53 protein-coding genes and 2 pseudogenes (1 of these 55 cut by a window edge) are annotated in these 56,746 nt (G+C 61.1%); 36 read left to right on the top strand and 19 right to left on the bottom strand.

Features of this window, described 5'->3' with window-relative positions:
• Together CQ015_RS02520 and CQ015_RS02515 are read left to right on the top strand one after the other, a co-directional pair.
• Window positions 1–879, top strand: the 3' portion of a protein-coding gene (locus CQ015_RS02520; RefSeq protein ID WP_105649291.1) for a sugar phosphate isomerase/epimerase. It extends 123 nt beyond the left edge of the window; only the last 879 of its 1,002 coding nucleotides appear in the window; the start codon falls outside the window, past its left edge; its stop codon occupies window positions 877–879.
• A gap of 1,050 nt (window positions 880–1,929) precedes the next feature.
• A complete protein-coding gene (locus CQ015_RS02515; protein ID WP_258133952.1) occupies window positions 1,930–2,811 on the top strand; it encodes a PaaX family transcriptional regulator C-terminal domain-containing protein in 882 nt (293 codons plus the stop codon).
• Here the strand turns inward: CQ015_RS02515 and CQ015_RS02510 are convergent.
• Together CQ015_RS02510 and CQ015_RS02505 are read right to left on the bottom strand one after the other, a co-directional pair.
• Entirely contained in the window at window positions 2,788–3,531 is a 744-nt protein-coding gene (locus CQ015_RS02510; RefSeq protein WP_181150336.1) for a S9 family peptidase, read from the bottom strand. The two genes, CQ015_RS02515 and CQ015_RS02510, sit on opposite strands and share 24 nt — an antisense overlap.
• A 69-nt stretch (window positions 3,532–3,600) precedes the next feature.
• Complete coding sequence (locus CQ015_RS02505; RefSeq protein WP_105554731.1) at window positions 3,601–4,089, bottom strand: cupin domain-containing protein; 489 nt, start codon at window positions 4,087–4,089, stop codon at window positions 3,601–3,603.
• An 87-nt stretch (window positions 4,090–4,176) separates the two neighbouring features.
• Between CQ015_RS02505 and CQ015_RS19505 the strand changes: the two are divergent.
• The 3 genes and pseudogenes from CQ015_RS19505 to CQ015_RS02495 all read left to right on the top strand — a co-directional run.
• Window positions 4,177–4,524, top strand: a pseudogene (locus CQ015_RS19505) (MBL fold metallo-hydrolase); the annotation flags it as partial.
• An 87-nt stretch (window positions 4,525–4,611) separates the two neighbouring features.
• Window positions 4,612–5,352, top strand: coding sequence for an MBL fold metallo-hydrolase (locus CQ015_RS02500; protein ID WP_258133792.1), 741 nt, complete (start codon window positions 4,612–4,614; stop codon window positions 5,350–5,352).
• Window positions 5,349–6,836, top strand: coding sequence for an MFS transporter (locus CQ015_RS02495; RefSeq protein ID WP_105554730.1), 1,488 nt, complete (start codon window positions 5,349–5,351; stop codon window positions 6,834–6,836). Before CQ015_RS02500 ends, CQ015_RS02495 begins: the two co-directional genes overlap by 4 nt.
• 755 nt (window positions 6,837–7,591) lie before the next feature.
• Here the strand turns inward: CQ015_RS02495 and CQ015_RS02490 are convergent.
• The gene (locus CQ015_RS02490) at window positions 7,592–8,935 is read right to left on the bottom strand and encodes an aromatic acid/H+ symport family MFS transporter (RefSeq protein ID WP_105554729.1); all 1,344 of its coding nucleotides are present in this window, start codon (window positions 8,933–8,935) and stop codon (window positions 7,592–7,594) included.
• 131 nt (window positions 8,936–9,066) lie between these two features.
• Here CQ015_RS02490 and CQ015_RS02485 point away from each other — a divergent pair, with 131 nt between their 5' ends.
• The 3 genes from CQ015_RS02485 (at window position 9,067) to CQ015_RS02475 (ending at window position 12,293) form a co-directional block, all read left to right on the top strand.
• On the top strand, window positions 9,067–9,546 hold the full coding sequence (locus CQ015_RS02485; RefSeq protein ID WP_105649289.1) for a thioesterase family protein: 480 nt from the start codon (window positions 9,067–9,069) through the stop codon (window positions 9,544–9,546).
• 189 nt (window positions 9,547–9,735) lie between these two features.
• Window positions 9,736–10,503, top strand: a complete 768-nt coding sequence (locus CQ015_RS02480; RefSeq protein ID WP_105554727.1) for a cyclase family protein — start codon at window positions 9,736–9,738, stop codon at window positions 10,501–10,503.
• Between the two features lie 137 nt (window positions 10,504–10,640).
• Window positions 10,641–12,293, top strand: coding sequence for a thiamine pyrophosphate-binding protein (locus CQ015_RS02475; protein ID WP_105569994.1), 1,653 nt, complete (start codon window positions 10,641–10,643; stop codon window positions 12,291–12,293).
• Window positions 12,294–12,580: 287 nt separating this feature from the next.
• On the opposite strand, the gene CQ015_RS02470 is transcribed toward CQ015_RS02475, so the two are convergent.
• From CQ015_RS02470 to CQ015_RS02445, 6 genes are all read right to left on the bottom strand, one after another.
• Complete coding sequence (locus CQ015_RS02470; RefSeq protein WP_105569993.1) at window positions 12,581–14,023, bottom strand: amino acid permease; 1,443 nt, start codon at window positions 14,021–14,023, stop codon at window positions 12,581–12,583.
• A 282-nt stretch (window positions 14,024–14,305) separates the two neighbouring features.
• On the bottom strand, window positions 14,306–16,696 hold the full coding sequence (locus tag CQ015_RS02465; protein ID WP_105649288.1) for a bifunctional salicylyl-CoA 5-hydroxylase/oxidoreductase: 2,391 nt from the start codon (window positions 16,694–16,696) through the stop codon (window positions 14,306–14,308).
• Between the two features lie 69 nt (window positions 16,697–16,765).
• Window positions 16,766–18,397: an AMP-binding protein gene (locus CQ015_RS02460; protein ID WP_105649287.1), complete on the bottom strand. Its 1,632-nt coding sequence runs from the start codon at window positions 18,395–18,397 to the stop codon at window positions 16,766–16,768.
• A gap of 34 nt (window positions 18,398–18,431) precedes the next feature.
• On the bottom strand, window positions 18,432–19,325 hold the full coding sequence (locus tag CQ015_RS02455; protein ID WP_105554717.1) for an acyl-CoA thioesterase II: 894 nt from the start codon (window positions 19,323–19,325) through the stop codon (window positions 18,432–18,434).
• The gene (locus tag CQ015_RS02450) at window positions 19,322–19,804 is read right to left on the bottom strand and encodes a cupin domain-containing protein (protein WP_105554716.1); all 483 of its coding nucleotides are present in this window, start codon (window positions 19,802–19,804) and stop codon (window positions 19,322–19,324) included. Before CQ015_RS02450 ends, CQ015_RS02455 begins: the two co-directional genes overlap by 4 nt.
• A gap of 41 nt (window positions 19,805–19,845) precedes the next feature.
• A complete protein-coding gene (locus CQ015_RS02445) occupies window positions 19,846–20,706 on the bottom strand; it encodes a fumarylacetoacetate hydrolase family protein (protein WP_105554715.1) in 861 nt (286 codons plus the stop codon).
• Window positions 20,707–20,851: 145 nt separating this feature from the next.
• On the opposite strand from CQ015_RS02445, the gene CQ015_RS02440 reads away from it, so the two are divergent.
• Window positions 20,852–21,271, top strand: coding sequence for a RidA family protein (locus CQ015_RS02440; RefSeq protein WP_105554714.1), 420 nt, complete (start codon window positions 20,852–20,854; stop codon window positions 21,269–21,271).
• Window positions 21,272–21,362: 91 nt separating this feature from the next.
• Here CQ015_RS02440 and CQ015_RS02435 read toward each other — a convergent pair whose 3' ends face one another.
• Entirely contained in the window at window positions 21,363–22,235 is an 873-nt protein-coding gene (locus tag CQ015_RS02435) for a PaaX family transcriptional regulator C-terminal domain-containing protein (RefSeq protein ID WP_105554713.1), read from the bottom strand.
• A gap of 162 nt (window positions 22,236–22,397) precedes the next feature.
• Window positions 22,398–22,979, bottom strand: coding sequence for a purine-nucleoside phosphorylase (locus CQ015_RS02430; protein WP_105554712.1), 582 nt, complete (start codon window positions 22,977–22,979; stop codon window positions 22,398–22,400).
• A gap of 144 nt (window positions 22,980–23,123) precedes the next feature.
• Here CQ015_RS02430 and CQ015_RS02425 point away from each other — a divergent pair, with 144 nt between their 5' ends.
• Both CQ015_RS02425 and CQ015_RS02420 read left to right on the top strand, forming a co-directional pair.
• Window positions 23,124–23,615, top strand: a complete 492-nt coding sequence (locus CQ015_RS02425) for an S-ribosylhomocysteine lyase (RefSeq protein WP_105554711.1) — start codon at window positions 23,124–23,126, stop codon at window positions 23,613–23,615.
• Between the two features lie 627 nt (window positions 23,616–24,242).
• On the top strand, window positions 24,243–25,613 hold the full coding sequence (locus CQ015_RS02420; protein WP_374954803.1) for a M16 family metallopeptidase: 1,371 nt from the start codon (window positions 24,243–24,245) through the stop codon (window positions 25,611–25,613).
• An 83-nt stretch (window positions 25,614–25,696) separates the two neighbouring features.
• Here the strand turns inward: CQ015_RS02420 and CQ015_RS02415 are convergent, their stop codons facing one another.
• The 3 genes from CQ015_RS02415 to CQ015_RS02405 form a co-directional block, all read right to left on the bottom strand.
• The gene (locus tag CQ015_RS02415) at window positions 25,697–26,143 is read right to left on the bottom strand and encodes a hypothetical protein (RefSeq protein ID WP_096288159.1); all 447 of its coding nucleotides are present in this window, start codon (window positions 26,141–26,143) and stop codon (window positions 25,697–25,699) included.
• Between the two features lie 122 nt (window positions 26,144–26,265).
• Window positions 26,266–26,946 carry an alpha/beta fold hydrolase gene (locus CQ015_RS02410; RefSeq protein WP_258137771.1) on the bottom strand — a complete coding sequence of 227 codons (681 nt, stop codon included), beginning with the start codon at window positions 26,944–26,946 and terminating at the stop codon, window positions 26,266–26,268.
• Between the two features lie 182 nt (window positions 26,947–27,128).
• Window positions 27,129–27,536, bottom strand: coding sequence for a hypothetical protein (locus CQ015_RS02405; protein WP_105569991.1), 408 nt, complete (start codon window positions 27,534–27,536; stop codon window positions 27,129–27,131).
• Between the two features lie 196 nt (window positions 27,537–27,732).
• Here CQ015_RS02405 and dapB point away from each other — a divergent pair, with 196 nt between their 5' ends.
• Window positions 27,733–28,491, top strand: a complete 759-nt coding sequence (gene dapB, locus CQ015_RS02400; protein WP_096288153.1) for a 4-hydroxy-tetrahydrodipicolinate reductase — start codon at window positions 27,733–27,735, stop codon at window positions 28,489–28,491.
• Entirely contained in the window at window positions 28,488–28,949 is a 462-nt protein-coding gene (locus tag CQ015_RS02395) for a hypothetical protein (protein WP_096288151.1), read from the top strand. Before dapB ends, CQ015_RS02395 begins: the two co-directional genes overlap by 4 nt.
• A gap of 90 nt (window positions 28,950–29,039) precedes the next feature.
• Here the strand turns inward: CQ015_RS02395 and CQ015_RS02390 are convergent, their stop codons facing one another.
• Entirely contained in the window at window positions 29,040–29,915 is an 876-nt protein-coding gene (locus tag CQ015_RS02390) for a hypothetical protein (RefSeq protein WP_096288149.1), read from the bottom strand.
• Window positions 29,916–29,995: 80 nt separating this feature from the next.
• A complete protein-coding gene (locus CQ015_RS02385) occupies window positions 29,996–31,168 on the bottom strand; it encodes a heparan-alpha-glucosaminide N-acetyltransferase domain-containing protein (RefSeq protein WP_181148510.1) in 1,173 nt (390 codons plus the stop codon).
• A 66-nt stretch (window positions 31,169–31,234) separates the two neighbouring features.
• Here CQ015_RS02385 and dapA point away from each other — a divergent pair, with 66 nt between their 5' ends.
• From dapA to CQ015_RS02365, 5 genes are all read left to right on the top strand, one after another.
• Window positions 31,235–32,146 carry a 4-hydroxy-tetrahydrodipicolinate synthase gene (gene dapA / locus CQ015_RS02380; protein WP_105554706.1) on the top strand — a complete coding sequence of 304 codons (912 nt, stop codon included), beginning with the start codon at window positions 31,235–31,237 and terminating at the stop codon, window positions 32,144–32,146.
• Window positions 32,147–32,204: 58 nt separating this feature from the next.
• On the top strand, window positions 32,205–33,872 hold the full coding sequence (locus CQ015_RS02375) for a ribonuclease J (protein WP_374954802.1): 1,668 nt from the start codon (window positions 32,205–32,207) through the stop codon (window positions 33,870–33,872).
• Between the two features lie 86 nt (window positions 33,873–33,958).
• Window positions 33,959–34,081 carry a hypothetical protein gene (locus CQ015_RS19215; RefSeq protein WP_255248509.1) on the top strand — a complete coding sequence of 41 codons (123 nt, stop codon included), beginning with the start codon at window positions 33,959–33,961 and terminating at the stop codon, window positions 34,079–34,081.
• Between the two features lie 82 nt (window positions 34,082–34,163).
• Complete coding sequence (locus tag CQ015_RS02370) at window positions 34,164–34,670, top strand: hypothetical protein (RefSeq protein ID WP_096288133.1); 507 nt, start codon at window positions 34,164–34,166, stop codon at window positions 34,668–34,670.
• Between the two features lie 78 nt (window positions 34,671–34,748).
• A complete protein-coding gene (locus tag CQ015_RS02365; protein WP_105649286.1) occupies window positions 34,749–35,267 on the top strand; it encodes a hypothetical protein in 519 nt (172 codons plus the stop codon).
• Here CQ015_RS02365 and CQ015_RS02360 read toward each other — a convergent pair.
• The gene (locus CQ015_RS02360; RefSeq protein ID WP_141393589.1) at window positions 35,264–35,575 is read right to left on the bottom strand and encodes a hypothetical protein; all 312 of its coding nucleotides are present in this window, start codon (window positions 35,573–35,575) and stop codon (window positions 35,264–35,266) included. The genes CQ015_RS02365 and CQ015_RS02360 overlap by 4 nt on opposite strands.
• Window positions 35,576–35,795: 220 nt before the next feature.
• Here CQ015_RS02360 and CQ015_RS02355 point away from each other — a divergent pair, with 220 nt between their 5' ends.
• The 11 genes from CQ015_RS02355 to CQ015_RS02305 all read left to right on the top strand — a co-directional run bounded on the left by CQ015_RS02355 (window position 35,796) and on the right by CQ015_RS02305 (window position 46,504).
• A complete protein-coding gene (locus CQ015_RS02355) occupies window positions 35,796–36,623 on the top strand; it encodes an ABC transporter ATP-binding protein (protein WP_105649285.1) in 828 nt (275 codons plus the stop codon).
• Window positions 36,620–37,306: an ABC transporter permease gene (locus CQ015_RS02350; protein WP_105649284.1), complete on the top strand. Its 687-nt coding sequence runs from the start codon at window positions 36,620–36,622 to the stop codon at window positions 37,304–37,306. Before CQ015_RS02355 ends, CQ015_RS02350 begins: the two co-directional genes overlap by 4 nt.
• On the top strand, window positions 37,303–38,073 hold the full coding sequence (locus CQ015_RS02345; RefSeq protein WP_105649283.1) for an ABC transporter permease: 771 nt from the start codon (window positions 37,303–37,305) through the stop codon (window positions 38,071–38,073). The genes CQ015_RS02350 and CQ015_RS02345 overlap by 4 nt, the downstream gene beginning before the upstream one ends.
• The gene (locus tag CQ015_RS02340; RefSeq protein WP_105554700.1) at window positions 38,070–38,972 is read left to right on the top strand and encodes an ABC transporter substrate-binding protein; all 903 of its coding nucleotides are present in this window, start codon (window positions 38,070–38,072) and stop codon (window positions 38,970–38,972) included. Before CQ015_RS02345 ends, CQ015_RS02340 begins: the two co-directional genes overlap by 4 nt.
• A gap of 264 nt (window positions 38,973–39,236) precedes the next feature.
• The gene (locus CQ015_RS02335) at window positions 39,237–40,259 is read left to right on the top strand and encodes an ABC transporter substrate-binding protein (RefSeq protein WP_105569985.1); all 1,023 of its coding nucleotides are present in this window, start codon (window positions 39,237–39,239) and stop codon (window positions 40,257–40,259) included.
• Entirely contained in the window at window positions 40,256–41,179 is a 924-nt protein-coding gene (locus tag CQ015_RS02330) for a diaminopimelate epimerase (protein WP_105649282.1), read from the top strand. The genes CQ015_RS02335 and CQ015_RS02330 overlap by 4 nt, the downstream gene beginning before the upstream one ends.
• Window positions 41,172–42,017: a class I SAM-dependent methyltransferase gene (locus CQ015_RS02325; protein ID WP_258137628.1), complete on the top strand. Its 846-nt coding sequence runs from the start codon at window positions 41,172–41,174 to the stop codon at window positions 42,015–42,017. Before CQ015_RS02330 ends, CQ015_RS02325 begins: the two co-directional genes overlap by 8 nt.
• Window positions 42,018–42,020: 3 nt before the next feature.
• A complete protein-coding gene (locus CQ015_RS02320; RefSeq protein ID WP_105649281.1) occupies window positions 42,021–43,316 on the top strand; it encodes an opine metallophore biosynthesis dehydrogenase in 1,296 nt (431 codons plus the stop codon).
• Window positions 43,313–44,560 (top strand): MFS transporter, encoded by a 1,248-nt coding sequence (locus tag CQ015_RS02315; RefSeq protein ID WP_105649280.1) that lies wholly within the window; start codon window positions 43,313–43,315, stop codon window positions 44,558–44,560. Before CQ015_RS02320 ends, CQ015_RS02315 begins: the two co-directional genes overlap by 4 nt.
• A complete protein-coding gene (locus tag CQ015_RS02310) occupies window positions 44,557–45,681 on the top strand; it encodes an iron ABC transporter permease (RefSeq protein WP_105554695.1) in 1,125 nt (374 codons plus the stop codon). The genes CQ015_RS02315 and CQ015_RS02310 overlap by 4 nt, the downstream gene beginning before the upstream one ends.
• 28 nt (window positions 45,682–45,709) lie before the next feature.
• The gene (locus CQ015_RS02305; RefSeq protein WP_105649279.1) at window positions 45,710–46,504 is read left to right on the top strand and encodes an ABC transporter ATP-binding protein; all 795 of its coding nucleotides are present in this window, start codon (window positions 45,710–45,712) and stop codon (window positions 46,502–46,504) included.
• A gap of 54 nt (window positions 46,505–46,558) precedes the next feature.
• Here the strand turns inward: CQ015_RS02305 and CQ015_RS02300 are convergent, their stop codons facing one another.
• On the bottom strand, window positions 46,559–47,629 hold the full coding sequence (locus tag CQ015_RS02300) for a ribonuclease HI (protein ID WP_105649278.1): 1,071 nt from the start codon (window positions 47,627–47,629) through the stop codon (window positions 46,559–46,561).
• 139 nt (window positions 47,630–47,768) lie between these two features.
• Between CQ015_RS02300 and CQ015_RS02295 the strand changes: the two genes are divergently transcribed.
• The 7 genes from CQ015_RS02295 to CQ015_RS02265 all read left to right on the top strand — a co-directional run bounded on the left by CQ015_RS02295 (window position 47,769) and on the right by CQ015_RS02265 (window position 54,862).
• Window positions 47,769–50,684 (top strand): DNA translocase FtsK, encoded by a 2,916-nt coding sequence (locus CQ015_RS02295; RefSeq protein ID WP_105569979.1) that lies wholly within the window; start codon window positions 47,769–47,771, stop codon window positions 50,682–50,684.
• Window positions 50,685–50,688: 4 nt separating this feature from the next.
• Window positions 50,689–51,300 carry a CDP-diacylglycerol--glycerol-3-phosphate 3-phosphatidyltransferase gene (pgsA, locus tag CQ015_RS02290; protein WP_105554691.1) on the top strand — a complete coding sequence of 204 codons (612 nt, stop codon included), beginning with the start codon at window positions 50,689–50,691 and terminating at the stop codon, window positions 51,298–51,300.
• Window positions 51,301–51,315: 15 nt separating this feature from the next.
• A complete protein-coding gene (locus CQ015_RS02285; RefSeq protein WP_105554690.1) occupies window positions 51,316–51,798 on the top strand; it encodes a CinA family protein in 483 nt (160 codons plus the stop codon).
• Between the two features lie 198 nt (window positions 51,799–51,996).
• Window positions 51,997–52,419, top strand: coding sequence for a helix-turn-helix domain-containing protein (locus tag CQ015_RS02280; protein ID WP_105554689.1), 423 nt, complete (start codon window positions 51,997–51,999; stop codon window positions 52,417–52,419).
• 76 nt (window positions 52,420–52,495) lie between these two features.
• The gene (locus CQ015_RS02275; protein ID WP_096288099.1) at window positions 52,496–52,720 is read left to right on the top strand and encodes a DUF3046 domain-containing protein; all 225 of its coding nucleotides are present in this window, start codon (window positions 52,496–52,498) and stop codon (window positions 52,718–52,720) included.
• Window positions 52,721–52,955: 235 nt separating this feature from the next.
• Window positions 52,956–53,999, top strand: coding sequence for a recombinase RecA (gene recA, locus CQ015_RS02270; protein ID WP_105554688.1), 1,044 nt, complete (start codon window positions 52,956–52,958; stop codon window positions 53,997–53,999).
• A 98-nt stretch (window positions 54,000–54,097) separates the two neighbouring features.
• Window positions 54,098–54,862 carry a regulatory protein RecX gene (locus tag CQ015_RS02265; protein ID WP_146114005.1) on the top strand — a complete coding sequence of 255 codons (765 nt, stop codon included), beginning with the start codon at window positions 54,098–54,100 and terminating at the stop codon, window positions 54,860–54,862.
• A 129-nt stretch (window positions 54,863–54,991) separates the two neighbouring features.
• On the opposite strand, the pseudogene CQ015_RS02260 reads toward CQ015_RS02265, so the two are convergent.
• Window positions 54,992–56,746: pseudogene (locus tag CQ015_RS02260) on the bottom strand (hypothetical protein); the annotation flags it as partial.

The raw sequence follows: 56,746 nt of genomic DNA, 5'->3' as shown, positions 1-56,746 counted from the left end.
GACGCCTGGCGCTGGGACGATGACGACTACATCGCCGAGCGCCTCGGCATTCTGCAACGCCACGGCCTGAAGGTCTGGGCCATCTCCAACCACCTGAAGGGCCAGGCGGTCTGTGATGACCCGATCGACTTCCGCCACCAGGCGATCGTCGGTGAGCGGGTCTGGGGCGACGGCGACCCGGAGGGCGTTCGCCTGCGGGCGGCCGAGGAAATGAAGAACACCGCCCGGCTGGCCCAGCGCCTGGGCGTGGACACCGTCGTCGGATTCACCGGGTCCTCGATCTGGCAGTACGTCGCGATGTTCCCGCCCGTTCCGGGCGAGGTCATCGAGGCCGGCTATCAGGACTTCGCCGATCGCTGGAACCCGATTCTGGACGTCTTCGATGAGTGCGGGGTGCGGTTCGCCCATGAGGTGCACCCCTCGGAGATCGCCTACGACTACTGGTCCACGGTCAAGACGCTCCAGGCGATAGGGCACCGTGAAGCATTCGGGCTGAACTGGGATCCGAGCCACATGGTGTGGCAGGGGATCGACACGGTGGCGTTCATCTCCGACTTCGCGGACAAGATCTACCACGTGGATTGCAAGGACACCCGGATGCGCATGGGCAACGGCCGCAACGGCGGGCTCGGATCCCACCTGCCCTGGGGCGACCCGCGGCGCGGCTGGGACTTCGTCTCGGCCGGACGCGGAGATGTGCCGTGGGAGGACGCCTTCCGCGCGCTCGCGGCGATCGGCTATGCCGGCCCGATCTCGATCGAGTGGGAGGACGCCGGCATGGACCGACTCTACGGTGCGCCCGAGGCGCTGGCGGCGCTGAAGAAGCTGGACTTTCCAGCGTCCTCCACGTCCTTCGACGCGGCCTTCAAGCAAGGCTGAGCCGGAGCGTCTGCGCCGCCGCGCGGGATGCGCCCGCTGCGATCTGGGCTTGCAGCTGAGCCCAGATGGCTAGTCCCGGAACTCTGCCCCGCACAAACTTCCGTGGTCAGTAGCGACCACGGAGTGTTTGTGCGGGGCATCGGTCTTCTAATTGGGCCAGCTCCCAACTGCCCTCGCCGGCAACCACTCGTTGGTCCGCGCCCCGTGGCGTTCGGACCCGGGCTGGCCGAATTATGGCTTCCCGTTCTTCCGGTCCGGACGCCGCTATGGCCTTTGGACTCCTCGGGGAGGAAGCATCCGAAGTCCTGGCCGGAAGATTCCATGTCGGCCAGGAACTTCTGATTCTCGAAGACCGGGTGCCGGCTGCCGCACAGGATCTGGTTGAGCGTTGCGCGTTCGCCAAACACTCGGAGTCCCCTCCGGGCTTGCCAGCAGAAATTGGCGTAAGCCCAGGAAGAGCTTGTGGTGCGAGGCGCAGCATCCGTTGCCCGAGTGCCCGGACCTGGCCGGAGCGATTGGCCGTTCTACGCGATCCGCAGCGAGGGATCGGCTATGCAGCGATTCGGCTCGGATTGACGAAGTGTGAGTGCTACGGGATGTCGGGGGAGAAGCCGCGCAGAACATGCTGCTTGCTCCGCGCGGAGTACTTTCGGGCCACTGGGCGATCGCCAATCGAATACTGGGATCAACCGGATCATTGCTCTTCACAGTTCAGGCCGATCCGATGAAGCGAATTAGTGCCCACTCATTGATCGAGAGCGTCAATTATGGGTGGAAGTCACCGATATCGTGCGACAAAACGGTTCTCAATATGCAGACATAGCTCATTGGACTGGAACTTTCCGTTGTGGCATTCACGCTGATGTGCAGCGGTATAAAACAGTCCTCTGGTCGAGTCGCTGGCGTGATACCGCGATCGGTCGAGCTATGTTCGGAAAAACATGGTTAGCATCGGGTCGTGGTTTCCGAGTGCTCGAACGTCTTGCCCGCGAATCAGCACCTGCCCGCTTAGGATAGAACTTGAGCTCTGTCAACGTGGCCGCGGAGAATATGGAGGACATCGTTTCAGTGGATATCGGGGGAATGAAATTGCAGCACCAGAACTTACTGGTGACGCTCTATGGTTTGTATGGACAGCCCTCCAGCGGCTCCTTCCCGGTATCTGCAATCGTTGAGATGTTCGGCGCGTTGGGGATCAAGTCCCAAGCGTCCCGGTCGACGATTTCGCGTTTAAAAAGTCGTGGTGTGCTCATCAATGAACGCACCGGCAGCGATTCGCATTATCAACTTTCCGCCGAGATTCTCGATGGCTTCCGCAAGGACGATCAGCGGATTTTCGCCCCGTCTCGCTCCAGCTCCGATGAATCTCTGATCCTGGCCATATTTTCGGTGCCCGAGAGCGAGCGGAATCGCCGTTACGAACTGCGTTCGGAGTTGGCGAGCATGGGTTTCGGAATGGTTGCAAGCGGTGTCGCCGTCGGCCCCCAATTGGCATTTGAGCAGGCCAAAGCACGGCTGAACGCACGAGGATTATCGGGGTATGTTGAATTTTTCCGTGCCGACTACATGTCACCGGAAGATATTCAAGATCGGGTGGCGCAATGGTGGGATCTCCAAGCGCTTGACCAGCAGTACACCGACTTCTTGCAACTGTACGTAGGGCGCTTGGGGGCTTGGCAGGAAAAGCTGGCAAAGCCAGTGGAATCCGATGAGCAGCGCAGGGATCTTGAACGAGAAGCTTTCGCTTTCTATGTACCAATGCTGACCCGTTGGCGGCATTTTCCGTATCGTGATCCGAACCTTCCCTTCGAATACCTGCCCGAAGGATGGAAAGCACCGCAGGCCAAGAACACGTTCCTGGCATTGCATGAGCTGCTGGCGCCGCAAGCGGAGCTGTATGCCAATCAGTTACTCGGCCTGCGCATCGGCTGACGCCCGGGTCATCCAGTTTCGGACCGCGTCCCAATGGTGCTTCTTGGGATCAATGGCCTCGAAATGGTCCAAGTGCGGATGAAACATGGCTGTCTGCTGAGCTTTGTCTCCCAGTGATTGAATATACTGCCGTGTATGTTCCAATGGCACACGGTCGTCATCTTGACCGTGGACCAGGAGCATGGGCACCGCAGGGGACGGCTGGTGGCAAGGTGAGGCCTGCCGGTATGTCGTTGGCGCATCGCTGGGTGTACGTTCAAAATATTCTTTGGCCGCGGAATCACCGAGGTCTTCTTCAAAGACCTTGATGGCATTGGTGACCGGTGCAAGTCCTACTACGGCATCGGCGCGATCGGCATTGAGCAGAACCAGCTGCCCGCCCACCGAATGCCCGATAAGGACCAAGCGATCGGGGCGATCTTCGCGGCGAAGTGTGCTCCGGATCAGCTCGATCGCCAAAGCTACATCCACGGATGGTGTGGGCCAGGGATGCTCAGGGCCGCGCCGGTATTCCACGTTGGCCACGTTCCAGCCCGCCTGCAATAGATCCTCGAGCATGGGCTGCATGACCGCGGCATTGATCCGCTGCCTCCAGTAGCCGCCATGGACCAGAACCGCGGTGCCGCGTGAAGGCTGAACTCGTGAGTGCACCAGGGTGAGATGCTGATCGGGGTGGTCGCCGTAACTCAATACTTGGCTATCTTGCGAGTTTTGCGTCACGGGCCGTTCCCTTCGCCGGTAAACGGCCAGCAGGATGTTCCTGCCGGCCGTTTGGAATTTCTATAGATTCTAGTCTGCTCCGGGCACCGATCCCGGCGGCAGGAAATTGACGTCACGCAGCGCCGAGCGGCGTACAACTTCCTCGGGATCCGCCAAGTCATGGAGTTCATCGAAGAGGGTGGCGAGTTGTCCCGCGGGGCTGACCCAGAACAGCGATTTCGCCGGTTTTTCATCTTTGATGTAGTAAGCGTGCGGAAGACCCATGGGCATGCGAACGGTGTCGCCGGGACCGGCCTTGAACCATTCGCCGTCTAGATAGAGGGTGTAGGTGCCCTCCATGATGTAGAGGTGCTCGTCCTGGGTCGGGTGAACGTGTGGCGGGACACCGGTTCCTGAAGGATCCAGAGACAACCACGCAAAGCTGCTGGAGCTTTCAACCTTGGAAAGGTACGTGTGGCCAAGGACGTTCCATGTTTTGTTGCCCATCGACTCGCTTGCCAAGGTAATGCCCTTGGGCAGGTCGCCCAGGATGATTTCTTGACCCTGCTGCTGCTCCATTTTGACTCCTTTGTGGGGTAACGAACTCTCGCGTTCAGCATGGCATAGATCACATTGGATATGCAATAGGTCTTGCGATCGCAAAATATGGTGTATATGATTTCTATCACTTCGGTCATCACTGCCGAACGCTTTCACACCCTCGCAATTCACGCATCGCGGTCGATGGGACCCTTTGCTGCCCACAACGAGTTAGGCATCAATGTGAATACCAAACAGAGAACAGGAATGAGCGTTTACACGCTCGGTACCGGAGGCGGCCCTATAGTCTCCAGTTCCCGTGCTGGGACCAGCACGGCGATTCGAGTCGATGGGGCAACCTATGTCATCGATTGCGGAATGGGAAGTATCCGCAACTACCGGTCGCACGCCGATTGGGGCGAGTTGCGGGCCGTGTTGTTGACCCATCACCACTCTGACCACATCTACGATCTCGGTGCGTACTTGGTGACCGGATGGCAAGTTCCGGGTGAGTCCTTTACCCGTCCTATTCAGGTTTACGGTCCCGGACGGCCTAATCGCATGCCTGCCCTCGACCGAAAGCATGAGGAACAGATCGCCGCGCGCGTGGCCGACCGTGAAATGACAAGCACGGAAGAAATCGTGGACGCCCTGCTGGATAAGGTCTTTGCCTCGGACGTGGTCATCCGCATGGCTGACGAAGGGCGAGATGAGCCCCATGAATGGATCCAGGCGCATAACATCCAGATCCCGGAACCTGTGCGGGCCTGTGCCGTGGAGAACCGGCACCCGGAGATGGAACCATTCGAAATCTACCGCGATGAGCTAGTCACCATTTCAGCAATCCTTGTTGACCATCGCTTGTGCTTCCCCGCTTTCGCCTATCGTATTGACTCGCGCTATGGGTCTGTAGTGGTTTCGGGTGATACCGCGTATTCCGAAAATTGCGTGAAGCTCGCCCAAGGCGCCGACCTGCTCCTGCATGAAGTCATCGATCTGCCAGGGATTCTGGCTACGTTCCCGGACGGTCCCACGCGAGACGGGATCGAAGTGCATCTGCGCGAGTCGCATACTCCATATAGCGAGGTTGGCAAAGTTGCGCAGAAGGCCAACGTTTCTTCCTTGGTGCTGCACCACATTGTTCCCAACACCCCAGGCGCCGCGGATCTGGTAGCCATGCTAGATACCGCACGTGAAGATTTCGCCGGTACCGTATCCGTTGCTGAAGACAACGACGTCTTTGAAATTGGAAGCGTAAAGTTGCAACTTGCCGGCACCGAAACCAAGAGGAGCTTGGTATGAGCGCTACACAGAACCTCTCCGATCACACCTTGAGTGCTGCCATTCGCAATGGCAAGATGAATCGACGAGCGTGGGTTGTCACCGGCATGCTCGTGCTCTTTCAAATAATCAACTTTGCGGACAAGGCTGTTTTGGGTCTGGTGGCCGACCCGGCGATGCGCGAACTGGGATTGACCGCCGGACAGTTCGGATTCATCGGCAGCGCGTTCTTCTTCCTCTTTGCCATCGTTGGCGTAGCGGTCGGTTTCCTGGCCGGTAAGGTGTCGACGCGTTGGATCCTCTTGACCATGGGCATAGCGTGGGCTGTCCTGCAGTTCCCCATGCTCTTTGGCGGAGGCGCCGCGGTCCTGCTGGTGACACGTATCTTTTTGGGCGGTGCCGAAGGTCCCGCCACGCCCATTTCACTGCAGCATGCCCACGGATGGTTTAAGCCTAAAGAGCGCGGGCTGCCCAGCAGCATTATCGCCGCAGGCTCTACCTTAGGTCCGATTCTCGCTGCACCTGCCCTGGCCTGGATTATTGCCCACCCAGCCTTGGGCTGGCGTTGGGCCTTCGGCTTCTTGGGACTTGTCGGATTGCTCTGGAGCGTGGCCTGGCTCATTGTCGGCCGCGATGGACCCTTCAGCCATTCCAAAGACGGCAAAGCGCGGTCTCAGGACAAGACCCAGGATGCGCGGCCGATTGCACCTGAGGCACCGAAGAAGGCCGAGGACCCCTCGGAGCCGGTGGCGGAATTCGAGCCGAACGGTACCGGCAGTATTGCCGATTCGTCGGATCTGCTGAAGATAGTGCCAATCCGACGCGTTCTAGGATCTTGGATGTTCGTAGCCGCGGTGTTGGCTGGTGCTGGATGCTTCTGGGCGCAAGGTTTCCTGACCACTTGGTCCCCGAAATATCTAGGTTCTGTGGTGGCGCTGTCTCCAGAAATGATTGGCCTCGTCTCGACATTCCCCTGGGTCGTCGGCGCCATCGCGCTGTTGATTCTGGGCTTTGGCTCGCGCTACCTGATGAAACGTGGGGTTACCGTGCGTTGGGCGCTCGGTGCACTTTTCGGGGCAACTTTGCTGATCTCGGGCGTGTGCTTCTCGATTCTTCCATTCCTCTCGGGGTACGCCGCGGTGGCCATGTTGACCTTGGGAGCCGGCACAGCCATGATCTATCCGCTGGCACCAACTGCGATCGCCTTCAGCGTCTGTTCCAAGCAGCGTGCGGCAATTATGGCCACGTTGACGGGCCTGGCGTCGGTGGGCGGCGTGATCGCTCCAGCCATGGTGGGTGGTCTGATGGATCGGGCGGGGTACGTGCCCAGCCCCAAGGGCGTTGCGGATACGGCTGAAATGGCTGCATTGCTGGCACAGGGGATGAACTCTTCGTTCGGGATGATCGGAATCTACCTGGTCGTCGTTGGCATCTTCTGCGTACTGATGCTCAATCCGGACCGGACGGCCCGTAAGCTGCAAACCAGTTTCACGTTCACCGGCTGACAATCCAGTAGAGGTTTTGGGTATTCTCTTTGCTCCCGTGGCTCGCTGGCTTGCGCAGCGATCACCGCGGGAGCAAAGAGGGGTTCAGGCTTGGGACGAACCCGGAATTCTCGTGAGACGAGATCCCATCCAAAGAACATGGGGAACGCCGGGCGCGGCAAGCTCAAATTACCTGCGCACATCGCCGGCCCATTCGATGATTTTTGTGTTTTTTATGGGCGATTCGGAAGTCGCCCAGAGCGCAATCCACCAAGGTGGATCCAGCGGTCAATGGCGAGGTGCGCGAACTGCAGGTCCTGAATTCTGCGGAGCTAGGCTGGATCGGTGGAGTTTCCGTTTCAGCAACGGCGGAGTTTCATCCGCGATGTGCGGTGAACTCCGGAGCGTCAAACGCAATGGCACTGAAGCGAACCAGCGGCGCCGATGAGTGCATTCGCGGCATGAACTGCGCCAATACTGCGGCCGCCTATCGAACCTCGCCGATAGGAATTGGGGAATGTGTCTTGATCAATTTGCGCCACCAGGTACGAACTGCGATCGGTCGCTTCGGTTCCGGAGATCATGGCACGGCGGTGCAGAACCTGGAATCGACCCGGGCAGCGGTGCTTGCATCGGCTGCTGCTCAGCCGAGTGCATGGGCAAGTCGCGGTAGAAGGTTTTTCCTTCTTGCACGCAAGCGAACACGGCCTCGGCCCACGCGAGAATGCGTGATCCGAAGCCGTGCCTGCACAAATACGGGGGTAAATTCCTGCGGATTAGTCCACTGCTAGCTCGCGTTCGACGGCGGTATTTGGGGACCGGTTCTCCACGATTCGCGGTGGTATCAGGGACACCGCAATCGCCGCTACGACTCCAACGATTGCGAAGAAGACAAAATTGAATTCGAAGCTAATCCCCGTTGCCGCGATCCAGCCACCGATGATGGGACCCGATATTGCACCAATGCGGGCGAAAGACAACGCCCAGCCGGTGGCGGTGCCGCGTTGGGCCGCCGGATAGTAGTCGGCAATGTAGCCGGTGAGCACCAACGAGGTGGAGATCGAACCAATACCGGCGAAGGCGACAAAGCACAGGTTGATAAACATGGTGTTCGGAAACATCAGCAGCAAGATTCCACCAGCCCCCAGCAGATAGAAGATCACCAGGATGGTCTTCTGGCCGTATTTATCAGCCAGATATCCGAGGATCAATCCGCCGACGGCCGAGGCCAAGGAGAAGACCAACAAGAAAGTCAGCGAGGACCCGAGGTCGTAGCCAGCTTTGCGCATGATTTGCGGCAGCCAAGTGTTCAGGCCATAGACCAGCACCATGCCGCAAAACAGTGAAATCCAGAAAAAGACCGTGGAACGCAGGTATTTACCAGAGAACATCGCCGACATGACTTCTCGCCAAGGAATCTTTCTGCCTGGCTGAGCCGGAGCGACCGGCTGGTAATTGGGCACCTTGAGCTTCGAGGCCAGTGCCTTGGCTTCGGCCAGGCGTCCCTTGGACACCAAGTACTCCAAGGATTCAGGGAGAATCCAGGCGATAATCGGCAGCAGCACAACCGGCAATGCGCCGACAGCTACAACCCAACGCCAGCCAAGTACCGGAAGGAGCGCCATGGCAACCAGAGCAGCGGCAACAATTCCCAAGGAGTATCCCGAATACATGATGCCGTAGTTCAGCGATCGTTTTCGAGGCGCGGAATATTCGATGGTCAGGGCCGCTGCCACCGGTATGATCCCGCCCATTCCCAGGCCGCCCAGGAACCGGAACAGTCCGAAGATTTCAGGTGTGGGGGCAAATGCCGCACCTGCTTGGGTGATAGTGAAGATCACCATGGCGAGCAGTAGCATCCGCTTGCGGCCGATAACGTCGCTTAGGGTCCCGATAAACAGGGCGCCAAACAGCATGCCGACCAGCGCGTAGGCGCCGAGACCGCCCAGTTCGAGAGGGGTGAGCGACCATTCTTTGTACTCGGCGAGGGCCGGGAGGACCGCACCGAGCACGCCGACGTCGTAGCCTTCGGCCAGAATTGCCAGCCAACAGGCAAAGAGCACCAATCCCGTGGTGCGTTTTGGGATGTTCCATTCGGTTACTGCGGTGGGTGAGGCCATACCGTTCTCCTGGCGTAGGGGTGGTCGTTAGCGCCCGAATGGGCCTAGCCAGTATTATTGCCTTAAAGTGACGTGCGTTACAATAGTTCTATAAAAGAAAGGTGAACATGACTTTCCATGGACGGGAACCAATGACTGGTGCGCCTGAAGTCGTTGCGGCCGAGGTGTCCGAGTTCCTCGGGGCTGCGCTCGCCGGAAGCTCGCTGGAACGAACTGTCGAATGGGTTGACACGGACGCTGCAGGTCATCAGCACAATTCGGTGATCATGCGCTTCGTTGAAGCCGCCGAGTCGAAGCTCTTTAGAGAGCTCGGCCTGAAGGGTTATTTTCCCATTTCACCGCGGGTCAGGCAGGAAATAGATTTCAAGTCCAAGTTGTATTTCGGGCAGTCTGCAACGGCGGCGATCCGCATCGACAGATTGGGGACCAGCTCCATGCACTTTGCCTTTAGGGTGTGGGGTCACCCGTTCGAGGGCAACGGTCTGGCAGTTGCTGCCGAAGGCAAGGTCATTACCGTCTGCGTGCCTGAAGGGTCATCGGGATCCGGGCCCTGGCCTGCGGAAATTCGGCAGACCATTGTCGACGCCCAGGCAAGTGGTGGGCGGCAGTAAGGGGTTGGCCCAATGCAGGGCTTTGCCCGGTCGGTGCCGCGAAGCGCGGGCGGGAATTGGTGCGCGCCTGATGCGCATAGCTCTTCTCGGAGCATGGCTTCGGTGGTAGGTTGAAGTCGTCCAATGGCTATGACGGCCGTCATACATGTTCAATGCCCAGTCAAGTTTTCGCCAGTTATCGGAGTTCTCATGACCCAGCTAGCCCACGTTCTGTCTTCACTCGCCAGTGGAACTGTGACTGTTCACGACCTGACGGCGCCGCTCTCCGTCAATACACCGACCCTTGTGCTGCCGGAACCCTTCTCCAACTTAATAGACTTCAGCATCGAGGAAGTTTCCGCATATGACGAACCCGGCCCATTCTGGAAGCACCATAACATCCATACCGGAGAGCATATCGGCACGCACATCGACGCCCCGATCCATTGGATTTCGGGGCGGGACGGCAAGGACGTGTCACAGATCGATCCGCAGCGACTGGTCGGGCCGGCGGTGGTCCTGGACTTCAGCGCCGAGACCGCCGAGAGTCCGGATTACCTGATCACAGTTGATGATCTGAAAGCCTGGCAGGCTCAACATGGCGAGTTCCCGCCCAATTCATGGCTGCTCTTCCGCACCGGATGGGACCAATACGGAGAAGACAGTGCAGCGTTCCTGAACACCGATGAGCAGGGTTCGCATACCCCGGGTTTCACCGCCGAATGCGCCCAATACATAGCCCAGGAGCTGGTGATCTCCGGGGTGGGCGTGGAAACCGTGGGCATCGACGCGGGCAACGCTGCCTTGCTCGATCCGCCTTTCCCGATGCACAACTTCTTGCTCGGCCATGACAAGTACGGCATCACTTCGCTGAAGAACCTCGATAAGCTGCCGGTCTTCGGAGCGCTGCTCGTGGTCGCCCCGCTGCCGATCGTTGGAGGCACCGGGGCGCCCGCGCGGGTTCTCGCACTGAGCTAGCGGCCGCCGCCGACTAGCTTGTCCGATTCCATATGGGTAAGGCCAGCGCTGCTCGCGTGGGCTGTTGCCCGGAACCGCTGGCGGCCAGGTACGCCCAGGCCGTCAGCGACAAACTACAAGCCTCTAAGGAATTCCTGATGAACGTCGCAGAACTCGTTGGCAAGACCCTCGCGGACCTCGGTATCGGACATGCTTTCGGCGTGGTGGGCAGCGGGAACTTTGCCGTCACCAACGCGCTGATCGAGTACGGAGTGCCCTATACCCAAGCACGCCACGAAGGCGGCGCGGCCACGATGGCCGATGCCTATTCACGCACCAGCGGCAAGGTGGGCGTGGTCTCCGTGCACCAGGGGTGCGGGTTGACCAACGCAGCCACCGGAATTGGCGAGGCCGCCAAATCACGCACCCCGCTGCTCGTCCTCGCCGCGGAGGCAGCACCCAGCGCCGTGTACTCGAATTTCGCCATGGACCAGGACGCTTTCGCCACGTCCGTTTACGCGGTTTCCGAACGTGTGCACAGTGCGCAAAGCGCCGTGGCCGATACCGTCCGGGCCTACCGCACGGCGATCAACGACCGGCGCACCGTGGTACTGAATCTGCCGTTGAATATCCAGGTGCTGCCTGCCCCGGAAACGACCCAGGAGATCGAGGTGATACCCCGTGAACCGGTGCGTCCTTCCCGGGATTCGATCCGTGCGCTGGCGGTGCTGATCGAGAACGCCAGCCGCCCGGTTTTCGTCGCAGGACGCGGAGGACGCGGCGCCAAGGAGGAAATACGTTCTCTGGCCCGCCACACCGGCGCACTGGTGGCTACCTCGGCCGTCGCCAAGGGTTTGTTCAACGAGGATGAATTCAATCTCGGAATATCCGGCGGCTTCTCCTCGCCGCTGGCCGCCGAGCTGATCTCGGACGCGGATCTGATCGTCGGGTTCGGCTGCGCCCTGAATATGTGGACCATGCGCCATGGCCATTTGATTGGCGCTCGAACCAAGGTCGTCCAAGTGGATCTGGATGAACCGGCCTTGGGCGCCAACCGCCCGATCGACCTGGGAGTGGTCGGGGACTCCGCCGAATGCGCCCGCGACGTGCTGGAGCTGCTGCGCCGCGAGAAGGTCTCCGCCTGTGTTGGCTATCGCACCCCCGAGATCAGCAAGCGCCTGACCGAACGGATCCACTGGCAGCAGGTCGAGTTCGAGGATCTCTCCACGGAGTCGGCAATCGATCCGCGGACACTGAGTAAGGCGCTGGATGAGCTCCTGCCCGAGCGGCGCGTGGTCAGCGTCGACTCGGGGAACTTCATGGGCTACCCGAGCCAGTACCTCTCGGTGCCCGATGAGCATGGCTTCTGCTTTACCCAGGCGTTCCAGTCCATCGGCCTTGGCCTGTATACGGCGATCGGCGCCGGGCTGGCACGGCCCGATCGGCTGCCGGTGCTGGGCACCGGGGACGGCGGATTCCATATGGCCATCGCCGAACTGGACACCGCGGTGCGGCTGAAAATGCCGCTGGTCTGCATCGTCTACAACGATGCCGCCTATGGTGCCGAGGTGCACCACTTCGCTGAGTCGGGGCAAACCCCGGACATGAGCTCGGTGGTCTTCCCTGACACCGACTTCGCGGCTCTGGGCCGCGGCTTCGGCGCCTCGGGCATTACGGTGCGCACGGTGCAAGATCTACAGGAGGTGAAGCGCTGGCTGGATTCGGACCCATCGGGACCATTGGTCATCGATGCGAAGATCGCCTCGGATGGCGGGGCCTGGTGGCTGGCCGAAGCGTTCAAGGGGCACTAGAGGCGCGCTTCAGGTATCCGGTCAGCGGCCGCCGCCTCGACCGCTTCCACCCAAATGGAGCCTCCAATCTGCTGAGCGCTGAGAGCTCGGCATCCGGCCCAAGACCCGAACCTGCTGCCTATCGCCAATGAGCGAAAGGTGCTCCGACGGTGCGAAAATTCCGGATGGCGTCCCAAGAAGTATCCACGCGGAGCCAAAAATAGTCGTGGCGTGCGCTGAGAAATCCTGCGCACGCCACGCCTTTGAACTCATTCCCTGGGGACCGGGCAGCTCATCGGTGAGTTCGGTCAGCCCACTCCTACCGAAGTGAGGGAATCTGGCTCATCTTCGGCTGCCTCATGGGATGCATCGGATTCTTGAGCGGCCCGCATGCGTTTGCGCATGAGGAAGTAGAACCCGGCCACCACGGCCGCGAAGGGAATCCCGAAGATTAAGGTGAGTCTAAATTCTTCGATAAAGAGCGTAGTGACTAAAAGCGCCAGCATGAGCAGGACTCCCAGGACCGACCCGAGGGGGTAGAAGAAAAGCTTGTACTTCAGCGGTTCCCCGGTGCGGGCATGCTGGCGACGGAAGAACAGGTGAGTCAGGAAGATCAGCAACCAGGTGGCCATAGCCCCGAACATCGACAGGGCCATCATGAGGGTAAAACCCTTCTCCGGGTTCGTCGCGTAGATGATAGTCGCCACCGCGATTCCAGCGGCCGAGAGCAACAAGGCATTAACCGGTGCACCATTCTTGCGCAGACGGCCCAGGGCAACCGGAGCCTGCCGGGCGCGGGCGAGGGAGAACATCATGCGCGTGGAGATGTATAGCTGGGAATTCATCGCTGACAAGGCCGCCACGATCACCACGAAATTCAGCAGCGAGTCGGCGAACGGAATGCCAATGACCTGCATGACCGTGACGAATGGGCTGTCGCCTTGGAGGATCTCGTCCACCGGTGCAATTGCCAAGATCAGCGACAAGGTCAGGAGATAGAACAGAAATAAGCGCAGCAGGGTAACTTTGAAGGCCTTCTTGACCGCCGATTCCGGCTCTTTGGCCTCGCCCGCGGCGACCGCAATCATCTCGATGCTCAAATAGGAGAAGATCGAGAGCACGACCGCAAACCATACGCCTTGGATTCCGCCCATGAAGAATCCCTCGCCGGCGGTGTAGTTGCCCAAACCATAGGAAGGATCGGTTTTGCCGAATACCAATATGGCCGCCAGCAAGATGAACGCCACGATCGCAAACACCTTGACGGCCGAGAACCAATATTCCAAGGTCCCAAAGGCTTTGACGTTAAACATATTGACCCCGATGAGCAGCACCGACAGCCCGACAACCCAAATGACCGGCGGCACCTCGGGGAACCACATTTGCATGTAGTCGCCCACCGCAGTGATTTCGGTGCCGACCGCCAGAACAATGCACGACCAGTACAGGTACTTGAGCATGAATCCGGTGAAAGGATTGATGTAGTGCTCCGCGAAGGCGCCAAATGAACCTGTAGTCGAGTGCGCCACCGTCATTTCGGCGAGTGCGCCCATCAGCAGTACCGCGATAAATCCGCCGATGGCGTAGCTGATGATGACGCTGGGTCCGGCAAAGGAAATTGCGAACTTGCTGCCTAGGAACAGACCGGTGCCGATGGCCCCGCCCAGTGCAATCATACTTAGCTGTTTGGCACTTAATTGGCGCGAAAGCCCTGCTTCGCGATTTTTGATGCGCTCTAATGAGGAGCTCATTTTTAACCTCGTGGTTGTCGTTAACATACATATCTGCGGGAGGTGAACTGCACGGTTTTCCGCGGGTCCGTGCGGCGGGACGATTGAACAATGCACAGCCCAATAATCAGCCCAATGGACGCCACTTCGGGCCGGTTGCGCACAGTCCTCTGCGGTTGATTGGGGAATTTTCTAGCTTGGGCCCTGTCCCGGGCCGGATTTTAAGGCAGGAAATTGCCGGGTTCGCAGAACGATGTCGTTCGGCGAACCCGGCAAGTGCGGCAATGCTTGGCTAATTGCCGCCTAGTGGCTGGCTGTCAGGGCCGAGGCATTTGCATCCGGGGTCCAGCGCACATGGGTCAGATCCTCTTCCTGATTCTGCGGCAGCAGGGACAGGCGAGGGCGTACCGCATCGGTGCGCGCGCTTGGCGGCTTGCGGCGCCCGGCCTTGTACTGCTTGGGCCAGAGAGCCGCGGCACCGGCGTAGTCCTGCTCGGCCGCGGCCTGCAGCGTCCACTGCGGGTTGTACAGGTGGGTGCGGCCCAGCGCTATCAGATCCGCACGGCCGGCCAACAGGATAGAGTTCGCGTCATCCCAGGTGGATACCGCGCCGACGGCGATCACGGCCACCCCGGCCGCGGCGGCGACTCGGTTGCGGATCTTGTCCGCAAACGGGGTCTGGTAGCTGCGCCCGAAGGCGGGCTTTTCGCTCTTGACGACCTGTCCGGAAGACACATCGATGAACTGGGCGCCGTGCTCGATGAAGGCTTGGGAGATCAGCACCGCATCATCATCGGTGTTCCCACCCTCGGCCCAATCGGTGGCCGAGACACGTACGCCCAAGGCCTTGTCGGCCGGCCAGATCTCGCGCACCGCGTCGAGTACCTCCAGCGGGAAGCGCAGCCGGTTGGCGAAGCTGCCGCCGTATTCATCGGTGCGCTGGTTCGACAGCGGGGAAAGGAAGGAGGAAAGCAGGTAGCCGTGGGCCATATGCACTTCCAGCGCGTCGAATCCGGCGGCATCGGCACGGCGGGCAGCGTCGACGAACTGCTGGCGGACCTCATCCATTTGGGTGCGGTCCATTGCCACGGGGACATGGCAGCCTTCCCCGTAGGGCAGCGCGCTTGGAGCCAGCACCTCCCAGTTGCCTTCTTCCAGCGGCTGGTCGATGCCTTCCCACATCAACTTCGTCGAGCCCTTGCGGCCCGAGTGCCCGATCTGCGCACCGATCTTCGCCTGCGAGTTGGAATGCACATATTCGGTGATGCGCTTCCAGGCGGTGGCCTGTTCATCGCTGTACAGCCCGGTGCAGCCCGGGGTGATGCGCCCGATGTCGGAAACGCAGACCATTTCGGTCATCACCAGCCCGGCGCCGCCCTGGGCCTTTGAACCCAGATGCACCAAGTGGAACTCCCCGGGGACGCCCTCGGAGGCCGAGTACATGTCCATCGAGGAGACCAACACTCGGTTGGCCAGTTCGATGCCGCCTAGGGTGTAGGGCTGGAACATAGCCGGGGCGCTGTGCTGCTGCCCGTTGAGCCTGGCGAAGTTCGCCTCAACGGTCTGCGCGAATCCGGGATCGCGCAGCTTCAGGTTTTCGGCGGTGATGCGCCGGGATCGGGTGAGCAGGTTGAAGCAGAACTGCACCGGGTCCTGGTCCTTGTACTGGCCGATATTCTCGAACCACTCCAGCGAGGCCTGGGCGGCGCGCTGGGTGGATTCCACCACCGGGCGGCGTTCGGTCTCATAGGCGGCCAAGGCGCGATCCACGTCCGCGTGCTCGTGCAGGCAGGCTGCCAGCGCCAGGGCATCCTCCATGGCGAGCTTGGTTCCCGAGCCGATGGAGAAATGGGCGGTATGCGCGGAGTCGCCGAGCAGCACGATGTTCTCGTGGCGCCAGTTCTCGTTGCGCACCGTGGTGAAGTTGATCCATTTCGAGTTGTTGGTCAGCACCTTGTAGCCGGCCAGTTCGTCGGCGAAGATTTCGGTGACCTTGTCCACCGCCTTCTGATCGCTCACACCGGGGGCGAAAACCTCGTTCTCGGTCTCGTCGAACCCGGCTGCGCGCCAGACATCCTCGTGCATCTCCACGATGAAGGTGGAGCCCTCATCGGAGTACGGGTAGCCGTGGATCTGCATGGTACCGGCGGCGGTTTCCTTGACGAAGAACTTGAAGGCCTCGAACACCTGGTCGGTGCCCAGCCACATGTACTTGGAGGTGCGCGGATCCAGCGAAGGCTTGAAGGACTGGGCGTACTTGGTGCGCACTGCGGAGTTCAGCCCGTCGGCGGCCAGCACCAGATCGTATTCGGCAGAGAGCTGCTCCACGTCCGGAGCCATGGTGGAGAACCGCACATCCACACCCAGCTCGATGCTGCGACGCTGCAGCAGTTCGAGAAGTTCCTTGCGGCTCATGGCGGCGAAGCCCTGCCCGCCTACGGTATGCATCTGGTCGCGGAAGTGGATGTCGATATCGCTCCAGCGCGCGAAGCGCCGTGACATGTACTCGGCCACCACCGGGTCGGCGTTGCCGATGCCGCCCAGGGTTTCGTCGGAAAACACCACGCCGAATCCGAAGGTATCCGATGCTGCGTTTCGTTCCCACACGGTGACCTGGTGGTTCGAGTCGAGCTGCTTCATCAGGGCCGCAAAGTAGAGTCCGCCCGGGCCTCCGCCGATAACTGCAATTTTCATGATGTGTCCTTTCAACAACCCCAAAGAGGGGAGCGGGGGCCGGCAAGGCCCAGATAAGTTATTAGGGGGTTAAGCGACCGGTGATCCGTTGGCCGCTTCACGGAGCTTGAAATGCTGCAGCTTGCCGCTGGGATTGCGCGGCAGCTCCGTAACAAAACGGACCTCGCGCGGGTACTTGTAAGGTGCGATCGTGGCTTTGACGAAGTCTTGCAATTCCTTGACCTTCGCATCGCTGGCCTCGGCACCTTCGACGAGGACCACGAAGGCGCAAACGATCGATCCGCGGTTTGGATCCGGGCGGGCGATCACGGCGTTCTCCAGCACGTCCGGGTGCTGGTCGAGGGCCTGTTCGACCTCCGGTCCACCGATGTTGTAGCCGGAGGAGACGATCATGTTGTCGCTGCGCGCTTGATACACAAAGTAGCCATCTTCGTCTTTGTAGAAGATGTCTCCGGTGATATTCCAGCCGTTGCAGATGTAGTTATGCTGCCTCTCGTCATCGAGATAGCGGCATCCGGTAGGCCCGATGACCGCCAACCGGCCTGGCTCGTTCGGAGCGGCTTCGTTGCCAGCTTCGTCCAGGACCGTTGCTCGGAAGCCAGGAATCGCTTTGCCGGTGGCGCCGGGCCTGATGTCCTGACCCGCTGCGGAAACGAAGACGTGCAGCAGCTCGGTCGCGCCAATGCCATTGACCAATTCCAGCCCCGTGGCGTCCTTGACCTGATGCCAGGTTTCTGCCGGCAGATGTTCCCCGGCGGAAACCGCGACGCGCAGCGGCTTGAGCAGCTCCTCTTTGCCGTTTTTGAGGATCGCGCGATAAGCGGTGGGAGCGGTGAACAAGATGGTCGCACCGGCTTGATGGGAATACTCGGCTAGCTCCACCGGTGTGGCTCGTTCGGTCAGCAGCGAGCTGGCACCGAAGCGGAAAGGGAATACGACCAGGCCACCGAGGCCGAAGGTGAATGCCAATGGGGGAGACCCCGCAAAGACGTCATCCTGGGTGGGTTGGAGGATGTAGCGGGCAAAGGTGTCCGCGTTGGCCAGCACATCGCGGTGGAAATGCATGGTGATCTTGGGAACGCCGGTGGTGCCCGAGGTCGGTCCAAGCAATGCCACATCGTCGGCGGCCGTATCCACCGCAGTAAAATCACCTGATTTGCGCTCGGCTAGCTTGACCAGGTCATCGTTGCCCGCGCCGCCGTAGCTGAGGACCGGATACCCGCCGTTGCTAGCCTGCCGCGCGTCGTCGGCGAAACGGTGATCGGTGATGAGCAGCAACGGGCGCGTCAGCTCGGCCAACTTGCTGATCTCCGCGGCACGCAGCGCAGCCATCGTGGTGACCACTACTCCGCCGGCCTTGAGCACGCCAAGCCAGGAGGCGACGAGCCAGGAATTATTCGGCCCGCGCAGCATCACCCGGTTTCCGGGACGCAGGCCATAGTCCTCGACCAGCACCTGGGCAACCTGATTGGCCTGGCGTTGCAACTCGCCGTAGGAAAGCCTGGTGCCATCCGGAGCCAGCAGCGCGGTGCGATCCGCGCCGAAATCCGCCACGGTCTGGTCGATCAGGACCTGCGCGGCATTCATCCGTTCCGGGTATTGCAGCTCGGGCAAGGTGAATTCCATTGTCGGCCACAGCTCCCGTGGAGGGAGGTGGTCTCGGGTGAAGGTATCTTCATGAGCTGAGGGTGATAGTTCCATAAGGCAACTCCGTTTGGTGATTCGTTCGGATGTCCTAGTCAGTGGTGGTCCGCGCGGGGCGGATCATCCCTTCTTGGGCGACGGTGGCCAAGAGCTTTCCTTCGCGGGTGTAAAAACGCCCAAGGGCCAGACCGCGGTTATTTTGGCTGGACACGGCTTCTTGGGCATACAGCACCCAATCGTCCATGCGGCCTTCCCGGTGGAACCACATGGAGTGATCCAGGCTGGCCGTCACCAGACCCTGGTCTGCCCAGCTCAGCCCGAGGCTGCGCATGATCGGCTCCAAGATGGTGTAGTCGCAGACGTAGGCCAGGGCCGACTTCTGGATGATGGCGTCATCCGGAAGGGGCGAGAACGCGCGGATCCATACGGCCTGCTTGGCGGTTTTTTCACGCTCACCGGGTAGATAGATTGGCTCGGGCACGTGGCGCATATCGAAGCTCCGTCCGCCGGCCCAGTACTTGGCGGCATCGCTTTCGACTCCCTGCAGGACGTCGGCAGCGCTTGCCAGCGTTTCCGGATCTAGATCCAGCGATTCGCCCGGAGCGTCCTGGGAATATTCGGCACCGTCTTCGGGGACGTGGAAAGAGCCCAACGCCGCAAAGACGGGTTTGCCATTCTGGAACGCGCGTACCTGACGGGTGGAATATCCGCGTCCATCGCGCAAATGCTCCACCTCGTAGCGCACCGCCTGGTGCATATCCACTGGGCGCAAGAAGTACGAGTGCATCGAGTGCAGGGAACGATCGGTGTCCACCGATTTCATCAGGGACAACGCGCCTTGGGCAACCATGTCTCCGCCGTAGGCCTTGGGCCATGGAACGTACTGCGGAACCGCGGTGAACGCCTGGTCGAAGACTTCGGCCTCGCACTGGGTGAGTTCGATGGCGTCGAGGAATACTTGCGCGGAAAGTGCGGTGGTGTTCATGCTCGGCGGTATCCTTCCAGCGAGTCGTCGGAAACATCGGGCAAGTTCACCACGATGTTTTCCGGGGTACGCGCGGTGAGCCACACCAGCTCCTCGGTTACCGACATATTCGCTTCCACATGCGGCATGAAGGGCGGGACGAAGACCCAGTCTCCGGCCTTCATATCTGCGTACTGTTCATAGTTTTCGCCGAAGTAGATCCGGCCATGGCCGCGCAACACGTAGCCGCCAGTTTCAGCTTCGCCGTGATGATGAGGCAAGGAGCGGTAGCCAGGCACATTGGAGACCTGACCGAACCAGATCTTCGTGGCGGGCGTGTGCTGGATGCTCACACCCGAAACGCGGATGCAATCCCCGGACTGCGCGGTATTGGTGTCTTCCGATCCGGCGCGGGTGACCACAGGGACGACCTGGCCATTTTCGGAGGCGTAGATCGAATTGTCGCCTTCGGTGCGGTAGGTCATTGGTGCTTCAGTCATGGTGTTCTCCTTCGAAATGAATGATGCTTGATAGTTGGCTATTAATGTGTTGCCGCCGGAACGTCCACGCGTAGCCGGAAGCGGTTTATTAGGGTTCCGATTCCTGGAATTTCTGTTTGGAGCTCGTCTCCGTCGCAGAGGAAGCGTGGTGGATTCATGCCCATGCCGACTCCGCCAGGCGTCCCGGTCAGCACGATGTCGCCGGGACGCAACGTGGTGAATTCGGAGATGTAGGCGATGAGCCGGGCCGCTGAGTAGACAAAAGTTGAGGTGTTGCCGCGTTGGACTTCTTCGCCATTAATTCGGCAAATGACCTCTACGCCCATCTCCGGGTCGATTTCTTCGGCAGTGGCGAGCACCGGGCCCAGCGGCGTCGTGCCGTCGAAGGCTTTGCCTTGGAACCATTGCAGTGTGCGGCGCTGCCAATCGCGCATCGAAATATCGTTGGCCACGGTGTAGCCGGCAATGGCGGCTGTGGCTTCTTCTTCGGAGGCGTTGGAGATCTCGGCTCCGATCACTACCGCAAGTTCGGCTTCCCAATCAACGTCGCTTGAGACGGTGCTGATGATTTCCGAATCCGGGCCGGTGAGGGTGTCGGCGAACTTGGCGAACAAGGTGGGGTATTGAGGAAGTTCGCGTCCCATCTCCAAGATGTGATCCGCGTAGTTCAGGCCACAGCAGATCACCTTGGAGGGCGCGGGAACCGGGTTAAGCAGCTGAACTTCGTCGGTTGGGATCAGTGAGTCCTCGCCGTGATTTTCAAGTATCCGGGAGGCGGTGGTGAACCAAGCCTCTTCTTTCAAAAGCTCGCTGAGATTGCTGGCTGGAAGCGGGAGGTAGCCCTGAGCAACCTGGATCGCGGCCAGGGACTTCCCTCCAGCTTGAATCGTTGCGAGTTTCATTAGTGTGTTCCCCTTGGTCGTTCGGCACTGAATCTATGTGTCGACTTTTTTACTGCCGTCACGTAAGCTCAATGTAGCACGCATCACAAAGATGGCGCTAGAGCCAAATGGGGCAAATTTGATTGGCCCGGAACAGGAGCAGGACATGACTGAAACCAAGCTTCACCGCAATGAGACGATCAACCCGGCTTCCATGGCGAAGCCCTCTGGCTATGCCCATGGAATGAAAGCCGGAGACACGGTCTACCTTGGCGGACAGACTGCCCTGGACAAGGACATGAATATCGTTCCCGGCGGAATTGTCGAGCAGTTCAAGCAGGTGTTCTCCAACGTGCTGACCACTCTGGTTGAAGCGGGCGGGCACCCGGAGGACCTGGTAAGCGTCACCATTTACCTCACCGACGTTGATGACTACATGGCCAATGGCCGCGAAATTGGCCGACTGTGGCGTGAAATGGCTGGCACCGAGTACCCGGCCATGGCCGGAGTTGGTGTCACGCGCCTGTGGCAGAAGGAAGCGCTGATCGAAATTCAGGGCGTCGCGGTGATTCAGGATCGCAACTAGGCACTAGAAACAGCAAAGGACCACGAAATCACCGGGTGATTTCGTGGTCCTTTGCTTGCGTGGGGAGCTCGGTTAATTTATACGGGTTGTATCAGTCTTCCGCACCGATCACACGTTGGGCATGGCGGGCCGCCATTGGCGCCAAGAGAGTGTGCAGGTCGTGGAATAGATCCTCGGCCTTTAACGCATTCCATCCATCTGGGAGCAGTTCTGCCGGCAGCCCGGGGTCGGAATAGGGGAGCCGGCGCCACTGGGTCAGCAGAATCAAATGATCTGCGAATGCCCGAGCCTCAAGCTCATTGCTGTCCCCGCTGCCGACGCGTTGCCGCCAGCTTTCCAACCTGCCGCGATTTTCGTTCAAAAATTCAGAATAAAGCTGATCGAGTGAGTCCAGATCCCACCACGAATCAAGATTCTTCTGAATTTGCGCACCGCCGATGTGCTCGGCAAGGAAAAACTCGAAATACTCATTCAAGCCGTGCCGGGAGAAATAGGCCAATGCCGCGTCCTTGGCATGTTCTGGGGCAATCCATAGTCCTGGAACCACCGAACCGAAGCCCATCCGCACCAGCGAAGAGCGGATTTTATGCCGAATATTCCGCTGGGTTTCGGGCACGGTAAACGTCGCCAGCAGCCAGCGGTCTTGGGCCGTGGCCCGGCGCGGATGGAAGATGCGCTCATCGCCTTCGGCGAAAGTGGTCAATACCGATTCAGCCAACGAGTACCCGCTTCGGCCTCGCACCTGAATGCTCTCGATGACTCCCCGTTTTTTCAACCGAGATATCGAGGAGCGAGTTCCGGCTGATTCAACTCCCACATCCTGCATCAACGTGATGATCGTGGCCACCGGCAGCGCTCCACCGTGCTGGCGAGCATAAAGTCCGAACAGCGAGACAATCAACTGATGATGACGAGGCACAGAGAGGTCTCCTGCACTGACACGTGCGTTTGACGGTGCCGTCATGAAACTTTCTCCGTTCGATGCATGTGGTTCGATTCTAGTGCGAACCGCAGGTGAGAGAACGCAAGGCAACGGGATTGCGCCTGGTGTTCGGCTCATCGGCCGCAGCCGATGTTCAGCCGCTCACCTGTCCGACGAAACCGCCCAGCTCTTGAGCCCTCAGTATTATTTAGCGGCGTCGATTGCCGAGCTCAGGTGCGCATCATAGAACTCGCGAAGCTGAACGCTCTTGGCCACGACAATCGCATCCCAGTCATCCATGCTGGTGGCGCTGTCGGCGTAGTCCGATGGCACCTTGAAGATCTGCAGCGGAACGTCGAACCGCTGGCACATGCTGGCATAGGCGTAGCCCTCCATATCCACCAAAGCCGCGTTCAGCCCGGAGATGTGCGTGCGCTGCTCGTCATTGCTGACAAATACGTCGCCGGTGGCCATGGTCGCCTGCGTATCTGGCAGCAGGATCTCACCGGCAGGCACTACGTCGGCCGAGGCCAATGGGAAGTCGTGCTGGATCAATCGGGTGACCTGATAGATCGTGTCCAAGCTGGGGCGGTCTTCGTCGGCGCTGCCGACGACACCGGCGGTGCCCAAAACGATTACTCGCTCAACGTTGCCCTCGGCGAGCGCACCGGCAAGAGCTACCGAGGCGTTGACCTTGCCTACCCCCGAGACCACATGCGGTACGTCCGTAAAAGCTGAGGCTTCGTCACTGTGCGCGAATACAAGCAGGGTCTTCTGATCCGACATTGGGTTCCTCTCAACAACAAACAAGTCTTTGGCACGGGCTGGAAAATACGGTGAAAGAGCAACCAGTGTTCGCATCAGAGTTTATCGGTTACGGACGATGAAGTTTTTCGATTTTGCTCACGGGGGAGCGGATAGACTGAAACTATGAGTGATATTGAACTTGCCGAAGTCGAAAGTTTCGCCCTGGACCACACCAAGGTCAAGGCCCCCTACGTGCGTCGCATCGGGGTGGACCATGGTCCCAAGGGGGACGCCATCTCCAACTACGACATCCGTTTTGTCCAGCCTAATCATGGTGAGATCCCTACTGCGGGCCTGCACACTATCGAGCACACGCTGGCCGGCCTGATCCGTACCCGTTTCGAGGGCCTGATCGATTTCTCGCCTTTTGGTTGCCGTACCGGGTTCCATCTCATCGCATGGGGCGAGCCAACGCCTGAAGAAGTTGCCGCGGCGATCAAATCTTCCCTGGAAGATCTGGCAGAGCGCGTCACCTGGGATGATGTTCCGGGCACCGAGGCAGTCAGCTGCGGCAACTACCGTGACCACAGCCTGCACTCGGCCAAGGAATGGGCCAAATTGATCTTGGAGCAGGGCATCAGCCTCGACGCGTTTGACCGTACCAACATCGCATAGCCGGCGGCATCGCATAGTTTCTCTGCTCACTGCCTTAGTTTGTGCGCACCGGATCCCTTCGTGGCTATTGAAATATCCTGCGTGGAGTATTTGAATGGACGGATAGCCGCAATAGCGGGGAATCGTTCACCGGAGCTAAGGGGAAAATAATATGGAATCAACCGATCCAGATTTTCCGAGAGAACCAGGCTGGCCATCTCCTGCCGAGCCACCGCGGCCGAACGTGCCGGACCATCCAACGACTCCCGCCGCTCCTCCAGATCCGACTACTCCACCTGACCGACCCGACCCGGGCGGTCCCAGCATTCGACCACCGTTTGATCCGACCACGCCTAGCGATAGCTGAGCAGCTGAACCAGCGGCAGGTTCTTGGCTCTCAACTCCGTCTGTCGATGCGTTTCACTCAAGGTCCGGCTCACCTGTTGGTGAGCCGGACCTTGATTGCCGTTGCTTCGAGTCGGGCTGCTTAGGCGACGTATCTTCGGAAAGCCTTGAAAATGAAGCGCGGCCAGCAATTGAGAGGTTGCCCCTAGTTCCACGTATTCGACTGCGGGGCTGTGGGAGAATAGGGACAATGTTCTGCCCGGACCAAGGCTCCGGGACCCAATGATTTAAGGATGTTTCTCTGTGGTCATGATTCCGTTGCCATTGCACTCGGTAGAGGCTCAACAGTTCTCTCCGATTGACCCGGCTGACCCCTCGCTGGTCCACCGCGGTGAAGGTGGCGCGGAAGTTCGCCGCAGCATTCTTCCGGGAGGCGTCCGTGTACTGACCGAAGCCATGCCAGGCCAGCGTTCGACCACCGTTGGTTTCTGGGTCCCGGTGGGATCCCGAGATGAAGAAGCCGGACACTACGGCTCGACGCATTTCTTGGAGCATCTGCTGTTCAAGGGAACCAAGAAGCGCACCGCACTTGAAATAGCTCAGTCCTTTGACGCGGTAGGTGGCGAATCGAACGCCGCGACGGCGAAGGAATCAACCTGCTACTACGCGCGAGTGCTGGACACTGATCTGCCGATGGCGATGGATGTCATCGCGGACATGGTGACTTCCGCGGTAATCGATCCGCTGGAGCTGGAGCAGGAGCGCGGGGTGATCATCGAGGAACTTGCCATGGACGCCGACGACGCCACCGAGGTCGCCCACGAACGCTTCGTCGCCAAGGTTTTGGGCGATCATCCGCTGGCTCGCCCGATAGGCGGAACCCCGGCCGAGATCATGGAGATCTCCCGCGAGGCAGTGATGGAACACTACCGGGCCCACTACCGCCCGAGCGAAGTGATCATCACCGCAGCTGGTTCGCTGAACCATGATGAATTGTGCTCCATGGTGCTCACTTCGTTGTCCGAGGCTGGCTGGGACCTAGATCCCATGGCCGTGCCCGAGCCTCGCCGTTCTTCGGAACCGGCACAGATCGTTTCGGTACCCGGCATAGAAGTCATCAACCGTCCGGTCGAGCAGGCCAGCATCATCATCGGCTGCCCTGGCATTAGCGGACAAGACGACCGGCGTCAGGTCCTCGCGGTCCTCAACGCGGTCCTCGGCGGCGGCATGAGTTCACGACTCTTCCAAGAAATCCGTGAAAAGCGCGGTCTTGCCTACTCCACTTATTCATTCTCGGCCGCATACACGGATGCCGGTTACTTCGGCATGTACGCAGGTTGCTCACCGGCAAAAGCCGGGGAAGTCATCGGCTTGCTCGAATCCGAGCTGGACCGTTTGGCAAGCGACGGCATCACCGATTCCGAGCTGGCTCAGGCCCAAGGCCAGCTCGCCGGCGGAACGGTGTTGGCACTGGAAGACCCGGGAAGCCGTATGTCGCGTCTGGGTCGGGCCGAGATGGTCACCGGCGAATTCCAGGACATAGATGAGGCGCTGAGCCGCGTAAACGCGGTCACCACCAAGGACGTACAGGCATTGGCTCAAGAGCTTGCGGCCAAGGAGCGGACCATCACCGTGGTTGGCCCATTCGAGTCGGCGCAGGCGCTCGGACGCTAAACGCAAGCAGAGAATTTGCAGGGACGCGAGGTCGCACTAAATGTTGCTTGACCTGGCGTCCCTTCATTTGTGCCGGAAAAACGCTATCCCTTGTTGTATTTGCCTCGAGTGGCGACGTACGAGGCCGCGGTGCAAGTGTCGGGAGCGTTGTTGATTGCCTTGCAGGCTCGCACGCGGAACCCGTTGACGGTGAGCGAATAGTACGGAATGACGCGCTTGGAATCGTCTCGATAGTATTTTGTCGTTCCCGCACCACACACGTTGGTGGTCAGCCGGGACCATCCGGTATCCGGAGCATTGTTGCGTACTCCCTGGTATTGGTAGTAGACGCACTTGCCATCGCGATTGTCATCGGTGAGCGCCAGATTGAAACCGATGCTTCGATTGTCATCGCGCCATACTTTACCGCTGCTTTTCGCCCAAGAATTGTCCATGTTGTAGCTCTCGTAGGCCTGTGCGGGAACCGCCAGAGTCGTGGCTGCCAGGGTAAGCGCTGCCGCGGCTGCAAATGTTCGCAGAGTGCGCCTCATCGCTTACCTCACATGCTGGGTTGATGTTTCTCAGGGCAACCCTATGCCGAGCGAAACTCTAATTCAAGGGGTTGGAGATACAGGTTTGGACAGTCCGCCAATACGCTTCTTGCTTTTGAACGTCAGCACGTTGACGCTGAAACAGCCGAATTTTTTGCTTTGCGTACAAGCTCAGCGAGCTCTTCGAAATGCGAGTAATTAAAACCGTGAGCAGCGTTCTGGAACACCGTCAGTTTCGCCTGCGGGGCCTTAGCCGTCAGCCGTAGCCCAAATTCAGGCGGTGAAAGTGAATCTTGCGTACCGCAGACCACATCCACGGGAACGGGGACGGTGCGCAACAGATCAATGGTCGAGTAGTCGAGCATTTCCGAGCAGCTCTTAGCCCACCACGGAATCCCGCAGCGTAGGTAGTCAACGAGCAGGATCGCCTTGACCGCGTTCCACTCTTGAGGGAAGTCTTGGATTAAACGGCGCGCTTGACGAAAAAGCGTGTCTTCCCGGTCATTGACCGCGGGTGCGGCAATGATGAGGTGTTCGAGCAGTTCGGGTCGGGTCCGTGCAATCTCAATGGACACCTGTGCCCCCATCGAATGCCCGAGAATCACCGCATTTTTCACGTTGAGCGTGCGCAGCGCTAGGGACACTTCGTGGGCGAAGCGTGCCACGCTGACTGGGCGTCCATCATCCATATTTTTGCCATGCCCGGGTAGCTCGGGCACAATCACTCGATGGTCACGGGCCAACTCCGTGGCCAGAGGAGTGAAATAGCGGCTTGAAGCTCCCAACCCGTGGATGAGAACCACGTCCGGACCTTCGCCGGCCACGCGCACCGATAATCGAGTGCGCAAAGACTCCGGGACCTGTCCAAAATAACCGTGCCGCACACATAACCTTCCGTCCGCGGACGATTCCACGAAAAATCTAGTATTCAGTTAACTGAGGATCAAGGATAGCCAATCATCGCGGGCAATAGTGCATTGCAGCTTTAAGGCAGACCCACCGCGTGTTGCTCGATTGCCGGCCATAGCTCCTTGGGGAAGAGCTTTTCAATGTCTTTTTGGTAGTCGCTGCCGTCACCGGGAGTGCTTACTTCATCTCCATCGGCACGGAAAGGGTAGGAATGCCCCTGGTCTATTTCCTGATCGGGTGCCGAGGCTGCGGTCACGCAGGTCGCCCAGCCATAGGTGGTATCGGCGTCCTGACGGAAAACTTCGACTTGGCATGATGGCGTTTCGATCCACGAACTTTCCTGCTCCAGCAGATCAACGAGCCTAGAGCGCTCTTCATCGCTTAACGACGTCGGTACATCGCCGGAACCGCAAGCGACAGTTCCACAAGCAACAGCAAATAAGATGAATGTGATAGCGCGCCATCGCTTCAGGACGGTCCCCATTACTTGACAACTCCTAGAAAGATCCTGTCTTCCATTTTTCCTTGTGAAGAATTGAATTACAAGCTACACGCCGTATATCTCGAGATGATCGCAAAATCTTGGAGGTGGATCCCCGCGGTGCCGTCGCGACTGGATCAGGCGCAGATCACGTCACCGATGCGAAGACCTGCAGGGTACAGGCGATAGGCTTAAACCCATGAGTGCACAGATTAAGGTTGCGGTGCTTGGCGCCGCAGGACGAATGGGCGCGGAAGCGGTTAAAGCCGTCTCCGAAGCCGCCGATATGGATCTCGTGGCGAGCCTTGGACGAGGCGCAGACCTGAAAGAAATTCTTGAGGCAGGCGCAACCCACATCGTTGACCTGTCGGTACCGACAGCCACCGAAGCCAACGTGCGCTTCGCCGTGGAGAATGGCTTGCACGCAGTAGTGGGAACCACCGGGTGGGACGACGAGCGCCGTGCGAAGCTTGAGCACCTGCTCGCGCAGCACCCCGAAGCAGGTGTGCTGATCGCCCCAAACTTTGCTCTTGGTTCGGTGCTTGCCAGCGCCTTCGCGGCCACGGCCGCAAAATACTTTGAGTCGGTAGAGATTATCGAACTGCACCACCCCAACAAGGTGGATGCACCCAGCGGCACCGCGGTGCGCACCGCCGAGCTGATTGCCGCAGCCCGCAGGGACGCCGGCGTGGCGAAAAGCCCGGACGCAACGGAAACCCAACTTGACGGTGCCCGAGGCGCCCTCGTGGACGACGTGCACGTACATTCAGTGCGTCTGCGCGGTCTGGTGGCCCATCAGGAAGTTCTTTTCGGCGGCCCCGGCGAGCAGTTCACCCTGCGCCACGATTCTTATGACCGGGCATCCTTCATGCCAGGGGTGCTGCTCGGCCTGCGTACCGTCGCCTCGCGCCCAGGGCTTACCTATGGGCTCGACGGCTACTTGGAGTTGGGCCAGTGAAAACCAAACTATGGGTAGGCGGCATTCTGCTGCTGTTCGTTTTGTATATTGCCATGTCCTTCACCCAAGCGATGCGCTTCATGCGCACCGGCGAACCGATCGCCATCGCCATAGGCGTTGCGGTCTTCGTCATTCCTGCGCTGGGCGTGTGGATCTTGATCCGCGAGATTCTCTTCGGACTGCGCACCGAGAAGATGGGAAAAATTCTCGCAGAACTCGGCGAACTGCCGGAAGACTTGCCCCGCATGCCCTCGGGCAGGTTCGTGCGAGAAGCTGCTGACGCTGACTTCCCGATCCACAAGCAAGACGTCGAGGCCCATCCTGAATCCTGGAAGTCTTGGTACCGCTTGGCTTTGGCTTATGACGCCAGTGGAGACCGGAAACGTGCACGAGCTTCGATGCGAACTGCCGTGAATTTCTTCGTGGCCGAGAAGAACGCGAGCACAACGAGCAAGTGATCTGAACACATGAAACGGCAGGAGCTTCGCAACCTACTCTTGGTTTCGAAGCTCCTGCCGTTTTAATTGAGATATTTCAGAAGTCTAGCTCTAGTGGATGGGGAGCCAGATGCAGCGCTCTACGGAGTCGTCATTCTCCACCACGTTGTAGAGCCGCCACCCGCCGGGTTCTCCGCCCTCAGTGCCTTGATCTTCAAGTCCAGCAATGCTGATCCCGCGGATCTCACCAGATGAGAATTCCTCCTTGGCTTCCGTCGTGGGCGCCAGGTAGTAGGGCTCGTCAAAGGGCACGACATCGCCGGGCAGTTCTTCATTGCAAACGCCGCCGTAGCCGCGTTCGGGGCCCGTTTGAACGGGAAGCCAGATCTTGTCCTCGCCAAATTGCTCGACGGCGATGGTTCGCGTTTCCTCCCAGGTTCCTCCCTCTGCGCATGATCGGTCCTCATCGAAGATGGTGCGACGAGTTTCCGTAATCTCTATGCCACCGGGTATGGCGGTCACCTCATTGATGAAATCACCGCAGCTTCTGCTGGCCGCTACAGGGTGGATTAATTGTTCTGGCTGTTCGATGGCCGCTAGCCAGATAAACCAAAGCGAGGAGAAGCTGTTGCCGTCTAGCATTTCGACCGGCGCTAAGGCGTCTTCGACTCCATCGCCGTTCATATCCGAATAGACTACGTCCCCAATGGAGTATTCGGCGGTGTTGAGGTTCGCCTTGCCGTTCTTGAACTGAAGCGCTGTGGATTCTTCGGAACCGTATCCGTCGCTTAATTCCCATAACGCGTTGTCAAGATCAAATTCGCGAAGGCTTGGGGCAGCGGGGGATTCGGACGGTGCAGGTGAAGATTCGCGCGGTGGATCGATGGGCGCCGAAGAGCATCCGATGAGCGCAAGAGCAAGCAAAATGCACGAAGATTTGAGCGGAATATTATGCAGCCTCTGCCGGGAATGGACGCGTTTGATCATAAGGAAAGTCTAACTAATCCCTTGTCAGTTGGCCTAATAGCGAGATGCATATTTCTTGCCTTCGGGGACTGGCGGAGAGCTTAGCTTGGGTTCTCTTTGTGGTCCGCATTCGGCAATTCACTCAGGTAGCGAATTCCAGCTTCCAGCGGGCCTGCCCTACGGGTGTGGTGCAAGATCAACGCGGTGAGCAGCATCAGCACGCACAATACCCACCATTGGGTCCACTGCGAGAGCCCCAGCTGCAGCATCGGCAACAAGATCAAATGACCGATGTAGAGTGTCAGCGGAGCCCTCCCGGCGCTTGCAATGAGCTGGCCGAAATAGCCCAGATAGGGGATTGAGAGCAGCGATACCGCCAAGAGCGCAACGGCGCAGGCGGCTGCATGAATGGTGAAAATCAGCGACCCTGAGTGCGCGGTGGGAAGCCAAATATAAGCGGATTGAGTCATGAACGAGTCGAGGTTCCCGGACGGTGAGCGCCCGGTGACCAGCGCGGTAAACAGCTGCGAGCGAGGAACCCCGGAGACCGCGCCGATCCCATCGACCCAAGGCAGGATCTTCAGCCATCCAATGAGCAGGCTTAGCGCCGCGACGACTACCGAGCCAGCTGCCAACCATGCCACCGTGCCTCGGCTAGCCAGTCGAAGTTTCCCCACAGCTACCCCGAGCAGGCCATAGCCGATCCAGATCAGCAGCGGGTAGTACCCGGTGACCAGCAGGTCCTCAAGCAGCAATCCCGGGTGCGCAAAGTCGGTGAAGGTCGGGTTGTGGTTCAGCGACGCTCCGGCATCACCGGCCGCCAGCGGCCGCCAGATGAGTGGAGCGAGCAGCAGCCAGCCACCGGCCAGTGCCCACAGAACTTTCGCTGGCACGAATAACGCCGGGATCAGCACGAGGAACAGCAATCCGTAGTGCACCAGGATGTTCGCGATGGACTCGTTCGCCGGGCCGATCAGCATGCCCAGCGCCGCGATAACCGCCGCGCGGCGCAGCAGCACCAGCGACGAGGACTTGCGATCCATGCCCTTGCGTTCCAGCGCGCGGGCGAACAAGGTCAGCGAAACACCGGCGAGCACCATGAAGAGCACCGAGGAGCGGCCATTTGCCGCGGCTCCGGTCAGGGTTGGCTGCAGCGCACCCGTCGCATCGCGGGCGAAGAGATCAAAGATATGGGCGGCAAACATTCCCAAGATGGCTAGCGCCCTGGCTGCATCTAATCCGGGCAGTCTGCGGGCCTTTGTTTCCACGTCCATAGACATATCGCATCACGGAACAACATGAATATGCCATCAAGACACTTCCGCGTGTAGATTTAAGCCATGGCAACTAGTGAAATTGATAATCAGTCGTTCCCGTTCGGTACCGTGCTGACCGCGATGGTCACCCCCTTCACCGAGGCAGGTGAGGTTGACTATGATGTCGCCGCCAAGCTGGCTGTCAAACTCGTTGATGAAGGCTGCGACGGTCTGGTCGTCACCGGCACTACCGGGGAGACCTCGACGCTCACCGACGAAGAGAACATCGAAATGTTCCGCACCGTCGTCAATGCGGTGGGCGACCGCGCAGCGGTGCTGGCAGGTTCCACAACTAATGACACTCGCCACTCCATCCGTTTGTCGCTCGGTGCTAAGGAGGCCGGAGTTCACGGCATCCTGGTCACCGCGCCTTATTACAACAAGCCAAGTCAGGCTGGAATCATCGCCCACGTGAAGGCGATTGCCGAGGCCATTGACCTGCCGATCATGATGTACGACATCCCTGGACGCACCGGAATCGCGCTGAGCCCGGAAACTATCATTGAATTAGCGCAGATTCCTCAGGTCATTGCGTTGAAGGATGCAAAGGCCGACTACCAGTCGACCACCACCGTGCTGGCTAACACCGATTTGCACGTGTACTCCGGGGACGACGGACTGACTTTGCCACTGATGGCAGCCGGCGCCGCCGGTGTCGTTTCCGTGACGGCTCACGTCGCAGCGGCTAAGTACCGTACGCTTGTTGATGCGATGCATGCCGGGGATTTGGCGACTGCACGCGCTACACACTTCGAGCTGGACCCGATCCAGCGCGGCATCATGGGCCACATTCAGGGCGCAGTTGCCGCAAAATATGGACTTCACTGGCAGGGTGTCCTGCCGAACACCGTCGTTCGATTGCCGCTACTGGCACCATCGGACGCAGAACTCGATGCCATCCGCGCGGACCTACGTGAAGGTGGATGGGATCTTTAACGAAAGGGCTTAACCACTTATGACTGAAAGTTCAGTAGGCAAGGCCGATACTGCGCGTATGCAGAAGCCGACCAAGCTGAAGAAGGGGACCCTACGTACCGTTCCGCTGGGCGGATTGGGCGAGGTCGGCCGCAATATGACCGTTTTCGAGATCAACGGCAAGCTGTTGATCATCGACTGCGGTGTGCTCTTCCCCGAAGAGCACCAGCCGGGCGTTGACCTGATTCTGCCCGACTTCTCCTACATCAAGGATCGTCTGGACGACGTGGTGGGCGTAGTGCTCACCCACGGCCACGAAGACCACATCGGTGCGGTTCCGTACCTATTGCGTCTGCGCGAAGATATCCCGCTGTATGGTTCGAAGCTGACCCTTGCCTTCATCGAAGCCAAGCTGGCCGAGCACCGCATCAAGGCGATCACCAACGTGGTCACCGAGAATGAAGTGGCTCAGATCGGCGAGTTCGAGTGCGAATTCGTCGCGGTGAACCACTCGATCCCAGACGCGCTGGCCGTGTTCGTGCGTACCGAAGCCGGTACCGTGCTGCACACCGGTGACTTCAAGATGGATCAGCTGCCGCTCGACGGCCGCATCACCGACCTGCGCCACTTCGCCAAGCTCGGCGAGGAGGGCGTGGACCTGTTCCTCACCGACTCGACCAACGCCGAGGTGCCGGGCTTCACCGTCGCCGAACGCGAAATCGGTCCGGTGCTGGAAGCGAAGTTTGCTCGGGCCCGCCGCCGGATCATCGTCGCCTCCTTCTCCTCGCATGTGCACCGCGTCCAGCAGGTGCTGGATGCTGCAGCCGTGCACGGCCGCAAGGTTGCTTTCATCGGCCGTTCGATGGTGCGCAATATGGGCATCGCCGAGCGCCTCGGCTACCTGCACATCCCGCAGGGGGTCGTTGTTGACTTGAAGCAGGTTGACCAGCTGCCGGATCACAAGGTGGTGCTGATGTCCACCGGTTCGCAGGGTGAGCCGATGGCAGCACTGTCCCGCATGGCCAACGGTGAACACAAGGTCCAGATCAACCCGGGTGACACCGTGATCCTGGCCTCCAGCCTCATCCCGGGCAACGAGAACGCGGTCTTCCGCGTGATCAACGGCCTGATGCGCTTGGGCGCCGAGGTCATCCATAAGGGCATGGCCAAGGTCCACGTTTCCGGCCACGCCTCGGCCGGTGAGCTGTTGTACTGCTACAACATCGTCCGTCCGAAGAACGTTCTTCCGGTCCACGGCGAAACCCGCCACCTGATCGCCAATGGCCGTTTGGCCGCGCTGTCCGGTGTTCCGGAAGAGAGCGTCATCCTCGCGGAAGACGGTTCGGTCATTGACCTCAAGGACGGCGTAGCCGAACTCGTTGGCCAGGTCGAATGCGGTTACGTCTACGTGGATGGTTCCAAGGTCGGTACCATCACCGACGAGGACCTCAAGGACCGTGTCACCCTGGGCGAAGAAGGGTTCATCTCGGTGATCACCGTGATCAACCGCCAGAACGGCACCTTGATCTCCGGGCCAGACATCCACGCCCGCGGCGTGGCCGAGGACGATGCGGTCTTCAACGAGATCAAGCCAAAGATCGCCGCAGCGATCTTGGAGGCAGTGGCTAATAATCCAAACCACTCCACCCACCAGCTGCAGCAGATCGTGCGCCGCGTCATCGGTTCGTGGGTGTCGCGCAAGCTGCGCCGCCGTCCGATGATCGTTCCGGTAGTGCTCGAAGCGTAAGCTTCAATCCTCGAAATGCCCCAAACCACCAGTGGTTTGGGGCATTTCGTGTATCTAAGGCAAGGTTCTCTGCCGATGCTGGGGCCATGTTAACGCTCCGCGCGCAGCGTTCAGCCAGCTTGCTGCCACCCACGCTGGGCCCGCTCGGCTACTGGCAGCGGCGGGATTCCCTGATCGCCAAGCTCGGGTCCGTGGCGCAAACGACCTGAACGACCAACCGGCATAGACTGACGTATCACTGCAACGCATTAAATATCGACAAGTCAAATAGCAATCGCATATGATCACCATATGGTGAAAATTGCTGGGCAGAAGGCCGAATCGTTCACTTTGCCGCTCTTCGGGCTGGCGATCCTGGCCGGCATTGTTTTTGGCGCCGCGCTCAGCGCCGCAATTTTCTGGCCAATTCTGGCTAAGGAATCACCGTTCTCGCTGTCCGGCATTGGTGGGGGTCTGGTGCTGGCCTTGGCCAACGGCGCGTGGATCGGCGCGATCGCCGCGGTCTTTCCCGCCACGGGGGCAACCATCGCCTTGGCGATTCGTGAGAAGAAACGACCCGCCGCTACCGGAAACTCCCAGGCTCTGATGGGCGCGATCGGTTCCGCCGCCGGCGGGGTCTTCGTGGTACTGGCGCTCGGCGCAATTTTCTCCCAAGCGCTGGACCTCGTATCCGGGCTTGCATCTGCTTTGGCCTTCCTCATACTGTGCTTCGCTATCGCGTGGATGAGCATTCGTGGGCTAGCGCAACGAAGGGCAGCATCTTCGATTCGGCCACGGCCGGGAGCACCCGCGGAATAGGCAAGGCTCCAATCGAAGCGCATCTCCTCGGTGCAGGTCCAATCACTAAGACTTTCAAAACCCGACAGGAACGAATCCGTGGAGATCTCTGAGCAAACGCGCGGTGTCGGGAACAATCAACTGATAACAAAAAACAAATGGCGATTTCTGCCGCTGCTTTGCGGATCAGGATGGGCGATCTTGTTGCTTGTCGTGGATCCGTTGCTTGCCCGTGCCCCTTGGTGGACTTATCTCGACGCGGGTTTGTGGTTTGCACTGGGTTTCCCGCTGCTGCCGTGGCTCGGATTCGCTGGGTTGATGGCGTTCCTTGGATTCGTCGTTTCAACTCGGGTGAGCGTTCTGCTGTTCACGTTGCTCTCGCTAGCTCTGGGAATTATTCCAAGCACCATATGGGCACTGCTGCTGAGCGATGTTTTCCCTGAGGCTGGAGTATTCCGAATCACCGCTGATCTATCGCTGGCTGCCGGGGCAATGGTGATCCCGCTGTCCTTCGTGGCGCTTATCAGAACGATGATCGTGCGATGGAAACAGGCAAAGCTCCGTCCAGCGAAAGGTTGTGGAGGTCGGAGCATTCCGTCTTCGACGAAAAGCGACTAATTCCAGCCCAAGCGATCTCGAAGCGGAAGAACCGATATCGGAACCTGGACCGGAGTTCCTGCATGCCCAGGAGTCAGTGTAGTCTCACTTAGAATTTTTCCTGTTTGGACGTCCACGACCGTCATTGAGACCCATTCCTGCTGCATGTTTTCGTCAAGGGCTAGCCCGGTGGCCGCATCGAGGGTCAGCACCGAATCCCACATTTCTGTCAGTATTTCTGTTTCGGGGCCAGTCACTGCTGGCGCAGAGGCCGTTAATATCCCGGTGGTCAGCGAGAGGGAAGCTAGGGCAACGGCGGGGATAAGCAAGATATTCCTCCAAAAGTAGTAACTATGTTTATGTCGATCCTAATGTGGCTTGAAGGTTTAGTGCATGTTGTCTCGAAGATCGAGTGAAAATCAGTTCGTAGTCTGCCGTGCCGTCATCGGATTTTTAGGGCAGAATTAGGCTCAACGCCACCGCAAGGAGCCAATGTATGCACAGGCACGACGCAGCTGATCACAACGAGCTAGTGGGGAGCAACAGTGCATGATCGAATTTGATACCGTTTCCAAGCACTATCCAGACGGCACCACGGCTGTTGAGGACTTCAGCTTGACGATTCCAGCCCATCGCACCACCGTATTCGTGGGTTCCTCTGGTTGCGGCAAGACGACATTGCTGCGCATGATCAATCGCATGGTTGACCCCAGTGCCGGCACGGTCCGCATAGACGACCAGGATGTATCCACAAAGCCCGCGGTGGGCCTGCGCCGCAGTATCGGCTACGTCATGCAGAACTCGGGGCTTCTCCCGCATTTCACCGTGGCAGAGAACATCGCCACGGTTCCCCGGCTCGAAGGCAAATCTCGCAGGGTTGCCCGAACCCGGGCACTGGAACTTATGGAGACCGTAGGCCTGCCCTCAACCATGGCTGACCGATACCCGCACCAGTTATCCGGAGGCCAGCAGCAACGTGTCGGAGTGGCCCGTGGCTTGGCTTCTGACCCGAATATTTTGCTCATGGATGAGCCCTTCGGTGCCGTCGATCCCATTGTGCGCGCCGAACTGCAGCAGGAACTGATTCGGCTGCAACAAGAACTTGATAAGACGATTGTCTTCGTCACCCATGATATCGATGAGGCATTCCTCCTCGGCGACCAGGTGGTGATCCTGTCCGCCGGTGCGCAGAAGCTGCAGGTGGGTAGCCCGAGCGAAATCATTGAAAACCCAGCCAACGAGTTCGTGGCTTCTTTCATCGGCACAGACCGTGGAGCCAGAGCACTGAGCGTCAAAAATACGCCCCACGGTGCCGTGCTCGTGGATTCCCAAGGCCGGACCCAGGGAAGACTCGTCGAGGACGGATCCAAGGCGTGAACTGGATACTCGAGAATCTGGGACTCATCGGGTCGCTGTCGCTAGAGCACTTGCGGCAGAGCCTGATAGCGATCGTCATCGGGTTCCTGCTTTCCATCCCGCTGGGCTGGGTAGCTTGGCGATTTCGAATCGTTCGCGGACCGGTTGTGACAACCACCGGCCTGCTCTACACCATCCCCTCGCTCGCGTTGCTGATGCTCCTGCCTGTGCTCACCGGAATGAGCGCGATCAGTGAAGCCAACCTGATCGTGGCACTGAGCATTTACGCGATTGCGATTATGGTCCGCGGCGTCGTGGACGGACTGGACTCCGTAGACCCTGCCGCGCGCGCGGCCGCAACTGCCGTGGGCTACGGGCCCGGGCGCCGGTTTTTCGCGGTGGACCTGCCGCTTGCCGGTCCGGTGATTCTCGCCGGACTGCGCGTCACCGCGGTCAGCACCATCTCGCTAGCGACCGTGGGAATCTTGGTGGGTGTGACGAACCTGGGATACCTGTTCACGAACGGCCTCCAGCGGCGCATCATCGAAGAAGTCTTTTCGGGGATCCTTGCGGTGGCCTTGATTGCCCTGGCCATCGACTTGTTCTTAGTCCTCCTCGGACGATGGCTGATGCCTTGGACACGTCAAATTAAGCAACCAAAGCGAAAAGCTACGCATGCGGCCAGAATGCGGGTGTCGCTATGAACCTGATTGCCAAGGCACTTGAATGGATTTCCGCGCCAGAGCAGTGGGAAGGCAGCGGGGGACTGCAGGCATTGCTTGGCCAGCATCTGCTGTTCACGGTGGCGGCGGTGCTTCTTGCGGGAGTCATTGCCATCCCTGCCGGTTGGGCGATCGGGCACACCGGTATTGGGCGCGAGATCGCCGTGGGCGCCGCGGGTGTCGCCCGTGCGATACCTTCTTTCGGCCTGCTGATCTTATTGGTGCTGCTCTTTGGCGTGCTGCACAAACCCGAAGCAGCCATGGTCGCCTTTGTTCTACTGGCCATCCCTTCGCTGCTGGCCGGAGCCTATACGGGGTTTGAAGCCATAGACCGCAAGACCCTTGACGCGGCTCGGTCTATGGGGATGACCGAGTGGCAGATCCTCTTCAAGGTTGAAATCCCGCTCGGCCTGCCGCTGCTCGTAGGCGGAATCCGGTCAGCCATGCTGCAAGTGGTCGCAACGGTGACCATCGCGGCCTACGTGAACCTTGGCGGGCTGGGCCTGCCAATTATTACCGGGCTGAATCTGCGGCGCTTCGACATGGTTCTCGGCGGAGCGCTCATGGTGGCGGTGCTTGCGCTGCTCCTGGACCTGTTGTTCGCCGTGATTCAAAAGACGGCAGTTCCGGAGGGCCTGGGAAAAGCTAGGAAGAAGGCACCGCGCAAGCTCGCCCCAGACAAAACCGCCGGTGAAGATGCAAACCCGAAAATAGATCACTCGACATCCCAGGAAAGGGAAAAGCCATGAAACTGAAACGCACTATCCCGAGCGCAGCCGCAATGCTGGCCGGCAGTCTTGTCTTGGCTGGTTGCGCAGGGGGAGACCCGCTGGCAACCGAGAGCAACGCCGAACAAGGCGGCGGAGAAACGATTGTTGTCGGCTCGCAGGCCTACTACTCGAATGAGATCGTTGCCGAGATCTACGCCCAGGCGCTGGAAGGTGCCGGCAAAGAGGTGGAACGCAAGTACAGCATTGGTCAGCGGGACGCGTACATGCCTCAGCTCGAAGAGGGCAGTATCGATGTGTTCCCCGAGTACACCGGCAATCTGCTGCAATTCTTCAAGGAAGACACCGAAGCGCGTGCCGCCGATGAGGTCTACACCGAGCTGACGTCGGAGCTTCCGGATTCTCTGGCGGTCCTTGAAGCGGCCGAGGCCTCTGACCAGGACTCCTACACCGTGACCCGGGCGTTTGCTGAGGAAAATAACCTGAAGTCCATCAAGGACTTGGCGAATGTTAGCGAGCCGTTGACCCTCGGCGGGCCACCGGAGCTTGCCGAACGCCCCTACGGCCCTAAGGGGCTCGAAAGCGTCTATAGGGTGAAGGCTGACTTCTCCGGGACCGGCGACACCACCGTTGAAGATCTGGTCGCCGGCACGGTGAACATTGCCAACGTGTTCACCGCCGACCCGCGCATCAAGACCGAAGATCTCGTGGTGCTAGAAGATCCCGAGTCGCTGTTCCTGGCTTCGAACGTCGTTCCGGTGGTCTCCGCCGAGCTGTCAGCGGATCTGGCCGAGGTGCTCAACCCGGTTAGCGAAAAGCTGAGTGCCGAGACCCTGGTTGAGTTGAATGTGCAAAGCACCGTTGACCAGAAGTCGGCCGCCGATATCGCTTCGGCCTGGTTGACCGCTGAAGGGCTTTAATGCCAGATCCTCTCTAGGCTGGATATCCAGGAGATCGCCCGCCGTACCCGGAAATTCCGGGTACGGCGGGCGATCTATTTTTGTTCCGAGGTGCGCTGCGGCCTATCCGGGCGAGCGGGGCTGGCGTGGGTTCAAGGAGACGGCGGGCCGTCATCGTTTTGACTTTTGAGAATGATTCTCATTAGTGTTTACGATTGTTGGCTAAAAGGCGTACTCAGAGACCTAAGGTCCCCGCCCTGGCCGCACCGAATGGAGCAATGATCTATGAGAAGAATCAATCCTTGGATGGTGGCCATGCCCGCCGTCATCCTGGCCGTGGCCACCGCCTGCGCCGTCCCCGGCGGAACCGTGAACAGCGCGCAGAATGAATCGGCCGCCGGCAGCATCACCCTTGACAGCTGCGGCCGGGAGGTGGTGTTCGACGCGGCACCGCGCAGCGTGCTCGCGGTCGGTTCGGAGGCTCCGGCGCTGCTGTCCGCAGCTGGAGCCGGCGACAAGCTGACGCACTACGCTGGCAGCCTGGAGGTGCCTTTCGACGCGGCCACCAAGGCCGTGGTGGAGGACGCCGAGCGGATCACGGAGGACTCGCACGACGTCTCCTACGAGATGATCCTTGGTTCGGGAGTCGACGTGGTCATCGGCACCGATATCGCAGCCGGAGTCGATCTGGATTCCCTGGCCGAACGACTGGACGAGGCCGGGGTCCAGATGCTGACCGTGAGCGGCTACTGCGCCGGATTCGAAGACCGCTCCACCGGAGGAGTGAGCGGATTCGAGCAGATCTACCGTGACGTGCAGTCCTACGGCCAGTTGTTCGGCACCGATCAGGCGGCCGAGAATGCGGTGGAGGACATGCGCGAGCGTGTAGCGGCCGCCGCGGCGCGCGTTGAGCAGGGCAGCGGAGAGCGCGCGCTGTCCCTATACGTGCCGAGCGCCGGCGGCCTCGGATCCTATGGAGGGGAATCGCTGGTCTCGGAGCAGATGGAGCTGCTCGGCCTGGAGAATGCCTTCGGCGATGTGCCCAAGCGCTACTTCGACCCTTCCACGGAAGAACTGATCGCCAGCGCCGCCGACAAGGTCTTCGCGATGTACCTGCCTACCGGTTCCTCGGCACTGGAAACCGACCAGGAGGTGCTCCAGGCGCTGCGCGATCGACCCGAGCTCGATGGCCTCGCTGCCATCGAGGAGGACGCGGCCGTGGTGCCGCTGAACTACTACTATTCCTCACCCGGCCCGCTGGCCGTGGACGGCGTGGAGCTGCTCGCGGACCGGTTGTCCGCCCCATGAGCCAGTCAGCACAGCTGCGCCGGACCCCGCGCCACACCGGCCGCCGGCACGCCTCCGCGCTGCCTGCACGCAGATACGCGCGTTCCACTGCGGCCAGGGGCACCACCGAAGTGGACTTCGCGAAGCTGAGCCCGACATCCAACACCACCGTGCTGGTCACCAGCCAGCATCCGCCCCGGCAGTACCGCACCATCGCGGAGCAGTTGTTGCGCGCCGAGCATCTGCATGCCGAACAGGTCGGGTTCATCTTGCCGGCGGAATCCTCCGCGGCGCAGTTGCGCCTGCACATGGCAGGGGACGAATTCTGCGCCAACGCCGCGATGGCGCTGGCAGCGCTGCACGCCTCGAGGCAGGGGCAGACCGGCCGGGTTGAACTCTTTCTAGAAGCCTCGGGCGCCGAGGAGCTGCTGAGCTGCCGAGTCGAGCCCCGGGATTCGGGCTACCGCTGCCAGCTGGAGAGCCCGCTGCCGCTGAGCATCGAACCCTACCCGTCCCCGGGAGCCCGCTCGGGAACGGCCCTGGTGCGGTATGCGGATTCGGTGCACCTTGTCATTGAGTGCGCCGGCCACGGCCAGGGGCTGCGCGAGCACGCCGAACAGGCGGCTTTGCAGCTGGGCAATAGCGAAGGCGTCTCCGTTGCCGGGGTGATGCTCTACGATCCGGCGCGCGGGGCGCTGGACCCGCTGATCAACGTGCCCGCACTGGGCAGCCTGCTCTGGGAACGCAGCTGCGGCTCGGGAACCGCCGCGCTCGGCGCGTACCTGGCCGCGAAGAACCGCGCTCCGGTCTGCGCCAGCGTACGGCAACCCGGCGGCAGCATGGACGTGGAAGCCGACTACGGCTCCGGAACGGTAACCGGGCTGCGCGTCGCCGGACACGTGGCCATCGTGGCCGAGGGGAGGGCATATATCCATGACTGAAATATCGATTGGCGCAAGCCCGGAGCTGAGCTCCGGTGCGCAGGCCATGCTGGCCACGCTGCGCGGCTTCCTGCGCCACTTCAGCGCGGCGGCCGACGGCTACGACGGCTCGACCCGGCACGCTGGCGAGCTCGAGGAGCTGCTGGCGGACTACGCGCGCTTCGTCACCGATCCGGGCAACGTGCCCCCCTTCGCCCAGCTTGCCGCGGCCGCCGGCACGGATGAGCTGGTGGACCAACTGCGTTGCCAGTCGGCGCGCTGCGTGGCGGTCATCGAGAAGTACCGCGCGCTGCGGCTGCTGGAGGGGCAGGTAGGAGCGGAGGGATACTTTGCCAATATCGAATCCTGCATCGCCAAGGAATTCGGGGCCGTCGCGCTGACCGGGGATTCCAAGCTGTTGCTCGTCGGCGCGGGATCCTTCCCGATGACGCTGCTGAACGTCGCCTCGCTCACCGGCGCGTCCGCGCTCGGGATCGACATCGACGCTGAGTCGATTGCGCTCGGGCGCCGGGTCGTGGCCCAGCTCGGCGAGGGCCTGGACATCGGGCTGGAGGAACGCGCGCTCCACGAGTTGGACTTCACCGCGCAGGCCACCCACGTGGTGATCAGCTCCACGGTGGGCGTGAAATACGAACTGTTGCACCAGATGCATGCGCTGACCCGCGAGGACATCGTGGTGGCCATGCGCTTCGGGGACGGGCTTAAATCGCTGTTCAACTACCCGATGCAGCAGGTCGACCCGGCGCTCTGGCGGCTGGTCGACATCATCCGCCAGCCGGACCAGGTATTCGACATCGCGCTGTACGTGAAGCAGCGCTCAATAGGAAAAGACGTTTAGCAGATGGACGAATTGGGAAATATCCTCATCGCCGGGACCGGTCCGGTGGCCGTGCAAAGCGCGGTGCTGCTCGGGCGGCTCCCCGGGACCCTGGGCCTTGCGGGCCGCGAATCGCAGCGCGCGGCGGCATTCTTCGCCGCGCTGGAGACAACTGCGGGCACCGTGCGCGCCGAGGTGCAGAACCTCGCCCACGCGGCACTGGCCGGGGAAGCGGAGATCGAACACGTCTTCCACGGGTACGGATCGGTGGCCGGGGAATGGGACACGCTGCTCCTGGCGGTCACTGCGGATGCCTACCTCCCGGTGCTGCGCCAACTGGCCGGTGAGGTGCTGGCCGGGTTCGAACGCATCGTCCTGCTCTCGCCCACCTTGGGCTCCGGGTCACTGGTGCGCGAATACGCCAACGCCCGGGGCGCGGACCCGGAGGTGATCAGCTTCTCCAGCTACCTGGGCGACACCCGCTGGCCGCAGGGACACCCGGGCGCCGCGGTGTTGACCGCCGGAGCCAAGGCCCGCATCTACGCCGCATCGAATCGCGGCAGCTCGCCGGGACTGGAACGGCTGCGCGCCGTGCATGAGGCGGCGGGCACCGAGCTGGCGGTGCTCGGCCTGCCAGCCGAAGCCGAGGCGCGGAATATTTCGCTGTACGTGCATCCGGCGCTGTTCATGAACGAGGTCACGCTGCGCGCCGTGTTCGCCGCGAAGCCGCCGACGCAGTACGTCTACAAGCTCTACCCAGAGGGGCCGGTCACCCCATCCATGATCCACGCCATGGTCCAGCAGTGGCGCGAGCTTTCGGCCATCATCGCCGCGCTGGGCGGGAAGGGAGTCAACCTGCTGGCCTTCATGCTCCAGGACGGCTACCCGGTCCACCCGCAGAGCATCGACCCGGAGCAGGTGGCGGCATTCGAGCAGCTGCCGGCCATCCACCAGGAGTACCTCGTCTACGTGCGCTACGCCTCGCTGCTCGTGGACCCCTTCTCCGAACCGGATGCCCACGGGCGCTACTTCGACTTCTCCGCCATTCCCATTCGGCCGATCTTCCGCAACGACGCAGGCCGCTGGGACGTGCCGCGGATGCCGAGGGAAGACTACTACCGCACCAAGATCATCCAGGGCCTCGCCCGGCACTTGGCGGTGCCCTGCCCGACGATCGACCGCCTGCTGGCCGCCTACGAGAGCGCTCTGACACAGGCGGCGCATGCACTGGGCACCCAGCCGCGCTCCGCGGCCTTCGCCGTGCAGGACTTCGGCGAAGAACTGGGCATGATCCGCGCCGGGATCGGAAGCGCCGCATGAGCCGGGCCGAACTGGACACCACCGGCAAGCTGCCCGGCGAGCGGAAGATCATCGCCGAGATCTGGCCCGCCCTGCTGGCCTCGGCCGTGGGCCTGCTGCCCTTCACCGTGCTCTCCACCTTCCTCGTGCCGATCGCCGACTGGGCCGGGGCCGGCTATGCCGAGGTCGGCTCGCTGCGCGGGCTGGCCGGCGTCGGCGCGGTGCTCACCGGCGTTGCGCTGGCCCCGCTGATCGGGCGCATCGCCCCGGGACGGGTGGCCGCCGCCGCGCTGGCGCTGCTGGGGATCGCCGCGGTGCTCGGGACCTTTTCCGGGCTCGCCGCGCTGGCCGCCTTCTGCCTGGTCACCGGCATATCCAACGCGCTGCTCTACCCGGCGCTGTCCACCGCCGCGGCGGACCGCTTCGGGAATACTCCCACCGCGGGCCGCGCCGCCACCCTGGTGATGACCGCCCAGACCCTGGCCTCCACGGTGGGCGCACCGCTGCTGGTGCTGCCGGCGCTGTGGTGGGGCTGGCAGGGGAACCTCGTGGCCATCGCCATCGCCTCCTTTGCGCTGGTGCCCGCACTGCTGCGCTACGGCCGGATGGAATCCGGGGCGGGGCAACCGGCCCAACCGGCCCCGCGGCTGGGCTACCTGGCCGCCTTCCGCTCGTTGGCCGCCATCCCCGGGGCACGCGCCCTGCTGCTGGTCTCCTTCGGGCGGGCCGGCGCGCTCATGGGGCACCTGGCCTTCCTCGCCCCGCTGTATGCAGACAAATTCCAGCTATCCACCGGCTGGTTCGCCTTTGTCTGGTCGCTCAGCGGAGGATCCTTTTTCCTCGGGCATCTGCTGGCCGGACGGATGCTGAACGCCGAGGACTCCGAGCGGCGCACCCGGGCGGTGATGGGCATCGCCTTGGCCGCGGCGCTGCTGGCCCTGCTCGGGGTGTACCTTTCCCCGGTGCTGCCGCTGGCGATGCTGTGCACCTCGGTGCTCTCGGCCAGCCACGCGGTGGTCTCCGCCGCGGTGATGACCCTGCTGGTGCGCCGCTGCGCCGAAGTGCGTGGCACCGCGCTGAGCCTGAACGCCGCCGGCATGTCCCTGGGCTTGTTCCTCGGCGCGGGCGCCGCCGGGGCGGCGCTGGGTACGGCGGGGTATCTGGCCGCGGCCGCAGTGCTCGGCGGGTTCACCCTGCTTGCCCTGATTGCCGCGCTGACGCTGTGCACCGCAACGAATGACGAATCGATGGAAAGGCAGCCATGACCCAACTGGATCCCGCGCTGGGCGAACCGCGCGGCGCAACACCACCGGCGGCGCCGCTGGTGTTCACCGGAGACGACCTGGAGCACGGCAAACGCACCCGGCACACCTGGCTGTGGATCGCCGGGCTGCTCGGCGCGCTGCTGATTACCCTGCCGGTGGCCGTGGGCCTTGGGCCGGTGGCCATCGAGGCGGGCACCGTGATCCAGATCCTGCGCCAGCATCTGACCGGCGGCCAAATGATAGGCGCCTGGACCGACTCCGAGGAATCCATCGTGCTGCTGCTGCGCGGGCCCCGCGTGCTGCTGGGCGCGGCCGTCGGCGCCGGGCTTGCGCTGGCCGGGGTGGCCCTGCAGGCCTTGACCCGAAATATCCTGGCCGAACCCTACCTGCTGGGGGTGACTTCCGGGGCGTCCACGCTGTCGGCGGCCTCGATCCTCTTCGGGAGCGCGGCCGGCATCGGCTCGGCTTCGCTGGCCGGCAGCGCCTTCGCTGGGGCGCTGGCCGCCGGGATTGCGGTATTCCTGCTGGCCCGGGTCGGCTCGCAGATGACCTCCACCCGGCTGGTGCTCGCCGGGGTGTCCGTGGGCTACGTGCTGCACGCGCTGACCTCGCTGCTGATCTTCGCCTCCGATGACCCGAATGCGGGCCGCTCGGTGCTCTTCTGGACGCTCGGCTCGCTGGGCCAGGCCACCGTCCAGTCCGCGCTGCTCACCTGGGCGGTGGTGCTGGGCACCTTGGTGCTGCTGCTGCTCTGGTCCCGCCCGCTGGATGCGCTGGCCATCGGCGATTCCACCGCGCAGACGCTGGGGATCTCCCCGGCGAAGCTGCGCGCGGCGGTGATGGTGGTGACCGCGCTGTGCGTGGGCGCGCTGGTCGCGGCCTCCGGCGGCATCGGATTCGTCGGGCTGATCATCCCGCATATCGCCCGGCTGTGCGTGGGCTCCACGCACCGCAAGCTGCTTCCTGTGGCCGCCCTGCTCGGCGCGATCTTCCTGGTCTGGGCCGACGTGCTCGCCCGCACTTCCATGGCCCCGCAGGAGCTGCCGCTGGGCATCGTCACCGCCCTGCTTGGCGCCCCGCTGCTCTTCGTGCTGGTGCGCAAGCTGAACCCGACCCAATGACAACCAATCACCCGAAGGGGCATAAAGCATGATCACAGCCACCGATGTATCCGTGGGCTACGGCGGCAAACTGGTAGTGAAATCCGTCGGCCTGCATGCCGGGCAAGGCGAGGTCGTCGGGCTGATCGGCCCGAACGGCAGCGGCAAGTCTACCTTCCTGCGCACCCTGTATGCGGCGCTGCGCCCGCGCGCCGGGCTGGTCACCCTGGACGCGCAGCCCCTCGAGGAGCTGCACGGCACCGAGCTGGCCCGCCGGGTGGCCGTGGTCGCGCAGGAGACGCCTACCGACCTGCCGGTGACCGTCGCCGACATGGTGCTGCTCGGCCGCGCCCCGCACCGCAAGGCGTTGGCGGCCTTCACCCGCGAGGACCACCAGGCGGTGGCCGCGGCGCTGAGCCGGGTCGGGGCACGGGATCTGGCCGACCGCCGCTACGCCACGCTCTCGGGCGGGGAAAAGCAGCGCGTGCTGGTGGCCCGCACGCTGGCCCAGCAGGCGGACCACCTGCTGCTGGACGAGCCGACCAATCACCTGGACATCCGCTACCAGCATGAGCTGCTGCGCATGGTCGGGCAGCTGGGGGTCACCACCGTGGTCGTGCTGCACGACCTGAACCTGGCCGCCCGCTATTGCACCAAGCTGGTTATGCTCGAAAACGGCCAGGCAGTGGCCAGCGGCACTCCCGAGGAGGTGCTCACCCCCGAGCTGCTGCTGCGGGTGTACGGGATCCACGTTGAACCGTTTTCCGTGCGCGGCGCCCTGCAGCTGGTCTTCAGCATGGCCGATGAGCATTCCGAGCCGCAGTCCCCGGCGGCGGTGCGCTAGCACCGCGGCGGAATCCGCCGGTTCCAGCCCCGAGGCAGGTAGGCAACTTCCGGCTCAGTCCCGAGGGCTGGCGAATGCTTGGCGAATCTCTGCAATCCGGGACATCAGCGCTGCTTCGACCTGTTCGCGCGGACGTTTTGAAGCCGCCCGACCGGCCCACGCCAGTTGATCCGCTCCTTCATTCAGCTTTTCTCCGCTGTGCCCTTTGACCAGTTCAAAGGCAACCTGCGATTCGGTGGAGTTCCATGCCTGCAGGAACCGGTGCTTGGAGTCCTCGCTGATGCCGCAATAGCCGGTCGCGCACCGGCCATCAAGGGCCAGCGCCTGGGCTACACGATAGGCATCGGCAGAATCAGTATGGATCGTTGCGCTGGCCGGTCCGGTGGCGGCGAGGTATTCCAGCGCCACGACCAGCGCAGCAAATTCGAGCATGCTGATCGTGTCGAAGGATTCCCCGGCGTAGAGGATCGCGTCCCCGTGTTCGCTGAGCAGTGCGACCGCACAAGCGCCGGTGGGATCGGTTGAGGCATCGACCGCCAGGGCGATGCGCGATGGCGTTTGTGAAGCGAGATCCCAATACTCCGGTTGCCACTGCTGAGGCGCCGGATCGTGTTGGGGATGGTGTCCCCGAGGCGGAATGGCCATCGGCATATCCAAGACGCTTCCTGCCTGGAGCGCGGCGCTGGTCTGAAGCTGCTTCGCGAGCTCCACTTCCCGATGCACCACGCCGGATGCTTGATTCACGTCGTTCAGTCCTCGCGTCACTGCGAATCCGGCCTCTTGGAGATATCTGGGCAGGTACCAATGCCTCTTCGGGATCGAAACCCAGGTACTGGATTTGTGCTGCGCTAGCAGCTGTTCGAAGTGCTCGATGATTTCGACCAATGGCCGTGGCGAACTGGACTGCCCCTGATGCGTGGACACGCGCTGATGCTCGTCGCGAATGGCGATCATCCAGTAGATATGCTCTGCGCTGCCGGCGATTTCGGGCGTCGTCCACGCAATAAAAGCCGCATGGAATGCCGACGCGAGATGGTCCGATGTCGGCACGCACGGAATCGAGGCGGCACGCGGGCGTCGTTCAAGCAGTGCCGTGGATTGCTTGCTCTCAACAAGATCAGCCATGAACAAAGTATCTCGGTGCCCACCGACATTTAGGTTCGACCCCGGAGCAATTCCACGTGATGAGTATCTAGCTGGCGCCAAACCCCGTCGAGACGTGTAAATTCGGCCGGTATCCGGTAGGTGGAGATACCCTAGAACTATGGCCTCACGCACCCAGTCGCAGGGGGCGAAGAAGCCGACGACGCGCAAACCGCGGACGTCGGGCGCTTCGCCTGCCAAAAAAACTCCCGAGAACCCGGAACAGGATCTCGCTCTTCCGCTGCGCGCAATTCGCAGCATGTGGATGGGCATCGCCCGGATCTTCGGCGGCGCCTTCCGCCGGATCGGCGCCACCGTCCGGCCCGACTTCGAGCTGCGCCGCGACGGAACCGGGCTGTTCCTGACGCTGATCGCGATCACCGTCGCCATCGTCGAATGGTGGGGGCTGCGCGACGTGGGCTGGTTCGGCCGCGGCGTGCACTCGGTGGCCGGCGGCTCGCTGGGGTTCATGGCGGTGCTGCTGCCGGTGGTTTTGGTCATCGGCGCCTTCCGCCTCTTCCGCCACCCGGAAGCGGATTCGGCCAATAACCGGATCGGCATCGGGCTGTTCATGATGACCATGGCCGGATCCTCCCTGGCCGCCCTGGCCAATGGTTCGCCCGCGGTCACCGACGACTTCGCGGCGCTCTGGGCCGCCGGCGGAATGGTCGGCTCGATCCTGGGCACCCCGCTGGGCCTGCTGATCTCGGTTCCCGGCGCGATGGCCGTGCACATCTTCTTCCTCGTGCTCTCGCTGCTGGTCGTCACCGCCACCCCGCCGCTGCAGATCGCTTCGCGGGTGCGCATCGGCTATAACCGGCTGCTCGGCCAGGATCCGCACCGCGAGCGCAGCGCGCCGACCGTGGCGCAGGCCCCGGTGCTCGATCCGAACTCCGAGTCGCACGACCAGTCCTACCTCTACGCGGACGCGGAGCAGGAAGCGCCGGCTCCGAAACCCAAGAAGAAGAACTTCTTCGAACGCCGGGCCGAGGCCAAGCGCGTCTCCGAGGTCTACAACGTGGACGGCGAGACCGGCGACGAGCGCACCGGCGACGTCGCCTACGACAAGGCGGTGATCGAACCGAACGAACCGGCCACCAACGCGCTGCCGGTCACCGACGTCTATGACGCGGATTCCACCGCCACCGAGGCGATCTCCCGGCCCGCCGCCGAGGCCAAGCCGGCGGCGCCCGCCGGACCGCCGCCCGGAGTCAAGCGCCCCACCAAGGCCGAGACCGAGATGGCCGCGATCATGGACCAGGTGGGCCTGGGCAATGCCGAGCCGGAACCGGAGACCGACGCGATCCCGACCGTCGCGGTCAACCACACCCGCCCGGCCCCGGCGCTGGCCCCCATCCCGCAGCGCACCGAACAGCTCCAGCTTTCCGGAGATGTCACCTACACGCTGCCGCAGGACGACTTCCTGCCCGCCGGCCCGCCGGCCAAGGAAGCCTCCGAGGCCAACGAGGCCATCGTCGCGGCGCTGACCAATACGCTGCAGCAGTTCAAGGTGGAGGCCCACGTCACCGGCTTCTCCCGCGGTCCCACGGTGACCCGCTACGAGATCGAGCTGTCCCCGGGCACCAAGGTGGAAAAGGTCACCGCGCTGTCCAAGAACATCTCCTACGCGGTGGCCTCCTCGGATGTGCGCATCCTTTCGCCGATCCCCGGCAAGTCCGCCATCGGCATCGAGATCCCGAACACCGATAAGGAAATCGTCGCCCTGGGCGATGTGCTGCGCTCGAATAACGCGCGCAAGACCGAGCACCCGATGGTGATGGGCGTGGGCAAGGACGTCGAGGGCGGCTTCGTCGTGGCGAACCTGGCCAAGATGCCGCACCTGTTGGTCGCCGGTGCTACCGGCGCCGGCAAGTCCTCCTTCGTGAACTCGATGATCACCTCCATCCTGATGCGCTCCACCCCGGATGAGGTGCGCATGGTGATGGTCGACCCCAAGCGGGTGGAGCTCACCGCCTATGAGGGCGTGCCGCACCTGATCACCCCGATCATCACCAACCCGAAGAAGGCCGCCGAGGCGCTGCAGTGGGTGGTCCGCGAAATGGACACCCGCTACGACGACCTGGCGAACTTCGGCTACAAGCACATCGACGACTTCAACAAGGGCGTGCGCGCCGGCAAGGTGATCCCGCCCGAGGGCTCCAAGCGCGTGATGAAGCCCTACCCGTACCTCTTGGTGATCGTCGACGAGCTCGCCGATTTGATGATGGTCGCCCCGCGCGACGTCGAGGACTCGATTGTGCGCATCACCCAGCTGGCCCGCGCCGCCGGCATCCACCTGGTCCTGGCCACCCAGCGCCCGTCCGTGGACGTGGTCACCGGGTTGATCAAGGCCAACGTGCCCTCGCGCATGGCCTTCGCCACCTCCTCGGTCACCGACTCCCGCGTGGTCCTGGACCAGCCCGGAGCGGAGAAGCTGCTGGGCCAGGGCGACGCGCTCTTCCTGCCCATGGGCACCTCCAAGCCGATGCGCGTGCAGGGCGCCTGGGTCACCGAATCCGAGATCCAGCGCGTGGTCACCCACGTGAAGGGGCAGCTGACGCCCGAATACCGCGACGACGTCACCCCGGTGGCCGAGAAGAAGAAGCAGATCGACGAGGACATCGGCGACGATCTGGAGCTCTTGCTGGCGGCCACCGAGCTGGTGGTCACCAGCCAGTTCGGCTCCACCTCGATGCTGCAGCGCAAGCTGCGCGTCGGCTTCGCCAAGGCCGGACGGCTGATGGACCTGATGGAATCGCGCGGAGTGGTCGGCCCCTCGGAGGGCTCCAAGGCCCGCGATGTGCTGATCCAGCCAGATGACCTGCCGATGGTGCTGGCCGCCATGCGCGGGGATGACGGCGCCGCCCACCAGGCCAGCGCCGCCGAGCAGGCCCTGGTCGACGAGGCCAACGTGAACCACGCCGAGCCGGTGGACCTGGTCGCCGAAGACCTCGCCAAGCGCGAGACGGCCACCGAGTACTACGACGAAGCCGACGAACCGGGCGAGGACGCCTGGGACCTGACAGGAAGAAACTAAAGCCATGAGCGCGCACGCCCCGCAGCCGGAGGACTCACCGGCGCACGCCCCGGTCCCGAACCTGAATATCGCCAACGTGCTGACCAGCATCCGCATCCTGATGGTGCCCTTCTTCGTCTGGGCCCTGCTGGCCGACGACCGGGAGCAGGGGCTCTGGCGCTGGGTGGCGCTGGGGCTGTTCGTGGTGGCCATGTACACCGACAAGCTCGACGGGGACCTGGCCCGCAGCCGCGGGCTGGTCACCAACTTCGGCAAGATCGCGGACCCCATCGCGGACAAGCTGCTCACCGGCTCCGCGCTGGTGGTGCTCTCCATCCTCACCGAGCTGCCGTGGTGGGTCACCATCGTGATCCTGGTCCGCGAATGGGGCATCACCCTATTGCGCCTGGTGGTCATCCGCTACGGGGTGATCGCCGCGAATATGGGCGGCAAGGTCAAAACCGTGATGCAGGCGGTAGTCATCGGCCTCTACCTGCTGCCGTTCACCCACACCATCTCCTGGCTGCACACCACCGCCTGGGTGCTGATGCTGGCCACCGTCGCGGTCACCGTGCTCACCGGGCTGGAATACCTGTGGAAGGCCGCCAAGCTGCGCGCCGCCGCCAAGGCCAACTAGCAAAGGTTCAAATTCATGGAACACCACGGCGCCGCGGTGATCGCCGCGGCGATCGCCCAAGGCAAGCAACTTGCCACGGCCGAATCGCTGACCGCGGGGCTGATCGCCGCCACCCTGGCCGAGATCTCCGGGGCGTCGGCCGTGCTGCGCGGGGGAGTGATCAGCTACTCCACGCAGGTGAAGGCCGAGCTGCTCGGCGTGGATACCCAGCTGCTGAGCGAGGTCGGTTCGGTGGATGGCGAAGTCGCCCGGCAGATGGCGGTCGGGGCCCAGCGCGCCTGCGCGGCGGACCTGGCGGTTTCGGCCACCGGTGTCGCCGGGCCGCAGGCCCATGACGGCAAACCCGTAGGCACGGTCTTCATCGGCTGGGCGCACGGCGAGGACTCCGGATTCGTGGCCCACCACTTCGTCGGGGACCGGGCGCAGATTCGCGAACGAAGCGCGCAAGCTGCAATCAATCAGCTAGCTGCCATTTTGGATAAAGCTTCTTCACAGTAAGAGGCGAGATACTATTATTCCCCTTGATCTTCACAATAATCCGTCTAAATGTGGCGTATGTCGCATATTTGTGATTAGGGTAAGGTGTCGGGAACAAAAGCGTATAACTTGATGTTGTACGAATTGAAGGGCCGCAAGGTCTGGCTCTTCGGATAAGAAGCATCTTTCGAGAAGGACCTAGGAGTAGAGGCTATACACATGGTGAAGCAACCCGTAACTGTCAATGGTGTCGTCCGTTGGCGCGATATGGGAGACGCCCATTCGGTCCAGCCCGAGAAGGAGGAACACAAAATGGTAGTACTCCGACATGAAATCGGTGACGTCCTTCGCGATGTTCGCCAGCGCCAGGGCCGAACCCTGCGCGAGGTTTCCCATAGCGCCCGCGTTTCGCTTGGATACCTATCCGAGGTCGAGCGTGGACAGAAGGAGGCATCCTCCGAGCTGCTCTCCTCGATCTGCACCGCGTTGGAGGTGCCGCTGTCGTTGATGCTCCGTGAAGTGTCCGATCGCATCGCCTTGGCCGAAGGCGTGGTCATCCCGGACACCGTTCCGCTGGATCTGACCAACGAGTTCGCCATGGACGTCGATGGACGCAACGGCAAACCTCTGGCATCGGTTTAACCCCGACCTAAGTTTTCGACCCGAGGGCCTTCGCAAATGCGAGGGCCCTCGTGTTATGCATGGAAGAATACAACTCGTGAAAAACAGTGAATTCTGGCGGAACATGGATCATGAATTTGGTTCGGGCTACTCGCACATGCTGGCCGACTCGCTCGCGCTGACGGAGCTGGGCAGCCTCAACGCCACCCAGGCGCTACGCAAGGGAATCAAGCCCAAGCAGGTGTGGGAAGCGATCTGCCGCGCGCAAGATGTCCCGCCCGAGCGCTGGCTCGGCATGGACATCGAGCCCAAGGAAGCCTAGCCGCACGCGGCGAAGGCGCCCCCGGCGTCTTCGAAGAAACGAAATATTCGAAACACCGCGCCGCAATTTCGAACATCTGTTCGGATTGGGTTATTCTAGAAACAACAGCACGAAGAGTTTGTCCACACCTCGGGCCCAAGCGGTCTAAAGTGTCGGTTGGCGCTCATACTGTCTAGATACAGTACAAAGATTGATTGGCAGGTCGCGCGATGGCCTGCATGACCAAAGGTGAACCATGGCAAGTAATGATCGGGAAAAGGCTCTCGAGTCCGTTCTGGGCCAAATCGACAAGGCTTTCGGCAAGGGCTCGCTCATGCGTCTGGGTGACACCACCCGCGCCGCCGTTGAGGTCATCCCCACCGGTTCGGTGGCATTGGACGTCGCGCTGGGCATAGGCGGACTGCCTCGTGGCCGTGTCGTAGAGATCTACGGCCCGGAATCCTCGGGTAAGACCACCCTCGCACTGCACGCGGTAGCCAGCGCTCAGCGCGGCGGCGGCGTGGCGGCCTTCATCGACGCCGAGCACGCACTGGACCCTGAATATGCCAAGAAGCTTGGCGTGGACACCGATGCGTTGCTGGTTTCCCAGCCGGACACCGGTGAGCAGGCCCTGGAAATCATGGATATGCTGGTGGGCTCCGGCGCGCTGGACATCATCGTGATCGACTCCGTGGCGGCCTTGGTTCCACGCGCCGAAATCGAAGGCGAAATGGGCGATAGCCACGTGGGCCTGCAGGCACGTTTGATGTCGCAGGCGCTGCGTAAGATCACCGGTCGCCTCTCAAACTCGAAGACCACCGCGATCTTCATCAACCAGCTGCGTGAAAAGATCGGCGTCTTCTTCGGCAGCCCGGAAACCACCACCGGTGGCAAGGCGCTGAAATTTTACGCCTCGGTGCGCATCGACATCCGCCGCATTGAAACCCTCAAGGAGGGCACCAACGCCGTCGGCAACCGTACCCGTTGCAAGGTCGTCAAGAACAAGATGGCCCCACCCTTCAAGCAGGCCGAATTCGACATCCTCTATGGCCATGGCATTTCCCGCGAGGGCAGCCTGATCGATATGGGCGTCGAGCACGGCATGGTCAAGAAGTCCGGTGCCTGGTTCACCTACGACGGTGACCAGCTGGGCCAGGGCAAGGAAAACGCACGCCGCTTCCTGCGTGACAACCCAGATCTGGCCAACGAGCTGGAACGCCAGATCCTGACCAAGCTGGGCATCCTTGACACCGGAGAAGAAGGAGAGGCCGACCTGCGAATCGTCGAGGGCGATAAGTAGTGGCCTCAGGCTTTCAGAAACGTAGCGTCCGACCCGGATCGAGATCCGGGTCGGACGCTACGTCCGTCTCCGCGCAGTTTCAGGGCGACTTCGACCAAATGCCGGATTGGGCCAAGCCCACCGAGCAAGAGCTGGAAGAGCTAAAAGAACCTGCGCCCAAGCGCGCCGCACGCCCCGCCAAGTCCAGCCAGCGAACGCAAATACTGCAGGGCACCGCCGAACCGGCGAAACCGCAAACCGTCGATGAGCTTCGCGCCGCGATGGACAGCATCCTTGCCAATAACGCCCCGGCAGCCGAAAGCCCTAGCAAAAAAGAACGCCGGCAGGCCAGAGCCGAACGCCGTGCAGCACGCGCATCGGGCGAACCGGAAGAGCTCAGCGATGACCAGTGGCAGGAAAAGGCCCGAGGCATCATCTTGCGGCAGCTCACCGCGAGCGACAAAACCAGCAAACAGCTCAAAGACAAGCTGCTGGAAAAGGAATGCCCCGAAGACATCGCCGACGAGGTCCTCGAACGCTATGCCGAACTGAACCTGGTCGATGACGAGCGCTTCGCGAAATCCTGGGTCGTCGCCCGGGCCCGTTCCCGCGGCCTCGCCCGAGGCGCCATCCGCCACGAGCTGCGCAGCAAAGGCATCGAAGACGAGGTCGCCGCCGAAGCGCTGGAGCAGATCGACGACGAAACCGAGGAAGCGCGCGCCCGCGAACTGGTGCGCGCCAAACTACGCCCGGCCTCCATGGGCCTGGACCGCGACAAGGCGCTGCGCCGGCTGGTGGGAATGCTCGGGCGCAAGGGCTATCACGGCTCGATGGCCTTCAAGGTGGCGCGCGAAGAATGGGAAGAGCGCTACGGCGAGAAGTAGTTCGCGGGTTCACGTTTATCAGCCATGGACTTAGTCCATGGCAATCTTGAATACCGAACAACGACCATAGCGTGGTTATCTAATCCCTAGCCTTGCTGCATTTAGTCGGCGAAATTCGGTGAAGCTATCTCATTGCTGATGGTTCCTTTTCAGCATCCGATTGATTGACACCACAATCCAAAATATGAGGCTGACAACGCCGGCAAGGGCGGAGACGCCGAATGACGCGAATAATATTGAGTCTGCTTTTGGAAAAGCCACGGCAAATCCGGCGAAGCACAGCGGAAGAATAATGAGAAGGCCGAGCGTGAGCGAGAGCATGACTAAGTGAAAGCATTTGGACTTTTTCAACATTGGAGTCCTGGCGGCTGTCATCGAGTAGGGCTGCTTCTGCGCTGACTCAGCGCGAGCCCTGTCGTAGTTAGCCTGATCTGAATCCAAGCCGGTGGAACGTATTGTCGATCCTTGAAAATTATCGACCAGAGGCGTCGTATGGGAAGCAAACACTGCAGCGCTTTCGTGCAAGGAGTTTTGCTCAATTTCCGTGACGATGTCAGGGTCATCGTGGAATTCGGGAGCACAATCTGTTTGCTGACGCATGGGGACAGGTACGGGACGGATCCGAACAGTCCGCGATTCTACTGCTCCGTCCGTGGATTCGCTCATTGTCCCGGAGACATGATGCAGATATTGATCAACGGAAAAAATTGGGATACCGAATTTTTGCGCGCTCTTGGCCTTTCCAGATTGAGTTCCTGTTTCAGCTGACACGAGCATTCGACATTTCGACTTCGTTACATTTGCTTGCGGCACCATTCCATGTGCAACGGCGATATCCTCTAGTGCAGTCCTTGAGATTGGCTTACCCTGTAAGTCTCTGGCGCTGCCGGTAAAGCAGATGCCAGCGCCAGCCACAGCGATTTCATGGATCGGTTTCATCAATTTCTGTGAGTCCTGCATTAACGCACTACCAGCTATTTTGTCGACACCGGCAAGCACCGCCGCACTTGAAGCTTCGTGGACTGCAACCGTAGCTTTACTCGCTAAAAAATTAGCCAACGAGTATTCAAGTTGTTCGTCGCTTGCGACAAGGAATTCGACAACTTCGGAAGAACCTGCCCGTGGCATTAAATAGCCCGGCTCTCCCGTTGAATCAGGGAATACGTCATGAGAGGTCCTATGCGTATTCTGTAGGTCTGAATCTCTTGCGGCACGTGCTTGGCCTATCGCGGTTCGCCCATAAAATTCCTGAAGAAGTTGAGTCTTACGCAGATCTTGCGCGTCATTGCCCAGTGGAATCTCTGCCAGATGACCCCCACGTTTGAGTTCATAATCGATGTCGTACAGGGTTGAGTCGATATTGAAACCAACGGGGGTTCTACCCGCGAGGAAGGGCGATAGGGCATTCCACGCTTCATGAAGTCTGGGTGCCAGCAGTATTTCTGAAGCGGCGATGTCATAATCTGTCCAAGCGGTCCCCAAATCGCGTTCAGGGTTGATGAGTGTACTTATTTCTTCTCCGGCATCAGTAATAATCGCTATTTCAACCGGTCTAGGTCTAGATAGTCGTGAAGGCTCGCCAACTGTGCAAACTCCAACGTATGCCGTGCCCGTGGAGTGGATTTCTGTCCCCTTAGACCGCAAGTAGCGACGAATACGTTGATTTACTTTGAGATCCTTGGGCTGAATCGGCTGAGTGAGAACCAATCCTTCTAGGTTCGTGCAACGGCTGAGTCCAACATATAGTTGACCGTCTGCAAATGTTCCACCAGCCAAATCAACAACACATTTATCTAGCGTTTGACCTTGAACCGTCCCTGATTTGATGCCGCTGTCTTTCGAGAGAAAGATAGAAACCATGCCCAAGAAGTATCCTGCCGAAGT

The organism is Arthrobacter sp. MYb221, assembly GCF_002979835.1.
GTDB lineage: Bacteria > Actinomycetota > Actinomycetes > Actinomycetales > Micrococcaceae > Glutamicibacter.
The sequence above is the reverse complement of the archived record's forward strand: the minus strand, read 5'-3'. Positions and strand labels throughout refer to the sequence as shown.

Excerpts from the sequence above, each read along its gene's own strand:
- CQ015_RS02455 (WP_105554717.1), bottom strand. The coding sequence starts at position 19,325 with ATGAACACCACCGCACTTTCCGCGCAAGTATTCCTCGACGCCATCGAA.
- CQ015_RS02340 (WP_105554700.1), top strand. The coding sequence starts at position 38,070 with ATGAAACTGAAACGCACTATCCCGAGCGCAGCCGCAATGCTGGCCGGC.
- CQ015_RS02440 (WP_105554714.1), top strand. The coding sequence starts at position 20,852 with ATGACTGAAACCAAGCTTCACCGCAATGAGACGATCAACCCGGCTTCC.
- CQ015_RS02515 (WP_258133952.1), top strand. The coding sequence starts at position 1,930 with ATGGAGGACATCGTTTCAGTGGATATCGGGGGAATGAAATTGCAGCAC.
- CQ015_RS02415 (WP_096288159.1), bottom strand. The coding sequence starts at position 26,143 with ATGAGGCGCACTCTGCGAACATTTGCAGCCGCGGCAGCGCTTACCCTG.
- CQ015_RS02390 (WP_096288149.1), bottom strand. The coding sequence starts at position 29,915 with ATGATCAAACGCGTCCATTCCCGGCAGAGGCTGCATAATATTCCGCTC.
- CQ015_RS02460 (WP_105649287.1), bottom strand. The coding sequence starts at position 18,397 with ATGGAACTATCACCCTCAGCTCATGAAGATACCTTCACCCGAGACCAC.
- CQ015_RS02435 (WP_105554713.1), bottom strand. The coding sequence starts at position 22,235 with ATGACGGCACCGTCAAACGCACGTGTCAGTGCAGGAGACCTCTCTGTG.
- CQ015_RS02295 (WP_105569979.1), top strand. The coding sequence starts at position 47,769 with ATGGCCTCACGCACCCAGTCGCAGGGGGCGAAGAAGCCGACGACGCGC.
- CQ015_RS02445 (WP_105554715.1), bottom strand. The coding sequence starts at position 20,706 with ATGAAACTCGCAACGATTCAAGCTGGAGGGAAGTCCCTGGCCGCGATC.
- CQ015_RS02370 (WP_096288133.1), top strand. The coding sequence starts at position 34,164 with ATGGTGAAAATTGCTGGGCAGAAGGCCGAATCGTTCACTTTGCCGCTC.
- CQ015_RS02345 (WP_105649283.1), top strand. The coding sequence starts at position 37,303 with ATGAACCTGATTGCCAAGGCACTTGAATGGATTTCCGCGCCAGAGCAG.
- CQ015_RS02325 (WP_258137628.1), top strand. The coding sequence starts at position 41,172 with ATGACTGAAATATCGATTGGCGCAAGCCCGGAGCTGAGCTCCGGTGCG.
- dapB (WP_096288153.1), top strand. The coding sequence starts at position 27,733 with ATGAGTGCACAGATTAAGGTTGCGGTGCTTGGCGCCGCAGGACGAATG.
- CQ015_RS19215 (WP_255248509.1), top strand. The coding sequence starts at position 33,959 with ATGTTAACGCTCCGCGCGCAGCGTTCAGCCAGCTTGCTGCCACCCACG.
- CQ015_RS02385 (WP_181148510.1), bottom strand. The coding sequence starts at position 31,168 with ATGGACGTGGAAACAAAGGCCCGCAGACTGCCCGGATTAGATGCAGCC.
- CQ015_RS02285 (WP_105554690.1), top strand. The coding sequence starts at position 51,316 with ATGGAACACCACGGCGCCGCGGTGATCGCCGCGGCGATCGCCCAAGGC.
- CQ015_RS02330 (WP_105649282.1), top strand. The coding sequence starts at position 40,256 with ATGAGCCAGTCAGCACAGCTGCGCCGGACCCCGCGCCACACCGGCCGC.
- CQ015_RS02280 (WP_105554689.1), top strand. The coding sequence starts at position 51,997 with ATGGTGAAGCAACCCGTAACTGTCAATGGTGTCGTCCGTTGGCGCGAT.
- CQ015_RS02335 (WP_105569985.1), top strand. The coding sequence starts at position 39,237 with ATGAGAAGAATCAATCCTTGGATGGTGGCCATGCCCGCCGTCATCCTG.
- dapA (WP_105554706.1), top strand. The coding sequence starts at position 31,235 with ATGGCAACTAGTGAAATTGATAATCAGTCGTTCCCGTTCGGTACCGTG.
- CQ015_RS02480 (WP_105554727.1), top strand. The coding sequence starts at position 9,736 with ATGACCCAGCTAGCCCACGTTCTGTCTTCACTCGCCAGTGGAACTGTG.
- pgsA (WP_105554691.1), top strand. The coding sequence starts at position 50,689 with ATGAGCGCGCACGCCCCGCAGCCGGAGGACTCACCGGCGCACGCCCCG.
- CQ015_RS02430 (WP_105554712.1), bottom strand. The coding sequence starts at position 22,979 with ATGTCGGATCAGAAGACCCTGCTTGTATTCGCGCACAGTGACGAAGCC.
- CQ015_RS02470 (WP_105569993.1), bottom strand. The coding sequence starts at position 14,023 with ATGAGCTCCTCATTAGAGCGCATCAAAAATCGCGAAGCAGGGCTTTCG.
- CQ015_RS02505 (WP_105554731.1), bottom strand. The coding sequence starts at position 4,089 with ATGGAGCAGCAGCAGGGTCAAGAAATCATCCTGGGCGACCTGCCCAAG.
- CQ015_RS02315 (WP_105649280.1), top strand. The coding sequence starts at position 43,313 with ATGAGCCGGGCCGAACTGGACACCACCGGCAAGCTGCCCGGCGAGCGG.
- CQ015_RS02265 (WP_146114005.1), top strand. The coding sequence starts at position 54,098 with ATGCCGGATTGGGCCAAGCCCACCGAGCAAGAGCTGGAAGAGCTAAAA.
- CQ015_RS02475 (WP_105569994.1), top strand. The coding sequence starts at position 10,641 with ATGAACGTCGCAGAACTCGTTGGCAAGACCCTCGCGGACCTCGGTATC.
- CQ015_RS02465 (WP_105649288.1), bottom strand. The coding sequence starts at position 16,696 with ATGAAAATTGCAGTTATCGGCGGAGGCCCGGGCGGACTCTACTTTGCG.
- CQ015_RS02310 (WP_105554695.1), top strand. The coding sequence starts at position 44,557 with ATGACCCAACTGGATCCCGCGCTGGGCGAACCGCGCGGCGCAACACCA.
- CQ015_RS02300 (WP_105649278.1), bottom strand. The coding sequence starts at position 47,629 with ATGGCTGATCTTGTTGAGAGCAAGCAATCCACGGCACTGCTTGAACGA.
- CQ015_RS02405 (WP_105569991.1), bottom strand. The coding sequence starts at position 27,536 with ATGGGGACCGTCCTGAAGCGATGGCGCGCTATCACATTCATCTTATTT.
- CQ015_RS02425 (WP_105554711.1), top strand. The coding sequence starts at position 23,124 with ATGAGTGATATTGAACTTGCCGAAGTCGAAAGTTTCGCCCTGGACCAC.
- CQ015_RS02320 (WP_105649281.1), top strand. The coding sequence starts at position 42,021 with ATGGACGAATTGGGAAATATCCTCATCGCCGGGACCGGTCCGGTGGCC.
- CQ015_RS02305 (WP_105649279.1), top strand. The coding sequence starts at position 45,710 with ATGATCACAGCCACCGATGTATCCGTGGGCTACGGCGGCAAACTGGTA.
- recA (WP_105554688.1), top strand. The coding sequence starts at position 52,956 with ATGGCAAGTAATGATCGGGAAAAGGCTCTCGAGTCCGTTCTGGGCCAA.
- CQ015_RS02375 (WP_374954802.1), top strand. The coding sequence starts at position 32,205 with ATGCAGAAGCCGACCAAGCTGAAGAAGGGGACCCTACGTACCGTTCCG.
- CQ015_RS02355 (WP_105649285.1), top strand. The coding sequence starts at position 35,796 with ATGATCGAATTTGATACCGTTTCCAAGCACTATCCAGACGGCACCACG.
- CQ015_RS02490 (WP_105554729.1), bottom strand. The coding sequence starts at position 8,935 with ATGGCCTCACCCACCGCAGTAACCGAATGGAACATCCCAAAACGCACC.
- CQ015_RS02450 (WP_105554716.1), bottom strand. The coding sequence starts at position 19,804 with ATGACTGAAGCACCAATGACCTACCGCACCGAAGGCGACAATTCGATC.
- CQ015_RS02500 (WP_258133792.1), top strand. The coding sequence starts at position 4,612 with ATGCCTGCCCTCGACCGAAAGCATGAGGAACAGATCGCCGCGCGCGTG.
- CQ015_RS02485 (WP_105649289.1), top strand. The coding sequence starts at position 9,067 with ATGACTGGTGCGCCTGAAGTCGTTGCGGCCGAGGTGTCCGAGTTCCTC.
- CQ015_RS02495 (WP_105554730.1), top strand. The coding sequence starts at position 5,349 with ATGAGCGCTACACAGAACCTCTCCGATCACACCTTGAGTGCTGCCATT.